Source organism: Embleya sp. L77 (genome assembly GCF_055557415.1).
Genome location: NZ_CM145709.1, coordinates 3,562,672 through 3,620,342, shown reverse-complemented (window position 1 = coordinate 3,620,342; position 57,671 = coordinate 3,562,672). Strand labels below are relative to the sequence as shown.

Below are 57,671 nucleotides of genomic sequence, written 5' to 3'. Positions count from 1 at the left end.
TCATGCCGGCCTGCTGTCGAAGCTGGCGCAGTTCCATGCCGAGCTGAAGGCGGCACAGGGCGGGCGTGGCCGACTCGATGTCCATGTCCCCGGTCATCTGATGTCCTCTCCGCACGAAATTCAGTGTGTCGGCGGATCTTCTGTCGACGCAAGGAACCTTCTGCGCCGTAGCAGAACCCCCGCTTCTAGACGAATCGACCTTGCTGGAACGGCAGTTCACGCGAAAGATGAGAAGCAGAATTCTACTGGAGCCTCGTCATTTTCGCCGTTCCACTGGCATGCTAGGCCTTGTTGTTCACGCAGTGCAGTGGGCTACATGCCGTGCGTGATCGCGAGCGAGCGTATGCCCAGTACCGCCGCTCGCCGACGGCATCCCCAGGGAACCGACGATAAGGACTCGCGATGCTTCCCTCTCCCCAGTGCGCCTCCGCCCGGACCGCTCAGCGGCACGTACCCGCTCTCGAAGCCCCTCGCCGGTCCGCAAGCGCGGTAAGCAGGACGGAACGGGGTCGCGTGGAGGTGGAGTTCGCGCCTCACGCTCGGCGTGTGCAGCAGATGCGGCGGATCGCACGTACGCAACTCCGGTACTGCGGCTACACCGACGGCGACGACGACGTGATCTACGTGGTGGGGCTGGTCGTCAGCGAGCTCGTCACGAACGCCGTCGAACACGGCCAGGGCAACAAGGTCAGATTCGCTCTCACGTGCTGCGAATCGGGAGCGCTTCGTGTCGAGGTCGACGACTACTCGATCGGTTCGCCTCAGGTGGGACGGCCGGATCAGGACGCGGAGCGTGGCCGCGGCCTGGTCCTCGTCGAAGCGCTCACCGATGCCTGGGGGCGGGACGGCACCTGCACCTGGTGCACGTTCGCCCCCGCGACGGAGGAGCCCGATGAGACGGCTTGACGGAAGGGGCCCGCAACAGGCACGGCCTCGGTCCAAGCTCCCCATCGCCGAACGCCTCGCCTCGGCGGCCTGGGATGTCGAGAGCTGGTGGTGCCGACACGTCTCACAGCGCGAGCTGCACCGTGTCCTCGATCGCATCGCCGACGGGATACCGGCGGAGACCAGGGAGGAGACGCAAGCGTGGTTGATCGCGTCGCGCGCACGCTTGGCCGCGGACCCGGAAAAGCTCCAGCCCAGTGGGCCGACACACGGCGGGTGCACGCGAGCAGTCCACACGGACGTACCCCGAGGAGAAGGAGATCGACCCGCGATGCAGTCGACGACACTTCGCGCCGGCACCTACAACCTCTTGGATGGGGGTGGTGCCCGCCTGTCCGCGCAGTTGGAGATCCTGCGCGCCCTGAAATTGGACTTGGTGGCCCTCCAAGAGGTCAAGGAGGGCGACAGGGACGACCACGTCTTGGAGTGCTCGATCGCCAACGGCCTGGGGATGCAGAGTCACTTGGCGTTGTCCGCGAGCCATGAGTGCCACCTCATGATCGCCTGGAATCCGGAGAAGCTCCGGCGGGTGGGGTACACCTCGGACGCCGCCGCAGGCAAGCTCCATCACGGACTCCAGCGCATGGAGTTCACCGTCGTGGCCACGGGTCGGCGCCTGGTGGTTCTGAACACGCACCTGGCTCCCTTCTCGGGTGATGTCCGTGCGAACGAGGCCCGATGGCTCACGGAATACGCGGCACCCGGCCGAACCACCCTCCTGTTAGGTGACCTCAACACGATCGGCGCACATGACCCGGAACCGGATTGGGATTCGCTGCCGCTGCACCTCCACTCGCGCCACCGTCTCTGCCGCGACGACGGCACCTTCGGCCCTACCGATCGCCGCGCGATTCGCCAGCTGATCGAGGCCGGATTCACCGATCCGTTCGCAGACCTTCCCAACGGACGTCACACGGTCGGACATTGGAGCGACGAGGACACCATTCGTCGCCGGAGCGACTTCATTCTCGGGGCCGGAGTCACGTTCCGCGCCGCGGGCGTCGCCGACACGGCCGATGCCCGCCGGGCCTCGGATCACCTGCCCCCGTACGCCGTGATCGAGGCCCCCGAGTGACTACCACTCACCAGTGCCCCAACCGCCCGCTCCGACCACATGAAGGAAGACGCAGCCGGCGGTAAGCAGAGGGGCCCGGCGACCGCTGGAGACGGTCCCGGGAGTGGTCAATCAGCCAACCCTGCAGAGGAGCTGACGACATGACTCACTTTATCGCTGCCGTTTTCGCTTGGATACGACAGATGTCCTCCATGTCGACGTCGAGCGGCAGGCACTCCCGCCGGCTCGGCCGAGAGGGAGCAGCCCACGCAACGGAGCCTCGCCGCCCGAGGCCCAAGCCACGCCCCTACCCCCGTTACGACGGGTCCTCTCCGGAGCATCCCGAGGGGGACGGTCTGAAAGTCTTCCCTGCAGACGAATGGCCGATCGTCCGGCCATATGTGCTGTCCTCGCCCAAGGCATGGACGGAACGGATCCAGCCCGAACAGCGCGCTGCCGAATTGCTCGCGCCGTGCGGGATCGACTTCGACATCGAGCCTGCAGTGGTGCTCACATGACCGCGCATGGGGAGGAGACCGCCGTGATCACCGAGGCCGACACCGATGCGGCGAGACGAGATGGCGCGGTGCATCTTGGACGGCTCGCCACTCTGCTCGACCGATGGGAGAGCGAGCCTTGGACGAAAGTCGCCGACGCCGCACGCGCCGCTGGCCCGGCGATGAAGCAACACCTGGTACAGCGGGGCGTGTGGGAAACGCTGCCCTCCGTCGACCAAGCCGCCGTGCACTGGGCCATGGCCACCGGGCACCGCCTCACCGGCATCCCGGAGTGCCAACTGGATCCCGAAAACGCAGGCCCTAACCTCGCGCACCTCTCCCACACCGTCCGATACGCCGCCGATCTCGGAGACAAATGGACACACGGAGCGCGTGCGAGGCAAGCGCGGTACGCCGAGGAGATCGGTCGGAGAATGGCCGCTCTACCGGACGGATGGCGCGGTGAGGCCATGCGTCGAGTCATGGCCGGCGAAGCCGATGTGCCGACCGCCTTCGCTCAGGCGAGCATGTCGCTCAACATCCTCGGCTCCGTATTCGGGATCGACGATCGTCAACCCTAGGCCGTCGCCCGATCGGGTGGTGTCGGCGATGCAAGAGGACGACCACCGAGAACGCCGTGCTGCCACCTTCGCTGGGACGAGGCAGCAGACGGGAGGCGGCAGCGGACAGCAAACCTGGGTCGGCGCTCATGCACAGATCACCGTTAGCCGAGAGGTTTCCATGCCTAGACTCCCCGAGATGGACTCCCAAACCATCCCCTCCTCCGAGTCGCTGCGCGCGGCGATGGTCGACACGCTCGTATGTGACTTCGCGACGCTCAAGATGCCCTTGTCGCGTGAGGTCGTGGACGCATTCGCGACAGTCCCGCGGCATCTGCTCCTGTCGGATGTACCGCTGGAGCGTGCCTACGCGTACGACGCCGTCGTCACCAAGCGCGCCGACAACGGCGCGGCGATGAGTTCGGTGTCGGCGCCGCAGGTCATCGCGATGATGCTGATGCTTCTCGACCTCAAGCCCGGCCACCGGGTCCTTGAGATCGGGTCCGGCGGCTACAACGCGATGCTGATGCGGGAACTGGTGGGACCCGACGGTCAGGTCACCACGATCGACATCGACGCCGATGTCACCGACCGGGCAAAGCGTGGCCTCGCCGCTGCGGGCGTGGCCGACGTCAACGTGTTGACCGGCGACGGCGGGCTGGGTGCAAGGGACTTCGCGCCGTTCGATCGCATCGTGGTCACGGTGGGGGCGCCGGACATCGCGACGCAGTGGAACGACCAGCTCGCCGAGGGCGGCCGGATCGTGGCGCCGCTCGATCTGCGGGGGCTGACGCGTGCGGTGGCGTTCGAACGCGAGGGTGGACACCTGACGAGCCGGGGCTACGGTGTGTGCGGATTCGTTCCGATGCAGGGCGCCGGGGCGTATGCCAAACGTCTGATCCTCCTGCACGACGAGGACGTGGCCCTGCGGGTCGACGACGACATGTCCGTCGACGCCGCGTCGCTGCGGAAGGCTCTGCTGGAGCCGCGTGTGGAGCGCTGGACCGGGGTGACCGTCGGAGCGATGGAGCCGTTCGACGAACTCGACTTGTGGTTGGCGAGCGCCGCGTCGGGATTCTGTCTCCTGACGGCCGATCGCGAGGCGGTCGACCAGGGGCTGGTGTCGCCTTCTTGGCGGTTGGGCGGCACTCCCGCGCTGGTGGACGGCGACAGCTTCGCGTACCGCGCCCGCGCCAGGCCCGTCGATCCCGAGGAGACGGTCTACGAATTCGGGGTGTACGGCCACGGCCCGGCCGCCGAAAGGGTCGCCGACGAGTTGGCCGAGCACATCCGAGCCTGGGACCGCGACCACCGCTCCGGACCGGGGGCGCGCATCGAGGCGTACCCGGCCGGGACCGCCGACACGGACCTGCCCGCGGGCCGTGTCATCGACAAGCACAACACGCGGGTCACGATCTCCTGGCCCTGACACGGCACACGAAACCGTGCGGGGCGGGGTCTCTCGAAATACCACCACCACACAAGGAGGAGTCGAGATGGACACGGCACAGGAAGTCATCGCGGAGGACGAGTTCGACCTTCGGGTCACCGTGGTCGAGGCCGGCACGGCAGTCGCCGAGCTGATGCGGAACACGGACGACAACTGCGGCGCGACGTGCCAGAGCGCGTGCACCAGCTGCTCGAAGGCGTAGCAGGCACCACCGACCCGGTGCCGGAGCTGCTTCGGCGGCCCGGCACCGGGCTCCTTCCGCGTTCGTGACCAGGGGGTGTTGCGGGTGTATCGGCGTGTGGACGCGACGGTGGTACGGGCCACAGCCCACGGAGGCGACATGCGGTTGCCACCGTGGCCGGATCTGTCCGACACGACCGACCAGGCGGTGGAGTCGTGGCGGGGGTGGCTTCGGCAGGTCTGGTCAAACGACGCGCTGACCGAGGCGATCGAGATCGCCAGCCCGGCCTTGGCGGCGCAGGTGAACGCGGTGTGTTCCGGTCGCCCGATGACCACTCGCCGAGCCCGACGCGTGGTCGTTTCCGTCGTGCGGTACGTGCTGCGTATGACCGGCAGGCCGACACCGTTCGGTCTCTTCGCCGGGGTAACGACCGCAACCTTCGCAACCGGGACGGTGGTGCGTTGGGGGAGCGAACATCGGCCTGTGGCGCGTCCGGACGCGGTCTGGCTGGCCAAGGTCGTCTCGCATCTGGAGTCCTCCCAGGAGCTGCTGCCCCGACTGCAGGTGATCGCCAACAACCTGTGCCTTGTGCGCGGCGATCAGCTCGTGGTCCCCTGCCGCGAACAACGCGACGGCTCCGGGCACGGGGCGCCCACCGAGGTGTCGATGCGCCATACCCGACCTGTACAAGCTGTGTTGCGAACCGCGCTTCGTTCCGTGCGCTGTGGCGACCTCGCCAAGGCCCTGGCAGTGGACTTTCCTCGGGTATCGACGGCGACGATCGACTTCATGCTGGCGGAACTGGTTGCGCATGGTGTCCTGTTGACCGCGTTGCGACCGCCGATGACGGCCGTCGACCCGTTGGGCCATGTCGTGGACCGGTTGCTCGATGCGGAGGCCGAGACCATCGCGTCAGTGGCGCCGTACTTGCGCGAACTGTGCGAGGTCCGCGAGGAGCTGTTCCGTCACAACGGCGTAGGCCCGCCCGCAGATTACCGACGGGTCAGGGTGGAGGCCGCACGGCGGATGGGCTCTGTCGGCGACGTGGACGAGCGTCCGCTCGCGGTCGATTTGCGCTTGGACTGCGACGTGGCTCTACCCGAGGCGGTAGTGCGCGAGGCGGAGACGGCGGCAGGGATTCTGGCACGGCTGACACCGTCCCCGTTCGGAAGCGCGGCCTGGCGCGACTACCACGCTCGCTTCCTCGAACGGTACGGCGCTCACGCCTTGGTCCCCGTGCGGGATCTCGTCGCCGACAGCGGCCTGGGCTTTCCCGCGGGCTTCCGGGGGTCGACGCATCCCACGCCCCCTACCGCCCTGACCTCGCGCGACAAGGCCCTGCTGGCGCTGGCCCAGCGCGCGGCCCTCGACGGTGACCGTGAAGTCGTCCTGGACGAAGCGCTGATTGCGGCGGTCGCGATCGAGGACGGGCATCAAACTCGGCAGCCGCATGTCGAACTCAGCTTTCAGGTCCATTCGCCGGACCGATCCGCGGTCGATCGGGGAGAGTTCGATCTCGTCGTCGCCAGCGCTTCGCGGGCGGCGGCCACCACGGCGGGCAGGTTTCTGTACCTGTTCGACGCGGTCGACCGCGACCGCATGAGCGCTGCCTACGCGCGGCTGCCCACGGTCGAGAACGGCGCGGTCATCGCCCAGGTGTCGAGTCCTCCGGTGTTCATCCGGACGGAGGCACTGGCCCGAGCCCCCAAGGTGTTACCGCTGCTGGTGTCGTTGGGTGAGCACCCCGCCGCCGGCGACACGACGATCGAGCTGGACGATCTCGCGGTGAGCGGTGATGCCCATCGGCTGTACCTGATGTCGCTCTCGCGAGGATGCCCGGTGGAGCCCGCCGTGTGGAACTCGGTCGAGTACGCGACCTTCACCGATCCGGTGGCCCGGTTCGTGTGCGAGGTGCACCGAGCGCGCGTAGGCGTGTGCCAACCGTTCGCGTGGGGCGCCGCAGCGACGATGCCGTTCCTCCCTCGGCTCCGCCACGGCCGCACGGTGCTGTCCGGCGCGCGCTGGCGGCTGGACACCCATGACTTACCCGGGCCCGGGACCTCGTGGCCGCTGTGGGTTGAGGCGCTGACTCGCTGGCGCGAACGGCGCCACGCTCCCGACGCTGTGTATCTGGGCGACGGTGATCAACGCATTCGCTTGGACTTGGACGAGCCCGCACACCAGTTCCTGCTGCGGACGCAGATCGACGGCCACGGACAGGCCTTCGTGCACGAAGCCCCGGAGGAGGGCGCTCTCGGGTGGTTTGACAACCGCCCTCACGAGATCGTGCTGCCCCTGGCATCCACCACGCCCACACCATGGCCGTCGCGGCCCCAACGATCCGGGACGCCTCGCGTTGTCGGTCGCGAGCACGGGCACCTGCCGGGCTCCTCATCGTGGCTTTACGTCAAGCTCTACATACCTGCGAAGCAACAACCCGCCCTACTCACAAGCCACCTGCTGGCGCTGTTTACTGCATGGGACTCGCCGCCCGCGTGGTGGTACGTCCGCTACAACGACCCGGAACCACACCTCCGGCTGCGCTTTCGCACAGGCGACGACGACTTCGCCGAGTCGGCGGCCCGCGTCGGCGCATGGACGGCCTACCTGCGCCGCCAAGGCCTGGCCGGCCGGGTCCTGTGGGACACCTACCACCCCGAGATCGGCCGGTTCGGCGCCGGCACGGCGATGGTCGCGGCCGAGTCGGTGTTCACCACCGACTCCGCAGCCGCGCTCGCTCAACTGCGAGCCTCCGGCGCCCACCCTCGGGCCCTCACTGCGGCGAGCATGGTCGACATCGCGATCGGCTTCCTCGGCGACGTCGATATCGGCATGCGCTGGTTGATCGAGCACGTCGACAAGAGCACCGGTCCCGCTCCGGCACGACACATCCACGACCAAGCCGTGCACTTGGCCGATCCGGGCAACGACCGCGTCAACATCCGAGAGATGGCCGACGGCGAGGCGGTCGCTCGCGTGTGGGCCGATCGGCGAGCGTCCTTGGCCGCCTACCGCACGCACATAGTCGACGACGGCGACGTGACCCCCAACGCCGTACTGCCCTCGCTCCTTCACCTCCATCACGTTCGCATGCACGGCATCGACGACGAAGGCGAACGCGAATGCCACCACCTCGCCCGAGCTGCCGCCCTGTCCTGGGCGGCTCGCCACCCTCGGACGACGCCGTGAACACCCGGACCACCGCGCTCGACAGCGCTGCGGCGAGCATCGCGGAACGCCTCGCCGATCCCACACGTGAACGTCGAGGGCGCGAACAGTCGCTGGCCCAAGGCGCCGTCGGGATCGCACTGCTACACGTTGTACGCGCTCGCGCTGCGGCTGGCGGTTGGGCAACCGCCCACGCCTGGCTGAGAGACGCCGCAAGCACGCCCACAAGCGCGGCCGGCGACGCCGGGCTGTTCCTCGGTGCCCCGGCCCTGGCTTTCGTGCTCCACACAGCCGCCGGCGACACCGACAGATACCGGCTCGCCCTATCCGACCTCGACGGACACGTCACCGCCTTGGCCCACCGCCGCGTGGACCTCGCCCACGCCCGCATCGACCGCAAAAAACTGCCATCCCTCGGCGAGTTCGACCTCATCTACGGCCTCACCGGCATCGGCGCACACCTACTCCGGCGCGACCCCACCGGTGACGCCTTGGAGCGCGTCCTGACGTACTTGGTCCGCCTCACCAAGCCCGTACACGACGGCGACCAACAGCTGCCGGGCTGGTGGACGTACCATGACCCCTCGTTCAAGACGTCCCCCGAATTCGCCGGCGGCCACGGCAACCAAGGAATCGCACACGGCATCGCTGGCCCATTGGCGCTCCTATCCCTCGCCCAACGCCGCGGCGCACGAGTCGAGGGCCAGACCGACGCCATCGAAACGATCGGCGCGTGGCTTGACACCTGCCGTCAAACCGACGACCACGGCACGTGGTGGCCACAGTGGATCACCCGCGACGAACTGCACACCGGCCGCACCACACAGCCCGGGCCGCTCCGCCCATCCTGGTGTTACGGAACCCCAGGACTCGCCCGCGCCCAACAACTTGCCGCCATCGCCACCGACGACACCGGCCGACAAGCCGCCGCCGAACAGGCCCTTCTCGACTGCCTGTCCGATCCCACCCAACTCGCGCGCGTCACGGAGACGGGTCTCTGCCACGGATGGGCCGGTCTCGTCCAAACGGTCCACCGAGTTGCCCAGGACGCAGACTCGCCCGCGCTGGCAGCTCAGCTGCCCTACCTGATCGACAGCCTCGCGGTTCACGCTCGCCCGAGCGAGATGCGCGGACTTCTGGACGGCAACGCCGGTGTCGCGCTCGCCCTACACACCGCCGCGCACGCCACGTCACCCGACACAGGATGGGACGCGTGCCTCCTGATCACCTGAGCCCCTCTCCAGGCCCCGAGCCACCCACAGCACATGCTCTGGAGAAGGCCGTCCTCGCCGTCCTCGCAGGCACCCCGCCCGACCACGCGGCGGTGGCAGCGGACATACGACCCGACGACCTCGCCGACGCCGTCCAGACGTACCGCGCCGCCGGACTCAGAGCACTGACCGCCCAGGCGGATCCCTGCGATTGGCACCAAGTCCACATCGAGTTCGCCGACCGGACCACGGCCGAGACCACGGCCGCCCGCCTGGGCCCGCTCATACGGCGTGCGGAATCGAACCACGCCATTACGGCTTGGTGGTTCACCCGCAAATCTCCATGGTGGCGCTTCCGCTTGCGCACCGGACCCACCGTCGCCCGCGCCGAGATCGGGTCCTGGCTGGGGCACTCACTCGACGAACTCGTATCGCGGGGCCTGATCGTGCAGTGGCGAACGGGCACCATCTACGAGCCCGAAGCCTTGGCGTTCGGAGGGCGCAAGGCCATGGTCATTGCCCATCGACTGTTCCACGAAGACAGCCGAGGCATCGTCGACTTCCTGAAGCGGCACAACGCCGCCACCCCATCCGGTCAGGTGATCGGGCGTCGAGAGATGTCCGTAATGCTGTACAGCGCTCTGCTTCGCGGCGCGGGCCAGGAATGGAACGAACAGGCCGACGTGTGGCACCGAGTGGAGGCCCTGCGCCCGCTTCCGGCCGACACATCTCTGGACCGGCTACACGGTCTGAAGCCCGGGTTGCAGCGCCTGATGACAGTGGACGTGGGCCCCTCCAGCGATCTCGCCGCAGCCGACGCGCCATTGGCGTTCGCCGCTGACTGGGCAAGCGCGTTCGACGCCTCTGGCCGAGCGCTTCGGACATTGGCGCACGGGGGAAGTCTGGATAGGGGTTTGCGGGACGTTCTCGCGCTTCACATCATCTTTTCTTGGAACCGCATGGGCGTGCCGTCCACAGCGCAAAGCATCCTCGCCCGCGCGGCACGGGAGATGATCATGCCCCTGTAAGAGTCGTCGCGAAGGGCGTGGCAGAAACGCCATAAAGACCGCCGCCGACACCCTCGATCCCACGGCCACACCGATCGTCCAAGCCGTCCTCAAGCCCTCCGACTGCGGTGTCGACCATGCCATCGAAGCCGTCGGACAAGCCGCGACCGCCGCGCAGGCGCTCGCGATGCTCCGCCCGGCCGGTCAAGCCACCGTGCTCGGGATGATGTCGCCCCGCACCGATATCCCCATCCCGGGACGCCTGTTGCGCCAAGGCCGCAAGCTCGTCGGTACCGTCATAGGCTCGGTGCGCACCCGCACCGACATCCTGCGGTACGCGCAGCTTGCCCTCACCGGCCAAATGAGCACTGACCTGGCTGCTCGTCACATCGGGCCGCTCACTCGACGACGCCAACTCAGCCCTTGTGGACGCCCAGGCGCATCGGGGCGTCCGCGAGATGCTGCACTTCTAGGAATCGGCGAACGCGACCTGGACCTCGTCGCGATGGGCCGTCCACCAGTGCAGGAAGTCTGTCGCCGAGAAGAACAGATGATCGGTGGTGTGGTTGGCGCGATCGTAGTGGAAGACGAGCTGCCAGAAGTCGCACATGCGCTTCCACCACAACCGCTCCACCGCATCCGCCAGCTCCGCCTCACCGATCGGCACCACCGACCGATAGCCAGCCACGAACGCCGCGACCCGCTCCAAGTCCGGGTCACCGGCCTCGCGGCCGAACAACAGCGTCGCCGAGCGAGCGACCTCCTCACCGAAGGACTTCACCCGGATCCGATCCCAGTCCAGGACCGCGACCACGCCCTCGTCGCCCCACAGCACGTTCAGGTGCTGAAAGTCCCCGTGCACCCACCCGAGCGGACCCAGCGGCAGATCATCGCCCGGCCTGGAGACCGCGTACTTCTCGATCAAGACCTTGCGCTGCTCCAGCAGCTCAACCACCCGTCGGTCGAAAGCACCGGGCTCATCCATGGCCGCCACGACGCCGAGAAACCGATCAGCCTCGGCCAACGCATCCCACGGCGAATCCACCGACGCCCGGACAGAGTTGGGCTTCGCTGGCAACGCCCCAAAGATGTCCGCCTCGTCCAACGCGGAGTGGATGTGGCCGAGCAGAGTACCCAAGTCGGTTGCCTGCTTGGTGTCGAGATCCGTGCCGTGCCGATGCTCACCCTCAACCCACGGAAACAGGCAATACCCGCGGTTCCCGATCTCGACCACCAGGTCACCCTTGCAAGAAGGCGTCGCCGGGCACACCGGGATGCCGCCCTCGTCAAGGCGAGCCACAACGGCGAGATTGCGACGAGCCGTCGCGAACGGCACGTCCAGCACCTGCTTCAGCACGAACCGGCCGACATCGGAATCGACCCGCCAATTCCGGTTCATCAGGCCCTCGGCCAGGTGCACCGTCCGACGAATCGCGCCCAGCCCGAATGCACGGGTCAAGAACTCCTGATCGTCTTCAAGGTGGGAGAACAGCACCACGCCCGCAGCCTCTTCGGTCACCCGCAGCAGGCTACCCATCACAGCAGAGCCTGTGGCAAGACTGACCCGAACGTGTCGTTTCGCCGGTTTCCCGGGCTTGGAGGTCGTGCTCAGCCTGGACGAACTCGTAGAGTCCACGAGATCCAGTTGCAGCGCCGACGACGACCAGCCCTACTGACGGGCTCCGTGTCGCCAGCACTCGGGCCGCCCGGTTCTGCACGGTGCGGCCCGACGTCCGCCCAAGGAGCCCTCGCTTATCCATGCCCCGGATCGATTGGGACGACCTTCCCTCAGCAGTCCGACACGCCGTGGAGGCCCGGACCGGCTCGGTGCTGAAGGCGATCACCGCCTCCGAGGGCGTCAACTCCGGCATCGCCACCCTCCTGCACATGCCTGACGGCGAGGTGTTCCTCAAGGGCATCCCCTCCGGCCGCGGACAGGTACGCACCCGGGAGCAGGAGGCGATGATCAACCCGTACGTCGTCGCCATCTCTCCGCGGCTGCTCTGGCGCCTCGAAACGGGCGGCTGGAGCCTCCTCGGCTTCGAGGCCGTCCGCGGTCGGCACGCGGACTTCGCACCCGGATCACCCGACCTCCCGCGCGTCGCGGCCGTCCTGCGACGCCTGAGCGAGATCCCGCTGCCGGACGTAGCCCTCAAACGCCTCAACGAGCGCTTCGCGTCGTACGTGAAGGAAGACTAGCGCGCTGCTTCGTGGGAACGCGCTGCTCCACACGGACTGCGCGCCACACAACGTGCTCGTCTCGAACGAGCGCGCGCTGCTCATCGACTGGGCGTGGCCCACGGCCGGTCCGGCATGGACGGATACGTCGTATCTGATCACCAGGCTCATCGACGCCGTTCATCCCGCCCACGACGCAAACCAGTCGGCTCTGCCCGAACTTCCCGCTTGGGCCGTGGCTCGGCCGAGCGACCGCAGTTTTCGCCCAGGCGTGCGCGCAGCTCTGGACAAGGATCCCGGCCAACGACCCACAGGACTGGAAGACGCGCCTGGCACACGCGGTGACCGAGTGGGCCAGCTACACGAACTTGTCGACCTTTAGACCGGAGCCCACGCAACCGAACACCTGACGCCTCAGCCTCTCCAATTCTGACCACCCGACACCGGAGTAACTAGCCGCGCTGCGACTGAGTCGAAGTCATCCAACGTTGACTTGAAGACGCGCGTATATCTTGACCGGCCCAGCGGACGATGAGAGCTTTCATTGGCCTTCGGATTTGAACGCGTAGAGCAGTCGCGCGGTCAATTCCTGGGCTAGCTCGGTTCCATGTCGAGTCACGGAGTCAGCCACGACGGCCTCTTCGGGCTCAACTCGGACCGGTACGTTTGTGACGCGCAGCCCAACGGATCGCTGAGGGTTGACCTGGCTAAGGCGTTCGACCGTTACGAGCATCGTTTTGTCGATACCGACTGCCGGAGCATAGGAGGGGGCCCCGGGCCCCTCGATGATCTGCAACACCATCATGAGTTCTGCGATCCGATCACAGGTGTTCTCCTCATCAAGCACATACGTGAGGCCGGGCTTCGGGAGCGACTCCCATGCACTTCGCTGACCGGACCGGGTCATCGCAAGTCCGGACCAAGTGCCCCGCGAGTCGGTAACAGCAGCTATCGCCACTTCGGCCGTGCTGCGGACCTCGACATGTTGGGTTGCGGAGAACAACCCCTTGGAGCGGCCCAGGATCACCAGCTCGTCACCGAGGTGTCGCATGCGCAGCGCGGGCACCCGGTCCTGATTCGGAACGGGCACCAAGTGGATCTCCAGCAAGGCTGGTGGGCTCCCAAAGCCTCCCAAGTCCACGAGGTCCTTGTGCCACAGAACTTCGGCTGGCCGATCAAGCGTCCGCCAGGTCAGCTCCCCGCTTGTCTCTTTCAACGTGGAAGGCTGCGCGAAGTGAGCCGGGGCATTCGCAGGTCGCAACTGGGCAATCACCTCCGCCAGGAACAGGGCCGCATGGTGAGCCGCGCTTTCCTGCAGGCCGACACTATCCGTGTGTTGCTTGGTCCCGTCCGCTTGATCGCTAATCCCCCGAACCATTAGGTGAGCTACGTCTTCGGCTTTGTGGGCCGCGCTGGCGAAACCCGCGCCTTCCATCTCCACGGCGACAGCGCCGTTGTAGTTCCGGTCCAGAAACTGTCGCAGCTGCGACTCCGAGGGGGCGTTCACCACGATCTCACCCGCAAGGATGGGTTTGAAGTGCACCTTCGTCGCGACTCGGGCCGCCTCGGGCAGCCTCCTCCTCCAGGTATCGACGGCATGCACGTACATGGCGAGCTGCTGGAGAGAGTGAGTGGCTTCCCAACTGCGCGACCGAACCCTGAATTCCTCCGGATCTTGCTTGCCGCCTTGGTACGAGTAAACCTCAAGAGCAACCACTACATCACCCGGACAGACGTCGGACTTGAGCGCTCCCGCAATCCCGGTGAAGAAGACCGCTTGAGGATGAAAGAAGTTGACAGCCCGCTCAGTGACCGCCGCGGCGGAGACATTACCGGCGCCCGTGATGCCCAAACAGACCGTCCAAGGCGTGTCCGCCAGCCGACCGCACTCGAACACGGTTCCCGCGTGATCAACCCGCTGAGGTTCCTGTAGAAGGCGGCGCACCGCCTGGTACTCCAAGGGCAGCGCGGTCAGCACAACGACCTTGCCCGATGACTCATCCATGAACAGCCCCCTTGCTCTCCACGGACGCGCCGTGCAGTCTCCCCGCGAAGCAACCTGTCTCGTGCTCCTACAGTAGATCCGGCAGGCCGTGGGACCACGAAATATCGACGTCGTGTCGCAAACCGAGGAGAACCCATGTCCAACAGCAGCGACCTGAGTGAAAGCGCGATACTTCTCGCCGAGTACGCTCAGATCAAAGACGAACAGAGGGCGCGGATTGGCTTCCGCGACAACCTGCTGTACGTGACGCTCGCCGCGGTGACGGCCGTGACCGCTCTCGCTGTGCAAACCAAGCGTCCAAACCTAATGCTGGCGCTACCTCTGGTATGTGTCGTACTTGGATGGACCTACCTGGTCAATGACGAAAAAATCTCGGCCATCGGTCGCTACATCCGCACCCAGCTTGCCTCCCGACTGGAGGTGGCCAGCAGCACCAGCGTTCCCCTTTTCGGCTGGGAGAGCTTCCACCGCAGCGACCCCAAACGCACGTCCCGCAAGGTCACGCAAACCGTTGTCGATCTGACAGCCTTCCTTGTCGTGCCCTTCGCCGCACTCGTGGCGTTTTGGTCCTGCGGAACAACAACCTCCTTGCTGATCACTGCATCAGTGCTCGAAGCTGTCGCGCTCGGCGGCCTGGGAGTGCAGTTTGTACGCTACGCCGAAATGTGACTCCACCCAACTGGGACGTATTTAAGTTCGGGGCATGGGATGGGTTGCAGAATTCGGTTCCAGACGACGGTGCTGCAGGTCGCCGCTCAAACAAAGCGTCCTGCGACAGCGCTGATGGCTTCGTCCCCGATGTCTGACTCGACACTCACCGTGAGGGGCCTGCGCCCGCTCATACGGCGGGCAGAGACGAACCGCACCATCACGGCTTGGTGGTTCACCCACAAATCTCCGTGGTGGCGTTTCCGCTTGCGCGCTGGACCTGCCGTCGCCCTCGCCGAGATCGGGCTCTGGCTGGTGCACTCACTTGATGACCTCGTATCGCGGGGCCTGATCGTGCAGTGGCGGGCGGGCACCATCTACGAGCCTGAAGCCCTGGCGGTCGGTGGACGCAAGGCCATGGTCATTGCCCATCGACTGTTCCACGAAGACAGCCGAGGCATCCTCGACTTCCTGAAGCGACACAACGCCGCCACGCCGTGCGACCAGATGATCGGACGACGAGAGATGTCCGTGAAGCTGTACGGCACCCTGCTTCACGGCGCGGGTCAGGAATGGAACGAGCAGGCCGACGTGTGGTACCGAGTGGAGGCCCTGCGCCCGCTCGCACCCGAAATACCCTTGGATCGACTGCACGGCATGATTCCCGGATTGCAGCACCTGATGACAGTGGACGTGGGCCCTGTCGGCGATCTCGCTGCGGCAGGCCTGCCATTGGTGTTCGCCAACGACTTGACAACCGCGTTCGACACCGCCGGGCGAGCAATTCACGCATCGGCGCGCGAACAGAGTCTGGACAGGGGCCCACGAGACGTCCTCGCACTGCACATCATCTTCGCCCGCGTGGCCAGGGAAGTGATCGTGCCCCGTAGTCCATGAACTACCAAAGTTCCCGCCCTGTGACGCGGGGCTTAAGCATCTTCCTGTCTCACCGCCCGGCTACCCCTCGCTGCCATTCCTCCAGCACCAGCCAGAAATCACGGGGCCAAGACATGGTCAGCGGATCGAAGAAGTACTTCTCGACTGTGGTCTGCTTCCACAATGCCTCGGCCCGCTCTGCCTCGGCCGAGAGGAGTCGTGCCGTCGCCAGGTGGCCTCGAGCGGCGTCATAGCCTCTCCCCTCTGCAGCCTCGACAAGAGCAGGCCAGAGCTCCCAGACCAGGTACTGCTGGAGTTCTCGCAAGTGATCGCCGGCTTTCTGACAGATTAAACTGCCCACGTTCTCGTTCACTTCGTTGATCTGATCGGCGATTTCATCGAGCCGGTTGTCATTCCAATCGTATTTTTTTACGAGTTCTCGCCAGATCGTCCAGGAGCGCTCTGCCTCCGTGCGCGCGTACTGTTCCAATTCCTTCCGAGTCAGCTGAGGGAAGTGCTGGTTACCCGAAACGTCGCCGGAAGTGTTCGGCGTCGTGCCTGTCTCGTCGCCATACCTGATCTGGGTGAGCACCTCCAGCAGGCGAAGGGAGGATTCGATGTCTTCATCACGGACCAGGCCGCTGATATCGGCGATGTCCTGAGCAACACCAGACCAATCAGTCTCCGCGATGTGGACATCGAGATTATCGGCCAGCCAGTCTGCCGAGCCGCGACTGCGAAGATCAGCCAGAATCTCCTCAATTCTGGAATCAAGCCGGCCCACTGCGGCTTCGGGAGTCTCCCGCTCCCGCTGGGCTGCTGCCTCGTGCTCTGCGCGCTCGACGGCTTCTCGGCGGCTGTCACGAGCCACCCGGGCGGACGGAAGGCGCGTCTGCAAGGCCCGCATCTTCTCGGCCTTCGCCGGGTCGATCTCGTCCAGCAGTTCGATGGCCCGCATCCGGTGCCCAGCCCGGACAATCGAGTCCGATGCGAGGCAGCACAGCAAACTCGTCGCATCCTTGGGCGCGCGCTGCGCCACGGCTGTCGCCAGCGCGAGACGGTCCGCGCTCGCGGCTTCAGGGTGCGCTACAAGTTGTTCCACCGCCGCAGGTACGTAGCCAGTCGGGTGCTCGTACTCGGCGAGGGCCAGGCCGACCCTCACGCGTGTCGTGAGCGGGGCGGTCTCGTCGTTTGCGAAGATGCCGGCGGTCCATACCGCCCACCCCTCACGCACCGCGTCCGCCAACCAGCCCCAGCCGTTTTTGGGCAGCAGGTTTCGCGCCTCCGCGTATCCCACAGCATCTGCCCGGTGCACCAGCGTGTCGACTGCCCGGTGACGCAGTCCTGACGGAAGACCCTTGGCGCCCGCGACATAGCAGAGGCCGACGGTGTACTCGGCGTAGGTGTACGGCGGCCGGTCGACACGGACTCCGGACATTCGCAGGATGCGCTGCAAGTCCTCGTGCCAGGCACCAGGGGCGAGGACCATGAACGAGGCCGCGGCCAGGGCCGCCCCTCCGCGTATCTCGCACGCCTGCAAGCTGGAGATCCGCCAGTTGTCACCGAGTGAGCCATCGGCCAAACGGACCAGACAGGTCAGGATGAGATTATCTGGCTCTCTGCGGCGAGCTGGCACGTCGCAGTCCGGCAGTAGCTCGGGCCTCTCGATGTCCCCCATGCTGCGTCCCCCTGATCGACAATCATCGGCATCTTAACTTCGGGGCAATCGGCACCTTGAGCGTCTCCTACTCCGAGTTGGTCCCGAGCAAGCGCGCCAATCCACCGCCATCGCGCGCCAGGCGGGGAAACGAGCGAGGAGGTGCAGGCCCGCTACGTCGCACCGTGGGATAGCCTCTGCGGCGGCCCCGCACGGCGAGTCTTGCTCGTGGGCCACGGAGGTGGGATCGCCTGCCTGCCTCTACACCTAGCACAGCGCCCGTACGCGGACGACCTCGACCACATACCCGGCTCCGTAGCGCTGAGCATGCTGCGGGTGGTCGTTCTGATGAACGTCTCGCCGCGCGAACTGCGGGCGCGGGCCGGCTTGGCAGCCTGCCCGCGCCCGCCGTAGAGCTGACGAACGGGCCGAAGTTCCTCGCGGTCCAAGCCATTCAATCCGCCACATTGAGCGTTGGGGTGCGCGCAAGCGAGCGCAAGGGCCTCGGCGACCGAACACCCGAACTCCGAGTGCAGCGTCGCGTCCTCGTGGACCGTCTGCTGACATCACACACATATCAGGGCGCGGCAGTCGCGCCCCACACCGTGCAATAGCTCGGAAGGGCCCTCTCCTCCGCCGGTCCGCCCGCCCCTACGGCATGTTTCGAGGCTTGCGCAGCGGCTGGGATGTCAGGTGCCACCCGCCGCACAAGCCGCACTCGTACGCGCGCTCCGGCTTCCCCTGGCCGGTGTCCTCGCCGCGGTAGCGGATGACCTGGATGACGTACTCGGCGGTGGCGCGGTCGATGAACCGCCGCTTGCCGGTGGCGCATTGGCGCTCCGGGGTGGCCTTCGGCGCGTACTTCCTCCGGCGGCGCTCCTCGCGACGCCAGCGCGGGGTCACGGGGCGGGTCTGGCGGTTGTTGCTGTTTTTGGGCTTGGACACGGTGCACCTCCTGGAACCCCGCAGGCAGTGCGGGGACGGGTCGGCGTGTGCATGGGGCTTGAGAGCAAGCTCTGCGAGGCGGCCCCAATGAAAGCAACTCCAGTGAAGCAGACAGTGAAAGCACTGTCAATCAACTTTCACTCGATAGGCATACGAAAGCATGTCGCGGGCTGGAAGCCTGGCAACACCGAAGGGGTGATCGTCAGTTCATCGTCTGATCACACGCATATGCCGCGGAGTCAGCCTGTCTTCCGCAGACGCTCCAGGAGCTCCGCCACCTCCACGGTGGCCGGATCGGTCGGGCCGCGCAGGATGCACAGGTCGTCGTACAAGGCCTGCCAGACCTGCTCGCCCCGCTCGCCTTCACCCGCAGAGACCAGCAGCAGGCCGAGATCGCGCCGTACGGCCACTGCGGTCTCGGACACGTCGCCCTCGCGTGCGCTCACCTGAACGAGTACGTGCTCGAACTCCTTGATCGCGACGGTCACCTGCCCCAGCTCCGCGCGGCAGTAGGCGGCTTGGCGGCGGCACTCGATGGCGTCGGCGCTTGTCGGCCCTTGGGTGCGGGAGAAAGCGTCCGCGAGCGCCACGAACTCCGGCAGCGCCCGCCTCGGTTCACCGCCGACGACCAGCACGGCCGCCAACCGGGTGCGCAGCTTGAGCACGCGAGTGTTCTCGGCTCCGAGCCCTTCGGCAGCCGTGACGACCACTTCCTGGAGCAGGTCGGCGGCCTGGGCGTACCGGCCTTGCTCCAGCAACTCGTCCGATTGGGCGTACACGTCCCGAATCGCGTCGCGCAGCTCGGTGTTAGGCACCGCAACCGCGTGGCTGTCTGGGTTGACCAGCGCCTCGGGCGGAAGCACGGTGGCCGTCTGCGTCCGGCGCCGAGGAGCATTCGGGTGGCGGTACACGTACGTGGGGTCCGGCATGCCGTCCGGAGCTTCGCCCGCATGTGCAGGTTCGGCAGAGCCCGGCTGCGGCAGGAACGGCAGCAGGCACTCGTACACCTCGTACGCGTCGGCGGGCCGCTCCTCAGGGGCCTTTGCCAGCAGGCGCAGCACCAAGTCTTCCAACCCCGCCGGCGTGTCCGGGCGCAACTGGCGCAGGGGCTTGGGAGCGGTATTGAGGTGGTGCAGCCAGACGTCGGTCATGCCACCGACGAACGGCATTTCGCCGCTGATGAGTTCGTGCAGCAAGCAGCCAAGCGAGTACAGATCTGCCCTCGGGGTGATATTGCGCAGCCCCCGTACCTGTTCGGGCGACATGTAGTGAGGAGTGCCGATTGGTATGCCCGTGGACGTCAACCGCATGACATCCGTACCCAGTACACGGGCGATACCGAAGTCGAGGACCTTCACCGTTCCGTCAGCGGTCACCATGATGTTGCTCGGCTTCAGGTCGCGGTGCACGACCGGCACGGCATGGGCGTGCGAGAGCACCGTGGCGATCTGGGCCCCGATGGCGGCAGCCCACGAGACCGGCACCGGCTGGGGTTGCTGGATGAACGCCGTGAGCGGTTTGCCCCGTACGAGCTCCATCACCAGGTACAGCCGGTCGAAGTCGTGCTCCAGCACCGCGTCGTACACCTGCGGCACGCCGTGGTGCTGGATGCGCGCAGTGATCCGGGCTTCATGGCGGAACCGCTCCGCCAGCTCCTCGGCGTGCTGCGCGGAACGGATCACGTCGCCGCGAATCAGCTTCACCGCGACGGGGCGGTCGAGGACGGCGTCATAGCCCCGCCACACAGTGCCCATGCCGCCGGAACTCATCTCCTTGATCAACTCGTAGCGTCCGGCGATTGGTTCAGTCGGCATCGTGCCCCCGCTCGTTTCCGCGACTGATGGTGCTGCTTACCAGATTGTTGGAACAGGTGCTGTGGGAGTGGTGATCGACGTCCAGCCTCGGGCCGCGTCCCCAAGGCCGATCCGCGCCGTCGCGATCCGCGAATCCCGCCGAATGGGGGCTCGCAAATCTCGACTCGGGTGCATGACCGTCAGGCCACGTCGTCGATGCCCTCTTGGCGGCGGATGAGGTTCCATGCGGCGCTGCGGGCGCTCTGGTTGAGCGAGCTGCGGAAGCTCCCATCCTGGCCGAAGTACCGTCGACCCATGCCGGCGATCGTGTCGATGTGGTCGGCCATTTTGTCCTCGAATACCTCGTCGAAGACAACCCCGAAGTTCGACATGTCGCTGTTCGCGACCGCGGCCAGCCGGACCCGGTGATCCGCCACCGCCTCCTCGAAGGGCTCGATGACGTCCTTCTCTGTGAAGTCCGTGCCGAACTTATCGTTGAACTTCGCGATCAATTCCGACAGCAGCGACTTCTCGTCGTCGTGTGCACCGCCCGAGCCGTCGCCGAATCCGCGCAGCAGCGCCGCGCCTTCGGCCGTCAGGCTGACGTCGTACTCGCCGGTCTTCTCCACCCGCATGTGCGACAGATCGATCTCGCCGATGTCCACACCGCCGTCGGCGCGTCGCGGAAGCCGGTTGAGCAGGTGTCGGCCGTACAGGTGGAGCCGTTCGAGGTCGGCGTCCTGATACGGGACGATCTGCGCGAGGAATCCATACTTGCGGACGTAGTCGGTCAGGTCGGCCCGGAATTCGTCCGCGGCTTCGCGGTCGCTCTCCTCGTGGCTGTCGACGAGTTCGGTGAAGCGGGCGACAGCCGGGCTGAGATGCCGGTAGAGGTCGGCGTGCAGCCGTTCCCACTTGGCTCGCGAGCCGCCAGCCTTCTCCTCGGCTTCGAGGTACGCGGCAGCGAAGTCGTCCATCTCTCGGTCGACGAGGATCGGCGCGGACATCACCTTGCTCTGTGCGGTGTAGAGCAGATTGGGGTCGGAGGGCAACGCCATGGCCTCTTCGAAGAAGGGCCGGAACGAGTCCTGTATGTCTTCGGCGTCGTTCACGAAATCGAGGACGGCCAGGTCGCTCTGCGATTTGTTGTCGGCCGTCCGGTTCAGCCGCGAGAGGGTCTGGACAGCGGAGATTCCGGTGAGTTTCTTGTTGACGTACATCGTCGTCAGAAGCGGCTGGTCGAAACCGGTCTGGTACTTCTCGGCGACGACGAGGATGCGGTACTCCCGTTGCCCGGAACCGCCCGCGCGTATGGCCTTGTCGTCGGCGCGCGTGTACCCGAACGCCTTGGGCAGGGCACTTTCCGGCAGGCCGCCGTTCTCCTTGGACTCGGTGACTTCCTCGCCGTCGTACGTGAGCGTCCCCGAAAACGCGACCAGCACTCCCGGGCCCTGGTAGCCACGATCGCCGATGTACTGCTTGATCGCGCGAGCCATCTGCACCGCGCTGTGTCGGGACGCGGTCACCACCATCGCCTTGGCGCGCCCACTGAGGCGGCCCTTGGTATGGGTCGTGAAGTGCTCGACGATCACTTGGGCATGCTGGGCCACGGTCGAGTCGTGGGTGAGCGCGTATCGGGCGAGCAGAGAGTTGGCCCGGGAGGGATCGACCTCGCGGTCGTCCGGATTCTCGTTGACCAGCTTCCAGTACGTGCTGTATGTGACGTAGTTGCGCAGCGGGTCGAGGATGAAGCCCTCTTCGATGGCCTGGCGCATCGAGTAGGTGTGGAACGGTCGATACGTGGCCTCGCCGTTGATGTCGTCGAGGGTCCCGAAGAGTTCGAGAGTCTTCGCCTTGGGTGTCGCGGTGAACGAGAAGTAGGAGAGGTCCTTGCTGCGGCTGCGCTGCAGAGCCTTCTTCTTGAGCTTGGTGGCGGTGTCGGCCCCTGCGCCACTGCTTGCCGGATCGGCCTGGACGGACACCGCGCCGTCGTCGTCGGCATCCGCGTCGAGACCCAGGTCGCGCAGGGTGGTGCGCACGGCGGTTGCGGCGTCGCCGGACTGTGAGGAATGAGCCTCGTCGATGACGACCGCGAACTTGTTGCCCTGGATCTCCGTCGGGTTGCGCCGGAGGTAGTCCATGAGGGCAGGGAAGGTGTGCAGCGTGACCGTAACGATCTTCCCGGTCTCACGGGAGAGCGCCCGTGCAAGCTGCTCGGACTTCGCACCATGTTTCTCGTCGATCTTCACGACCAGGCCGGCGGTCTTCTCGAAACTGCCGACCGTTTCGCGTAGTTGAGCGTCGAGGTTGCGGCGATCAGTGATGATGATGATCTTGTCGAAGACCGGGCTGCCCGGCTTGACACCGTTGGCCAAGGCTTCCGGGGAGAGCGAGGCCGGGTCGTTGGGCGTGTGCAGCGAGGTGAGCCGGTGCGCGAGCCAGCCAATGGTGTTGGACTTGCCGGATCCGGCCGAAGCCATGATCAAGTACTGGTGGCCGGGCCCGTGATACGCGGCGTGCGCCGCGAGTTTCTTGACAACGTCCCACTGGTGGTAGCGGGGGAAGATCGTGACCTTGCCGGACTTAGTCTTGTGCTGATGCACGAAGCGGTCCAGCAGGTCGAGCCAGGTGTCCGGCTGCCAGATCTGTTCCCACAGGTACGACGTGGCGTACTGGCCGCTCGTCGGTGCCGGGTTCCCCGCGCCACCCGGCTTGCCCGGACCGTCCGAACCGGTGTTGAAAGGCAGGAACTTGGTCTTTGCGCCGCGCAGTTGCGTGGCGACGAAGACCAAATCGGGGTCGATGGCGAAGTTCGCGATGACGCGCTTGGTGAAGATGACCTCGGTCGGGTCCCGATCCTCGCGGTATTGCCGCTTGGCGTGTTCGACGCCTTGACCGGTGAGCGGGTTCTTCAACTCGGCCGTGGCGAGGGGGATGCCGTTGAGGAAGAGGGTGAGGTCGAGCCGATTGCCGGCGTCGGCCTGCTTGGTGGCGTAGGCGAGTTCGCGGACGACGGTGAGCCGGTTCGCCCGGTAGTTGGCCATGACGGACTCGGAGGTGACCAGGTTGGGTCGGAAGTATGCGACCTTAATCAGAACGCCGCGGTCTTTGACGCCTTTGTGCAGGACATCGAGTACGCCGTCGGTCGCGATGGCTTGGTCCAGCCGCTTCGCGAATCCGTACTGCGCGGCGTCGGGGTCGTTTCCGTAGAGGCTGAGGAGTTCGTTCCAGTCGTCGGCCTGGGTGGCGCCGATGAAGGTGAACAACTCACCGGTGTCGAGCGCGAGATCGGGCCGGTAGAAACGCGGGCTCGCTTCACGCCAACCGTGCGCGCACATCGCGGCAACGACCGCATGGCCAAAGGCTGATTCATCGTAAGGACTCACGGGCTACTCCGTTACCCCACGGCCGGAAGCTGTGGAAACGTCGAACTGGCCGGTGACAGCAGCGGTGATGAGGGCTTGACGGCGCTCTAGGGCAAGCACGTTTGAGCGCTCGATGGCGGCTTTCAACGGGCGCATCGCGCGAATCCCGTTTCCGATGGAGCGTTGCTCGTCTGTCGGCACGACGGGGACAGGAATCCGGCCGAAGAGGTCCCAGTTGCGGAAATCGACAGCCCGTTCGCGAGTGCTGGTAGCAAAGAGTCCCAGGTAGTTCGTTACAGCGAGGACCCGTAGCAGCCGCCCGTAGAAGAGCGCATCGCCGCCGCGTGCAGGCACACAAACATGGTAAACCGGGCTGCAGTTGCCAGAAACCTCGGCAGTGCCGATGGCACCAGCGAAGCCATCGAGCCCATGGACGACTACGTCGCCGTCGCAAACATACTGCCCCTGCGCTTCCGCACTGGCTGACAATGTGTAACCCTCTGCCCGACGCAAGTCGCGTGAGGTGACCTGACCGTCCCTAAAAGCGGTGATCACGGGTTGGCCAGCCCTCGGAGGACGTGCGACCTTAGTCATAAATCGGCGGATCGGCTGCACTTGCGCTCCGGTCGCCGCATGGGTGATCCTGCTTTCCCCGATATACCCAAGAATTCTGGCTTCGATTCGCTCGTCCAACAAGGAGACTAGCTTGCGTTTTTTGGAGATCAGCGAGTCAATTTTTCCGACTTCGAAGTCGAGGAATTTGGAAATTCGTTCTTGCTCATCGTTTGGGGGAAGGACAATCGGAAGGCGCTTGATATCCCACTGGAAGAGGTGCGGGACCCCCATACCGTCCTTGGCGGAACCGATATGGCCCTGGATCTTGCTGCCTGCGATTACATAGTGAAGATAGTTCGGGTGCACGGCATGGCTTCTGATTACGGCAATAGATCCGTTTACGGTTGCCGGTCGGGGCAAACGCCGAACAATATTGACGATGCCGAGTGTATTGCCGTCTTTAGCGAGCACGATGTCGCCTGGTTGGAGTTTGAGCTCCGGAGACTCCTCATATCGGAATTCGGAAATAAAATTGACATTGTCGTAGTCGATCTCTGGGTTCTTAATATTTGGAGTCGCGAGAAATGCGTAGCCGTCTTCCTGATATTCCTGCGCTGTCAAGGCCTTCCAGCCAATTCGGGCATTGACTGTCGCGACACGGTCCAGGCGCGAGACCTGCCAACCCTGAGGGATGGGAAATTCGGTGGCTGTCACTCGGTCACCTCACCCAACAACGCCTGGATCTCCGCCTCTACTGCCTTCAGCTCCGCGTCGATCTCTGCCAGGGGCCGTGGTGGCTCGTACACGTAGAAGTGCCTCGTCGCTGGGATCTCGTAGCCAATCTTCGTCTTCGAGTGGTCGATCCACGCATCTGGGAAATGTGGCAGGACCTCACGCTTGAGGTACTCCTCCACGTCCTCATCCAGCGCCACGTTCTCGTAGTCGCGCAGTTCCGGATCCGGCTCAGTGGCCCCCTTGAGCACCTGGGTCTCGCCCTCCGGATCCCGGACACCCACCATCTCGCGCAGCGCCTTACCGAATGGTGCGCCCGACGGCCAAGCCATGCCGACCGCCACCACGGCGTCCTTCAGTGCCAGGAACGCCGCCAACTTCGTTGACCACTGCTCGCCCACCAGTGGGCGCAATGCCTCTGCGAACTTCTCCGCGTCCGTCGCCTTCTGGACCGGCTTCGAGTTGGCCAACTTGGCGAGCGTCTCTTCCGTCACCTCGAACCGCAGCTTCAGCGGTCGCTCGACTGTGATCCGCCGGTACCCGAAGTCCTCGTTGCGGAGGACCTTGACCTTCCCGTGTAGTGGGTGCTCCGGGACAGCTGCCACCGCGATGGCCTCGCCGTAGAGCCGCGTGATTTCCTTGATGTGCTGATCGCTGAGCTTCTTGCGTTTGTCGCCCAACGACTTGCGCATCTTCTCCCAGTAATCGCGCGCGTCGAGCAGCACAACCTTGCCCTTGTGGTCGGGCGCCTTACGGTTGGTCAGGATCCAGAAATACGTCGAGATGCCCGTGTTGTAGAACAGTTGGTCCGGGAGAGCCACCACGGCCTCCAGCCAGTCGTTCTCCAGGATCCACCGCCGGATGTTCGACTCGCCCGATTCCGCCGCGCCTGTGAACAACGGCGAGCCATTAAAGACGATGGCGATGCGGCTACCGCCCGTACCGTCCGGGTTCACCGGCTTCATCTTCGAGATCATGTGCTGCAAGAAAAGCAGCGACCCGTCGTTGATACGTGGCAGGCCAGCACCGAAGCGGCCACTTTCGCCGAGCGTTTCGTGTTCCCTGATGACCTCGGACTGCACCTTCTTCCACTCCACCCCGAACGGCGGATTGGCGAGCAGGTAGTCGAACTGCTTGCGAGCATGCCCGTCGTCCGAGAACGAGTTCCCGAACTTGATGTTGTCCGGGTTCTGCTCCTTGATCATCAAGTCCGACCGGCAGATCGCCCACGACTCCGGGTTGAGCTCCTGCCCGAACACCTCGACCCTGGCGTCCTTGTTGTACGCCGTGATGTGTTCCTCGGCCGCACTCAGCATGCCGCCTGTGCCGCACGCCGGGTCGAGCACCGTGCGCACCGTCCCCGGAATGCTCAGCACATCCGCGTCCGGTGCGACCAGCAGGTTGACCATCAGCTCGATGACCTCGCGCGGCGTGAAGTGCTCACCCGCCGTCTCGTTCGACTGCTCCGCAAAACGCCGGATCAGCTCCTCGAAGACGTACCCCATCTGGTGGTTGGAGACCTCTTCGGGGTGCATGTCCAGGTCGGCGAACTTCCCGACGATGAGGTACAGCAGGTTCGCAGCGTCGAGCCTCTTGATCTGCTGGGCGAACTCGTACTTCTCCAGAACCTCGCGCGCGTTCGGCGAGAACGCCGCCACATACTGGGCGAGGTAGGTCGCCGCGTGCTCGGCGTCGTTGGCGATCTTCTTGAGCGTGTACTCGCTCGTGTTATAGAACGCGTGTCCGGATGCTCTGCGCAGGAAGCGGTCGGTGTCGATCTCCTGCCCCGCGAAGTCCGCAGCACGGGCAATCACCTTGTCGCGTGTCGGCTCCAAGACGCACTCAAGCCGCCGCAGCACCGTGAACGGAAGGATCACTTTTCCGTAGTCGGCCTGCTTATAGTCGCCCCGCAGCAGGTCGGCGACCGACCAGGCGTGGTTGGCGAGCTGGGTGTGCTTACTGCTGTTCAAGAGGTTCAGTCCACCTGTTCTGCTCGGTCATTCGGCACGTGAAGTATTCGGGTGCGGCGGTCCATAGCGGACCGTGTCAGCGATTGCCGCCGGTTCTGCCGTGCGGCGGGAGGAGTGCTCCGCTGGTGAGTCCGACCCCCAGCTGTCCCGCAGTCTCGTCGGCCAGCGCCGCAGCGCGTGTCGCCGTCGCTCGTAGGTCCTGCAAGCGTCGGAATGCTTGTCCATATTCGCGTTGTTCGCGTAGCGGGAGCAGCGGAACGCGCAGACGGCGGGCGTCGACACGGAGGATGGTGCTGCCGGTGGCGACGCCGTGGACATTTTCCTCGGCCGTGAGGAAGCCCGCCAGGAACCACGGGTCCAGCCGTTCCGGGTCGGGGCGGATTAGCCACAGGCTCGGGCCGAGGAGAGCACCCTCGTCTTGCTCATCCGCCACCCGCGCGATGGTGCTTCTTGGGTGCAGGTGCTCGTGCATGATTACGTCGCCTGCCCGAATCTCCAGCGACTTGCCGGAGCGCTCGTCGTCGACCACGCCCGATGGGGCGCGCTGGTTGGTGACGTCCGCGCTAGTCAGCATGGCCTCTTCAGCGGTGGCAGAACCAGTCGTCGACGTGTCGCGTTTTGGTACCGCCCTCGTTGTCCCCCCGCGGTGTACCGCGAGCGCTCCGCCGCCCGCCAAGTCGGCGACGGTCGCGGTACGCCACACCCGGCGCTCGTCACCCACAGGTGGCCAATCGCCTACCTTGGCCAATGCGGCGAACTCGCCGACTGCCTTGGCCAGTCCGGTACTGACCTCCCGAGCCCGGACGGCGAGTTGCTCGGGTGCGACATCGCCTGTTCCCACCCGCACGTGGCGGGCCGGGGTGAGGTCCGTGGCATCGTCGAGCAGGTCGACAACGGGGACGGCGCGCGCCGCGCTCGGTTCGCCCACGAAATCCTCAGGAGCGGCCCGGAACTCCCGCCAGTGCCGGGTGGCCGTCTTGCGAACCGCAGACAAGTCCATCTCGCGGTCCAGTCCGCCCGACGCAGTGTCGACGAAGAGCACCGGTGCACTTCCGGCTCGCTCGTCCACGGGCCGTTGCAGAACCCACACGTGCAGGCCGACGTGGAACGGCTGCGCTATCCCGGAGGGCAAAGCGATCACTGCGCATAGTGCTCCCCGACGTACGAGTTCCGCGCGGATCCGGCGCCCGGACGTCCGTTCCGCAGCCGCTGGAGGCAGCAATACGGCTGCTCGGCCTTCCGGCTCCAGGTGAGCCAAACAGTGTTGAATCCAAGCAAGTTCGGGTTCGGCTCGCGGCGGCACGCCGTACGCCCAGCGTCCGTCGTAGACCAGTTCCTCATGACCCCAGTCGCGGTCAGCGAACGGCGGGTTGCACACGACCGCTTCAACCTCCAAGCCCGCGAAGGCGTCGTGGCGCAGGCTGTCGCCGTCGCGGACCTCGGTCGCGGCGTTCGGGGCGAGCACACCGAGCCGTACCGCCGCAATGGCCGCTATCCCGGTCACGAGGTCCTGGCCGTAGGCCCTGGTCTGCAGTCGCGAACCGGGCCCGCGTTGTGTGCCGGCCGCTGCGGCCAACAGCAGGCGGCCGGACCCACAGGCCGGATCCAGCACGCTGTGTGGAGCGCTGCCGTCCCTCGCTGCGACCAAATCGGCCATGAGCGACGCCAATGGTTGCGGGGTGGTGTAGGCGCCGCGAACACCGCTGTCGTGCCCGATGCCTTCCGCGATCGCCTCGACTGCCGTAGTCGCGTCGGCTTCCTGCGTGCAGGTCAGCAGGGCCCTCAGCACAGGCACGTCGTCGGCGCCGAAGGCACGCGCCGCCGGTACCCCCGGTACGCCGGAGGCGTGTTCACTGACGGCGTCCCAAGCTTGGCGCGGCAGGCTCGCGTCGCGTAGCAGCAGCATTTCGCCGACGGCTTTGGCGCCCATGCGGACTGCGGCGAGCACCAGTGCGGTGAGCGGGACCGAGATCGTCCCAGCGACGGGGTGCTTGCGCAGCTGAGTCCTGAGCTCGTCGCCGGGGGACGTGGCGGGGAGTTGGCCGCGTGCGGCCAGCCAGGCCTCGACGGCCGACAACGAGTACAGCGGGCTGGCGTCCGTCCCGCTGGCGGGCTGGGGGAAGTCAGCGTGCCGTCGCCGCCAGTTGCTCACCGTGGCACGGGTGACCCCGGCAAAGCGGGAGATCTCGGCCGCGGTCACCAAGGGCGCCGGGGCAGTCGTCCGGGGCATGAGGGGGTCCTGTCGCTGGCGGTCTGTGGTCGACCACTGTACACAGTTGCTGCCACTAACAGAAGTAATTGACAGCGCTTTCACTTCCTGTTCCGCAGGTAATGCTTTCATCCGAGGGATCGATGCACAGCCGTCCAAGCCGCCCTCCCATCGCAGTTCCGATCCGCCTCGGGGTCGCCGTGAACCTTCATCAAGCGACGATGGCCACGATCGCCTCCGGCACCGACCTGCCCTCCACGTGTCCCGACACCCGACCCGCGATCGACGGATGGCGCGGTGGCCGGAGCAACCAGTGGATCCGGGTCAACAACGACCGGGACACCGAACACGCCCCCGAAGCATGGCTCCAGATCACCGAACCCGCCCGCGATCTCCTGCCCGCCTGCTGATCGCCCTCGCCTAAACGATGACGCGGGTCTGCTCCGAGAACCGCAGGCGGTCCGTGCCCGGACCCGGAGGATGGGCCCGTGGCTCCGAGGCACGGTGAATCTCCGGAGGCGCTGGGTGGCCGAGCGCCCCGGGGCCAGAGAAAGCAGAGGAGCGGGATGGAACCCCGCAGCGCGGCAGCCATGGGCCAGGATTTCCCGTACACCCGCAACACCCTGCGCTACATCGAGATATCCGAGAGCGGCACGGTGCCCCACGGCACGGCCCTGGACCTACGAGCGTGCCCAAAGCGGAGAATCCCGGCTGATCACAGCATGGCCCGGCGAGTGGGCAAGCCACCTTTCGTCATCGACGACCTCGACGAGTACGCCCGCGCCCACGGCCTCATCCACGACCCAGAACGCACCGGACTCACCGATCACGAACACACGGCGCGATGGGAACTCGACCCCTCCGAGAAGAAACCCGTGGGCGCCTACATCACCATTCGCGCCCACCGCGACTGCGGCTGCAGCGTCCACGACCTCGACGCCTTCGCCAACCAGATGCGAGACCAGCAGGGGTGGGACATCCCCACGACTGGCCGTTGGGGAGGAAGCGGCACGGCCGGGACCTACATGCGTGCACGCCGCAAGAGCCTGACCTCGTAGCGGTGCTGCGCAGGCCCTGCTGTACAGCAGCAAAGTACAGCAACCAGACCCTCCAGCAGTGACCGTCAATGAACCTGGCACCACCTCTGACCTGCGCAGATGACCCCAGCAACCGGCCTGCGCATGATTCGGGACGAAGAGGCCGTGGGTTCAAATCCCGCCACCCCGACTCGGATTGGAGACCCTTCCGGAATTTCCGGAAGGGTCTCTTTTTTGCGTAACAGCGGCCACGGCTCCACCAGGACGAGCACGCCGAGGCCCGAGCAGGCCGCCGCCTTGCCGACGCGGGCGCGGGGCTTTCTGCTTCTTCTTCGAGAAACCGGACTTCTTGCCCTTCGCGCCCGGGGTCGCGGACCCGACCCAGGTCGGTTCGGCCGCCGGGTACTCCTTTGCGTCAGGCTTCAGGAGGCGGCGCGCGACCGGATCTCCTCGATCCCCCGCGTAGCCCTGGAGCAGATGGCAGAAAGCCCATTTGTCGGCGACATCGGAGAAGAGCCGCCGCGCCGGCAAGTGCGCGCGAGTCGGATCCGGCTCGTCGATTGGGCCGTGAACTGCTTGGTCACCTTCTGGTTCCTCTCTCACCGAAAAGTGCGTTCTTCCACGTCAGCGCACACTCTCCTATGGTTCCTTAGTAACCGAAGGAGAGCTATCGGGCCTCGATTCGGTAGGCGCGGGCTGCGGCCCGCAGGACAAGGAGGCGGGCAACATGGCACGCTGCTGGGCGTCGCGGCGCTGGACGTCCCCGAGCACCTGGTCGAGGTCGAGGCGATCGCCGTCATCGACTGACCGGCACGCGGGGGTTGACGTCGAATAGTGTGAGTGATTGAGTACTCACATGAAGACGGGTACGCGCCGAACACTCTCCACCGCCGACGAACGCCGCGAGACGGTGCTGCGCACCGCCATCGGAGCGTTCGCGGCGAAGGGGTACTACGGCACAACGACCACCGAGGTGGGCAAGGCCGCGGGCATCTCGCAGGCCTACGTGTTCCGGCTCTTCCCGAACAAGGAGAGCCTGTTCGTCGCCGTGGTCGAGTACTGCTTCCTCCGTGTCCGGGAGAGCCTGGAGCGCGGCGCGGCGGCGGCCGAGGGCAGCTCGCCCGAGGCGGCGCTGTCCGCCATGGGCGAGGCGTACGCCCGCCTGATCACCGACAACGACCTGCTCCTGGTGCAGATCCACGCCCAGGCCGCGGCGGCTTCCGAGCCCGCCGTGCGCGATGTGGTGCGCACCGGGTATGCCCGGCTCGTCGAGTACGTGCGCGGCGCCTCCGGGGGCGACGACGCGCAGGTCCAGCAGTTCTTCGCCCGCGGGATGTTGTGCCACCTGGTGTCGGCGATCGGCGCCGACGAGGTGGAGGCGCCGTGGACACGCACACTCTCGGCCGGCATCCGGCACTACTGACCCGTCCGAGCCACATCTCCACGTCGCACCACACCACCGCCTGCGGTCGCCTTTTCGGGCCAAGTTAGTGAGTGGTTGATTACTCATCTAAGTCCGCGATTTCGCCGCACCTCAATCCACCCCACTTCCGAGGAGTCCCCCATGTTCGCCGCCGCCATCGCCATCGCCACCGCCCTCCCGCTCGCCTTCTCGCCCGGCGGACACAGCCCGATCGGCATCGACGAGAAGGCACCGGTCATCACCCGCGACGACATCACCATCCACGCGCCACTGGACCGGGTGTGGCGGATCCAGACCGACGTCGAGGCATGGCCGACCTGGCAACCCGGCGTAAGTTCGGTGGTCAAGCGGACGCCGGGGCCGCTGCGTCCGGGATCGTCGTGGGTCTGGTCGACCGAGGGCCTGGAGGACATCACGTCCACGGTCGAGCAGGTCGACCCGAAGCGGCGCATCGTGTGGGGCGGGCCGGCCCAGGGCATCACGGCGGTCCACGTGTGGACGTTCACCAGGACCAGGGAAGGCGTGCGCGTCCACACCGAGGAGTCCTGGACCGGCGAACCCGTCGAGGCGAACAAGGAGTTCCTGCAGCAGGCGCTCGACGGCTCGCTCGATCACTGGCTGCGCAACCTCAAGCAGCGCGCGGAGCACTGCGACTGACACGGCGCTCGCGGGCGGCCCTCAGAGGCGTTCTTTTGGCGGCCGAGAATGATTGATCGATCACACACTGGCGTCACATCGAGACGACCTCGGAACAGGAGTCCCCCATGTCCTCGGCACCCCTCGCCCAACCGGCGGACCCGCCCTCCACCGCAGCGGATCCGGCCGCCGGCCCGGCCGGTCGGGTGCTGGCCGTCCTCGCGGCAGCGCAGTTCGCGGTGGTGCTGAGCACGTCGATCGTGAACGTCGCCCTGCCGCAGGTCCGCGACGGGATCGGCCTGTCGGGGGACGGGATGGCATGGGTGGTCAACGCGTACGGCCTCGCCTTCGGCGCGCTGCTGTTGCCCGGCGGGCGGCTCGCCGATCTGTTGGGACAGCGCCGGGTCCTGCTCGCGGGGCTCGCCGTCTTCACCGCCGCGTCGGTCGCGGCGGCATCGTCCACCGCACCGTGGTTGCTGATCGCCGCGCGGGCCGTCCAGGGGCTGGGCGCCGCCACGATCGCACCGGCCGCGCTGGCGCTCGTCATGCGGACCTTCGCACCGGGGCGGGCGCGCGGCAAGGCGCTCGGCGTGTGGGGCGCGGTATCGGGGGCGGGCGGCGCCGCGGGCGTCCTCCTGGGCGGCGTGCTCACCGAAGCCTTCGGCTGGCGTGCGGTGTTCGTGTCGGTCGCGGTGCTCGGCGCCGCCGTGCTGGCCACCTCCGCCCGGCTGCTGCCGGGCACGCAGCCGGCCGGGGACCACGGCACCCGCTCCTTCGACCTCGGCGGCACCGCAACGGTGACACTGGCACTGGTCGCCCTCGTCTACGGCTTGACCACCGCAGGCCGCGACGGCTGGACCGACCCCCGGGTCCTGACCGCGATCGCCGTCGCCGTTCCCCTGCTCGGCGTGTTCGCAGTGCTGGAACGGCGCCACAGCGCACCGCTGTTGCCGCCGCGCCTGCTCGGGTCCGGCGCGGTCGCTCCGGCGAACCTGGTGATGACGCTGCTGGGCGGCGTGTGGGTGGGCCTGTTCTTCTTCCTGCCGCTCTACCAGCAACAAGCCCTCGGATACACGCCCTTGCGGGCCGGTCTCACCCAACTCCCGCTTGCCGTGACCAACATGGTCGGCGCGGCTGCCGCGCCACGGCTCGCCCGGCGGTACGGGCCGGGCGCCGTGCTCGCGGCCGGCATGGCCACACTCGCCGGCGGCTTCCTGTGGCTCTCCCGGATATCGGCGGACGGCGGCTTCCTCTCCGATCTCCTCGGCCCGACCGTCGTCATCGGCCTCGGCCTCGGCGCCGCCTTCGTCCAACTCACCGGCGCGGCCGTCGCCGGAGTCCCGACCGCCGACGCGGGGTCGGCCGGCGGACTGGTCAACACCACCCGGCAGATCGGCGGCGCGCTGGGCCTGGCCGTACTCGGCACCCTCGCCACCGCGCGCACCGATGCCGCCGGATCGGCGGTCCCCCACGAGGTCGCGCTCACCGACGGCTACCGCACCGCCTTCCTGGTCTCCGCGGGCATCGCCGCCGTCGGCGCCCTGCTGACTCCCCTGCTCACCCGGCGGACCAGGCCGACTCCCTGAACTCCGCCTCGGCCGAAGCACGCCCCCGCACCTCGCCCGACCCGCAGACCCGAGAACCGCACACCCGAGAACCGCAGACCGGAAGGAACCCGACATGAACACCACCGCCGCAGGCCGGCCCGCCGCCCGCAAGCCCTACCTCACCGGCCACTACGCCCCCGTCGCCGACGAGATCACCGCCACCGACCTGACCGTCGAAGGCACCCTCCCGCCCGAGCTCACCGGCAGCCTGCTCCGCGCCGGCCACAACCCCAAGCCCGGCGTCATCCCCAGCCACTGGTTCAAGGGCAGCGGCATGGTCCACGGCATTCGGCTCCGCGACGGCCGCGCCGAGTGGTACCGCAACCGCTGGGTGCGCACGCCGGCCCTGGACGGCGCGCCGTACATGACCGAGCACGGCCCGGACTACACCGTCAGCACCGCCGGAACCCACGTCATCGAGCACGGTGGCCGGCTGCTCGCCCTGTGCGAGTCGGCGCTGCCGTACGAGCTCACCCCCGAGCTGGATACCGTCGGCGCCTACGACTTCGGCGGCAAGCTGAAGTCCTTCATGACCGCGCACCCCAAGGAGGACCCGGCCACCGGCGAACTGCACTTCTTCGCATCGTCGCCGTTCCCGCCGTTCCTCACCCACTACGTGGTCTCTCCGCAGGGCGACCTGACGCTCGGCCAGGACGTCCCGGGCGCGTCCGCCGCGCTCAAGCACGATTTCGCGATCACCGAGCGCTACGTCGTGTTCCTCGAAGGATCGGTCACCTTCGACCACACCGAGGACTCCGGCATCCCGTACAGCTGGAGCGACGCACAGCCCTGCCGCGTCGGCGTCATGCCGATGGGTCCCGGCGGCGCGGCGAACATCCGCTGGTTCGACGTCGGCGCCGGGTTCGGTATGCACTTCGCCAACGCGTACGAGGACGCCCTGGGCCGCATCGTCGTCGAGGGCGCGACCGTCGACCGCACCGGCTGGCAGCGCTCCTGGAACTGGTGGGTCGGCGCACCGGGTCGTGGTGCCGAGCCCAACTCCGGTTCCCGTAGCCGCCGGTGGACGATCGACCTGGCCGCGGGCGTGGCACGCGAGGAGCAGACCGACGACCTGATCGTCGAGTTCCCGACCATCAACGAGACCCTGCTCGGCCGCCCGCACCGCTACCAGTACGCACTGGCCTTCCCGGACGACGACGGCGTCGGCAACCACACCTTCGTCAAGTACGACCGCGCCACCGGCGCCCGGCAGCTGCGCCCCATCGGCGTCGGCCAACTCCCCAGCGAGGCCGTCTTCGTCCCCGCCGCGCACGCCGCCGCCGAGGACCACGGATACCTCCTCAGCGTCGTCAGCGACCTCAACACCGACAGCTCCCGGCTCCTGGTCCTCGATGCCCGCGACCTGACCGCGCCCCCGGTCGCCACCGTCCACCTCCCCCGCCGGGTTCCCGCGATGATCCACGGCTCCTGGATCCCGGACGCCCGCTGACCCGCCCCTCCGACTCCCCCGCGGCCCCGCACACCAAGTGCGGGGCCGCGCACGTACCCACCACACGAAACAGCTCGCCCCGAGTCGTCACCGAGCAACGACCCCTGGACGCGTACGCCGTCCATGAGCTTGATCCGCTCGGGTCGGGTCAGCTCTCGTAGTGGTAGCGGCACTGCGCGATCAGAACCGTGTCCTCGGTGGCCTTGTAGATCAGTCGGTGCTCGTCGTTGATGCGGCGCGACCAGTAGCCCTGGAACCCGTGCTTGAGCGGTTCGGGTTTGCCGATCCCCTCGTTGCCCGTTCGGGAGATATCCGCGATGAGCGTATTGATGCGCTTCAGGACCTTCCGGTCCTGAAGCTGCCACCACAGGTAGTCCTCCCAGGCGCGGGAAGAGAACGTGATCTTCATACGCCGCCGACCCTCACTCGTCGGCCGTCAGTTCGCGTACGGTGCCGCCGCCGTTCTCCAACTCGTCGATGGAGGCGAGCAGACGCCGGGCGTTCGCAGGGCTTCGCAACAGGTAGGCGGTCTCCTTCAAGGACTCGTAGTCCTCCAGGGAGACGATGACGACCGGGTCGTGTCCGGCTCGGGTGATGACAACCTCTTCGCGGTCGTCGTTGACGGAGTTGAGCACCTCGGCATAGCGCGCGCGAGACTCGGAGTACGTCATGGTCTTCATGGCCCACCCTCCTTAAGTACAAGAAACTGTACGTCGCCTTTGGTGGGGCGGCAAGTCTCCGGGCGACACCCTCGGCCGGGCGCCCCGGACGCATGATCCGCGCACGCCGGGCAACTCCGCCGTGACCAGGACCCGCGCGGTCCGAGGGCGGCGTCAGAGGTCGAGGAGGGTGGTCAGGACGATGGCGGGGTCGGCGTCGGGTGGGCCGGCGGGGCACCAGGTGCCTCGGTCCTTGGTGTACGGGTACCACAGGCCGTCCCGGCCCAGGCGGAGTTGGGCGGCTCGGCCCTCGACGGTCCAGCGGTTGCGCCGGGAGTGGAGTCGGGGTGGCTTGCCGTCGGGCCAGTTCGCCCGCAGCGCCTCGCGGTCGCGGTCCAGGCGGGTGGCGGGTGGCGTCCAGTGGTTTTCCAGCACTTCCAGGGATGCCGCGCCGCCGTGCCGCCACGCGCGGGTGGCGAGGGCGAGTTCGCCGGGGGTACGGCCGCAGTTCGAGGAGATCCGGGTGAGGACCTCCGGCGTGGGGTGGGCGGCCGCCAGGCGGACGGCATCCTGCCATTCGGTGAGCGGGAGGGGTGGGGCGGTGTCGGCGTGCCGCTCGCCGAGAGCTGCGGCCAGCAGGTGATGGGCGCGCGTCGCGGCGTCGGCGGCGAGCAGTTCGAGCGCGGCGGGGTCGACACCGGGCTCCGGGACCGCCGAGTCCACCAGTGCGGGGCCTCGACCGGGCCGTGCGGGCAATGGCGGCGGCGCGGGCAGCGGCAGCAGTTCGGTGCGGGAGGCGAAGGCGAGATCGGCGCGATCGACGGCCCGGGCGGCCGGAGATACGGCCGGGCCCGCGCTTACGGCGTCGGCCGCAGATTCGGCCGCCGCGCGAGCGGTGTTGCGACGGCCGAGCTCGTCCATCAGTTCCCGCTCGCCGCGCCCCCGCAGGAGCAACAGCACGAAGGGGTCGCGGTCGAGCAGTCGGGCGACCTGGTAACAAAGGGCAGCGGCGTGTTTGCAGGGGTAACCCCAGTCGGGGCAACTGCACTCGGGATCGAGGTCGCGGGGGCCGGGCAACAACGGGACACCTGCGGCCGCGGCATCGTCGGCGAGCCCGGCGGGCATCTCGCCGTCCAACAGTGCGGCGATGTTGGCGGCTCGCTCGGCGATCATGTCGAGCAGTCGGTCCCACTGCCGGTCCGTCAGCTGCTCGACCCGAACCGTGGAGCGGTACGGGGTGCGGCGGCTACCGTGCACCGGCGCGGCGGCCATGCCGCGGTTGATGGTGACCCGATCCACCGCACCGTCGCGCGCGTAGGTCCGGCCGCGCTGGAGGCGCCCGGGGTCCAGGGAGGACTCTTCCAGGGCGCGCAGCCATTCGCGGCCCCACCAGGACTCGGCGAACGGCGCTCGGCTGCCCTTGGCGGGCGGAAACGCCTCGAAGGTGCGGACGGCTTCCTGGTCCGACCGGATGCGCTTGGTCATCGTCGCGTCCTTCGCAGCGTCATCGGCGTGGTTTCCGGGTCCGACCCGGCATGCCCGGTCATCGTCCCGTCCTTCGCAGCGCGACCAGTTCGGCCAGTTCGTCGTCGCCGAGTTCGCTGAAGGCCGCCTCGCCCGAGTCCAGCACCGAGTCGGCCAGTTCGCGCTTCTGCCGCAGCATCTCCGCGACCCGGTCCTCCACGGTCCCCTCGGCGATCAGTTTGTGCACCTGCACCGGCTGGGTCTGTCCGATCCGATAGGCGCGGTCGGTGGCCTGGTCCTCCACCGCCGGGTTCCACCAGCGGTCGTAGTGGATGACGTGTCCGGCCCGAGTCAGATTCAGGCCGGTCCCGGCGGCTTTGAGGGACAGCAAAAACACCTTCTTCTCGCCGCTCTGAAAGGCGTCGACCATCTCCTCACGGCGCTTGACCGTGGTGCCTCCGTGCAGGAAGAGGGTCTCCACACCGCGATCCGCCAAGTGCCGCTCGATCAGCCGGCCCATGGCCACGTACTGGGTGAAAACCAGGACCGATCCCTCCTCCGCCAGGACGGTGTCCAGGAGTTCGTCCAGGAGTTCCAGTTTCCCGGAGCGGCCCGGCAGCTTCGCGCCGGCCGGCTCCTTCAGGAACTGCGCGGGGTGGTTGCAGACCTGTTTGAGGCCGGTGAGCAGTTTCAGCACCAAACCGCGTCGGGTGATGCCCTGTTTCCCCTCGATCTCGGCCATGAGCTCGCGTACCAGGGCCTCGTACAGCGAGACCTGTTCCTTCGTCAGCGACACCGGCTGATCGGTCTCGGTCTTGGGTGGTAGTTCGGGCGCGATGCCGGGATCGGCTTTGCGCCGGCGCAGCAGGAAAGGGCGAACGAGCGCCGCCAACCGCCTGGCGGCCTGCTCGTCGCGATCGCCCTCGACGGCCTTGGCGTAGCGGTCGCGGAAGGAGGTGAGCGTGCCGAGCAAGCCGGGGGTGGTCCAGTCGAGCAGTGCCCACAGCTCGGACAGGTTGTTCTCGACCGGGGTGCCGGTCAGCGCGACCCGACCCCGCGAGGGGATCTCGCGCAGCGCCCGAGCGGTGTGCGCGTACGGGTTCTTGACGTGCTGCGCCTCGTCGGCGACGAGCAGGCCCCAGGGCTGGTCCGCGAGGCGTTCGGCGTCACGGCGCATGGTTCCGTATGTGGTCAGGACGAAGCCGCCCCCGGCTCCCGCCTCGAGCCCGTCCAGGTCGCGGCCGGGGCCGTGGAAGCGGCGTACCGGGGTGGCCGGTGCGAAGCGCCGGATCTCGCGCTCCCAGTTGCCGAGCAGAGAGGCGGGACAGACCACCAGGGTCGGGCCGGCGGTGGCCTTTCGTTCCTGGCGGCGCAGGTGGAGTGCGATGAGGGTGACGGTCTTGCCCAGGCCCATGTCGTCGGCGAGGCAGCCGCCGAGGCCGAGCGAGGTCATCCGGTGCAGCCAGTTCAGGCCGCGCAGTTGGTAGTCGCGCAGGGTCGCGAGCAGAGCCTTCGGGGGTCCCTGAGGCTCGCGCGCGGCGCGGGCTTCGGGGTCGGCGATCCGGGACCGCAGCTCCTCCAGTACACCGCTCGCGGTGACCGCCACCCGTTCGCCGTCCACCTCGACGTCGCCGGTCAGCGCGGCGCCCAGCGCGTCGATCGCGGTCAGCGACGGTGCCCCGGACTGCGCGGCCCGGCGCAGGCGGCGGACCAACTCCGGGTCCACGACCACCCACTGGTCGCGCAGCCGCACGATCGGCCGGTGTGCCTGGACCAGCCGTTCCAGCTCCTCCTCGGTGAGTTCCCGGTCTCCGAGCGCGACCCGCCAGCGGAACTCCGACAGACCGCCGGAGGACAGGAAGGACTCGGCCGAGGACCGTGTCCCCTTGCGGCGGGCGGGTTCCAGGACCCCGGCGGCGGTCAGCTCGCGGACCAGCTCCTTGGGCCAGTGCACGGCGACCCCGGCCGCGGCAAGGCTCTCGGCCGCCTCACCCAGCAAGGCCCGGGCCTCCTCGTCGGACAGCTCCAGGCCGGTCGGGGCGGCCGCCTCCAGCAGCCGCGCGGCCGGAGGCCAGCCGCGCGACGCTCGGCGCAGCGTCAGCAATGTGTCCACCCGAGCCCGTGGGCCGAACAACTCGGGGGCGAAGGCCCGGCCGGACCACAGGTCCGCGGCGTCGGCGAGCACGGTGGGATCGCTGAGGCTGCGTAGTTGGACCACGGCTCGGAAGGAGTCCGCATGGCCCAGTTCCAGCCGCAACGACACCGCCAAACCGGCGTCGCGGCCGGCGGCGACCTCCGCCGCCCAGACACGCTGCCGGGGTACGGACTGCGGCGCGCGAACCGCGAACGCCGGTCCGCCGGCCACCTGGCGGGCAGCGGGAGGCCGCGTGAGGGAATCGGCCACAGCATCCAGGAAAGCCCGTAGCAGCGGCTCGGCGGGCGGCAGGGCAAGCGGGGAAAGCCCGGGGACCGCGACCGCGCGGGCCTCGGGAGGCATGGCCGCGGCCAGGGCACCCAGCCGCTCGTGGTCGTCGACGTCCAGCGGGCCGACCCGCCACGCGTCGAAGCCCTCCGGTGACACCCCGGGCAGCACCCGGCCCCGGGCCACCAGGTCCAGACCGTGCAGGGCCGCCGTGCCCCAGAACGCGGTGCCGGCCGACACCCGCCCGCCGCCGTGCACACCAAGCGCCCGGCAGCGGGTCAGCAGCGGCAGCGCCTGCTCCACCGGCAGCAGCACGGCGCCCACCCGGGCCCGGCTCACGGACGAGCCGCGCGGGCGCACCACGGTGAGTTGCTCGGCTTCCACCCCGAGATCCGGCGGCTGGCCGCCGGATGTCCAGAAGGCCACCCGACCCGTCCGGGGCGGGTCCGCGGGAAGAAACACCGCCTCGCCCGCGGCGAGTTCGGACAGCAGAACGGGCAGTTGCTCCCGGAACGCAGGGGCCGCCCAGGACGCGGCCGGCCCGCCGGATTCGGCCGGGCGTACGCTCACGGCCTCCGCCGACGGGTAGATCTTCGCCACCACACCCACTCCGCAGATAGGTCGGAACGGCGCGGAACCCGCGCGAACCCTTGGCAGGTCAAGGCTATCCACACAGGTGGACAGCACCTGTCAAATGCGACTTCGCCCACTCGGCGCAATGCGAGAAAATAACGCCGTCAGCATCGCCTTGCGGCTGCTGTGCATTTTCGACGCAGCCCCCACTCCGGTGCCGGAATCCGCCTCCGCTTCGAGGGAACCTTCGCCGTGACCGCCGAGCCCGTGCCCACCTACCAGCTCAAGATCGCACTGCGAGACACCAGTCCGCCGATCTGGCGCCGGATCACCTTGCCCGCCGACACCTCGCTCGGCTCCCTGCACGACATCGTCCAGGTCTGCTTCGGCTGGGACGACTCCCACCTGCACTGCTTCGCCGAACCCGACTCCGACGTCGGTTTCGTCGACTTCGACGCACCGTTGGACCGCGACCCGAGCCGCGACTTCGACGAGGAATCCGCGTCCGTGGCCGAACTTCTGCCCTTCGTGGGAAGGCGGTTGGAGTACACCTACGACTTCGGTGACAACTGGCGGCACCTGATCACCCTGGAGAAGATCCTCCCCGCGTCCTCCGGCGGCCGGCGCGTCCACTGCACCGGTGGACGCCGCGCCATGCCCTCCGCCGAGGACACCGGCGGCGCCTGGGCGCTACAGGGCGTACTCGACGCCGTCGAGAACCGCCCGGCACCGGCTCCCGAGCCGTGGACGGACCGGGTCGAATCCCTGCGCGAGGGGGGATTCGATCCCGCTGCCTTCGACCGCGCTGCCTTCGACCGCACGGCCCTGGACCGGCAACTGGCCGCCCTGGAGCCGAGGCGGCCCAAGGCCACCCCGGCATCCGGGTCGGCCAAGGACACCCTCGACGGGCGGCGCTGCTCCTGCGGAGAGATCCACGACGACGAGGACCTCGACGTGGAGTTCGCCCCGGTGCGCCCGGTCACCCTGGCGCCGCTCGCGGACCTCGCCGACGCCGCACGGCAGGTGCCGCTGATCGACGCCGCGCTCCGCCTTGCCCACTGGTGCGAGGGCGGACGAGCCGTCACGTCCCGGGACGTGCTCAAACCCGCACTCGGCCGCCGGGCCGTCCAGGAACTCGAACTGTGGTCACTGGACGACGAACTGGGCGCACTCCAGCCGGCAGAGCGCGACAAGCGGCTCGGGCGCCTGCGCAGCTCCGGCGACCTGCCCTGCCTGGACGACCCCTGGCAGCTTGCCCTGTACACGGGTCTGCTGCGGATCGGCGCAGGCACCGCACGTCCCGGGCCCGATCTGCCCGCCACGGCGGAGGACGAAGGAGTCGTGGAGTTCTGGAGCCGGTCGCTCGACGGCGAACTCGACATCCTGGACGACCTCGAAAGCCTCGGCCTGCCGCCGATGTTGTCGGTCGCGCTCGGCCTGGAGGACGAGGACAAGGACAAGGACGGCTACGGCCACGGCCTGGCGGCCGTGGTGCTGCGGGCGCTGTACGAGGTTTCCGACGGCGAATGGCTGGACACCGCGCTGCTCGCCGAGGCTCTTCGCGACAGCGCTCTTGACGACGGCCTCCCAGAACAGGAAGCCGGATTGGTCGAACTGCTCCTCCGGCGGATCCTCGACCAAGCGGCCGTGGTCCTCGCCGAGTACCGGGCGGCAGAGGTGGAGGAGGAGACGGATCGGGAGTTCGACCACATCCGCTTGCACGTGCCCGGTCTCCAAGGAGTCACCGCCGGCGGCATCGACCTCGCCCTGCCCGGGATCCGGCTCAGGCTGACCCCGCTGGGACGCCACGGTCTGCGCGAGTACCTGCTCACCGAGGGAGTCCCCGCTCCGCTGATCGGCGAACTGGCCACCGCGGACGCCCCGACCCTGTTGGACGGCCTGCTCGACTACGACGAGGACGCCGCGCGCGCCGAGATCGCCGGCTGGATCAGCCACCGGGGTCAGGGCCCGGCCGCGGTCCAACTCATCGACTCCTGCGCCGGACTGGACGCCGACGCGGCCCTGCGCCGGCTGAGCGCGGCAGCGGTGCTGGCGCAGCTCGACGAGCCCACAGCGCTCAGGGTCCTACGCAAAGCCGCGGCCTCCCAGGTCCCCGGCTGCGCCCAGATCGCGGCGATCACGCTGGCCGGCCGCGGCGAGCTTCCCGAAGGACACGGCACGGAACTGCAACTCTGGTGGCTCGTGGACCATCTGTGGGGTCCCCTCGGCGTCGCCGACGAGGCACTGGCCACGTTCCTGGACCAGGAGGGGGACTCGCTGCTGCCCCTCCTCGATGAGATCGCCGACGACCTGTGGCGCTGCGACCACCCGGCCACCGGCGCCGTCCTGGAAGCGGCGGGGCGACACCTGAGGACTCGGGACAAGGCGCTGGCCAAGCGGCTGCGCAGGTCCGCGACCAAGGTCGGATCCCGGCGCCGACGGTGAGGTCGGGCGCATGGGACGCCTTCACGATGACCGAGGGAATCGGCTTGGCAGCGAAATCGGCGGCAAACAGCCCGACGACCGCTTGCGAGGTCGCCGGGCCGTCGACTCATCCGGGCTCGGGGGCTTCCTCTTCGTGGGTGTTCATTTCCGCGAAGACGATCTTGCCCGGTCCTGGTCGCTCGGCTACTCCCCAACAGGTCGCGACGGAGTGGATGATGAGCAGGCCGCGACCGCTCTCGGCGTCTCCGGTCGTGGCAGGTGCACACACGGGTCGGGCGGGGTGGGCGTCGGCGACCTCGACTCGCACAACGCCGGTCGCGCTGTCGTAGGCAAGTCGTAGCGCGAAGTCGGTGTCCGGAACGCAACCGTGCAGCACGGCGTTCGCGGCGAGTTCTCCGACCACCAGGGCCACCGTTTCGGATGCCCTGCTGCCGTACGGGATGCCCCAGGTCGCCAGCTGGTACGTGGCGAGACGACGTGCCTGGCGCGCACCGCTCCCGGTCGCCGCGAAGCGCCGGGTGAACACGCGTGCGGTGGCGCCGACTTGCATCAGTGGAAAGGTCATCCCCCAGAGTTCGCAGCTCGACGGGGCCGAGAACAGGGATTGTGCCAGTACAACCGGATCTGTACTGGTTGACCATATGGACTGGGCGAGTAACCCACCGTGACAATGAACCCCGTTGCCGGGGCTCGGGAACGGAGGGTGGCAGGGATGACGGCGGAGAATGGCGGCAGGTGCGGTGAGCCCGAGTTGTCGGACAGTCTCAAGACGTTCGGGGTGGTTCTCAAGGCTCTTCGAGACGAAGCCGGGCTGACACAAGAGGAGTTCGCGCCACTCGTGGGCTACTCGGGGCACTACGTCGCCAAGATCGAGCAGGGCAAGCGCTTCCCGCCCAAGGACTTGGTGACGCGCTCCGAAGCGGCGCTCGGACCGACCGCGGGGCGCGTGCTGAAGGCCGCGGCGCAGAGCTTGTCGCGCAAGGCGGGATTGGCGTCGTGGTTCCGGCAGTGGGCGGGGATCGAGGAGGACGCGGTATCGCTGTGCACATACGAGTGCCGGGCGGTTCCAGGACTACTGCAACCAGAGACGTATGTCCGAACCATCTTCGAGCGTAGGCTGCCTCCGCTGTCCGAAGACCAAATCGAACAGCAGGTGGTCGCTCGACTCGAACGACAGCGCCTACTGATCGAACGACCGAACACGGCGTTCAGCTTCATCATCGAACAAGCCCTGCTGGAAAGGCGCTTGGGAGGCGCGGGAGTCACTCGTGCCCTGCTGGACCACCTCCTTGCACACACCAAGCTGCGCAACGTGGAGCTTCAGGTCATGCCTTTGCGTCAGGAGGACCACGCGGGCATTGATGGTCTCATTTATCTGGCCGAGACCACCGAGCACAACTGGGTCGGATACTCCGAGGGCCAACAATCCAGCGTTCTGATCACAAGTCCGAAAGACGTGAGCGCGATGCTCCAACGCTATGGCAGGCTGCGCTCGCAGGCCCTCGGCCACGATGCCACGGTGAGCCTGTTGGAGGAGATGCGAGGAGCGCTATGAGTACCCCAGAGTCGACATGGTCCAAGAGCAGCTACAGCGGCAGCTCCGGCGACAACTGCGTCGAGGTCGCCGTGCTCCCCGAAATGATCCATGTCCGAGACTCCAAGGACGTACGCATCCAGGCCCTCGTCGTCTCGCCCACCGCGTGGTCCCGCTTCACCGCGCACACAGCAGGCAACCGGGGCTGAGTACCGCGACGGTGGCCAAGCAGGTGGCCACCGTCGCGGCGAGGCCGCCGGCCGCGACTGCCGCGCGCCCGATGCCCATTGCTTCGCGAATGTCTCCACCTGTCGCTCGCGCGGCGGACGACCTCACGACGCCGATTCCACCGCGACCGCGATACGTCGAGCGATTTGTCAACGAACCGAACGCTTGGCGCTGAATAGTCGCAAACGCGCGCGGAGCGCCCCGCTGCCGGCTACCGTTGAGGGTGGCATTTCGGACGCGAGGGGGAAATCGCGTGGATCCGTTGACACTTGCTGCGGCATCCGCAGTGGTCGGGGCTATGGCGACGCAGACCTGGGAGCAGGCACGCCAGGCCGTGGTGGGGTTCTGGCGGCAGCGCCGTGCCGAGGAGGTCCCGGCCATCGAGGCGGAACTGGCGCACTGCCGCACCGAGGTAACCGAGGCGCGTGCGGTCGGGGACGGTTCCGTCGAAGAGGCCCTGATCGGCGACTGGCAGCGCAAGCTCAGGCGGCTGCTGTCCGAGGACCCGTCGCTGCGGGCCGAGTTGCAGCGTGTCCTCGATGAAGAGCTGACTCCGTTGCTGCCCGACGCCGCTCGCGCCGGCATCACCAACATCCGGATGAGCGCCAAGGTCTCCGGCCACGGAGCGGCCTATCTGGCCGGTCGCGACATGACGGTCAAGAAGACCTCGTCATGACGCAGCCACCGCCGCCGTCCCCGGGCGAGGACCCCGCTCGGTCGGACATGCACGCTTCGGTGAACGATCACGCCTCGGCGTACCTGTCCGGCCACGACATGACCGTGGACAACAGTTCACGCACCCACCACAACAAGAGCATCGTCAAGCAGTTGGGGCCTCTCACACTGGTCATGCTGGTCACGGTCGCCGTGGCCGCGATCGTCGCCGTGGCGTGGCTCGTCGGGCGCGTGACCGAGGACGACGGCAAAACGCCGGCCGCGACCTCGGCCAACACCGAGATCACCATCGAGCCGAACTCGGGTCCTCCGGGGACTCCGATCCGGATCTCGGGCACCGGGTTCCAGCCGGGCAAAATCGTGCAGGTGATCTGCCAGGATCCGATGAATCCGCAGCTCGGCGAGTTCCGCGCGGCTGCGGATGGCTCGTTCTCCGGAAAGGCCGTCATCCCGAACGACGATTGGATCAGGAAGGTCGGCGTCCAGCTCGCGATCGTGGCGGCGAGCGGCCAGGCGCAGGACTCGGACCAGCAGGGCTTGACGTTCTTCACCGTACGGCGTTAGGCGATGGCGCATCTGCGCAGGTGGGCACGGTTGGCGCACGCCGTGTAACGCCCGGTGGAGCCGCGGTCGAGGTCCGAGCCGTGCACGCCTCCGGCCGTGCACGGCTCCGGCCGGCGGGAATCAAGCGGCCCATGTCTATGGTTGGTCGGTTGGTCCGCTTCGGTTCGCTCCGCCGGGGGTCGGCGAGCGAGCCGTTGTCGTCTTTACGAACGAGGTAGTACAGCCATGCCGTCAGCCCGTGCGCAGGTGCGTCGTGATCTTGTCGCCGAGTCGGTGCCGAGCGAGCGAGCAGGTCGAGCGCCCGGGGCCGTCCTGACGTTGGTCGCGCTGTTCCTGGTGGCGATCAATCTGCGTGGGGCGATCACCGATGTGCCGCCGCTGCTTACCTCGATTCGGGACGATCTCGGGCTGTCGGGGGCCGCCGCCGGGGTGTTGACGGCTATTCCGGTCGTGTCGATGGGGGTGTTCGCGCCGCTCGCGCACCGTGGGGCCGCTCGGTACGGGTACGAGCGCACCGTGGCCGCGTCGGTGGTCGTGCTGCTCGTGGGGGTGCTGATCCGGCTGGGTGGGGCCTCGGTCGTGTTGCTCTTCCTGGGCACGCTGGTCGCCGGTGCCGGGATCGCGGTCCTGGGCGCGGCGCTGCCGGGTGTGGTCAAGACGCACTTCGCCGAGCATGCGGGGGCGGTCACCGGGTTGTACAGCGCGGCGGTCGGGGTCGGGGCGGCGGGTGCGAGCGCGCTCGCCGTACCGTTGTCCGACGGCTTCGAGTCGTGGCAGCTCTCCCTCGGCGTGGTCGCGATCCCGGCGGTGCTGGGCCTGTTCGCCTGGCTCCCGGTGATCCGACGCACCAAGCCGGTACGGACCGACCCGAGCCGCACCGGCACCGGCACCGGCACCACCGACGCGACCGAGGCCCGGCACACCGAGCCGACGCCCGCACCCGCACCCGGCACTGCGGCACCCCGCACCGCGGCGCCCGACGCCTCCCCCTGGCGACGCCCCGTGGCCTGGATCCTCGCCGTCTTCCTGGTCATGCAGACCACCGCCTACTACGGCGTGGTCGGCTGGGTGCCCGCCGCCTACGAGGAGCAGGGCTGGAGTGCCGAGCGCGCGGGGCTGCTGCTGTCCGTGTTCGGCCTCACCGGGATCGTCTCCGGCCTGGTGATCCCGCTGCTCGCGGACCGCTTCGCCGATCCCCGGCCGTTGTTCGCGGTCACCGTCGCGGGGGCCGTGGTCGGCATGGGCCTGCTCGCGTTCGCACCGGATCTGGCGCCGTGGCCCACCATCGCGCTGCTCGGCCTGACGCTCGGCGGGGCGTTCCCGTTGATGCTGGTGATGCTCGTCCGCTTCGCGCCGAGCCCGGCGGCGGCCGGTCGGCTGTCCGCGATGACGTTCCTGATCGGCTATCCGATCGCCGCCGCGCTGCAGATCGTGTTCGGCACGATCCACGACCTGACCGGCGACTACACCGCGGTGTTCGCGGTGCTGTTCGCGATGACGCTGGTGGAACTCGCGGTCTCGCTCGGGTTGGATCCCAAGCATGCCCGACACCCCTGAGCATCCGTCACCGCCCGTCCCCCCGGCACTGTCCGCCCTCCCGCCCCGCTTCCGGGACGTCCCGTACGTCTACGCCCGACACCCGCAGGCCGTCGCGCCCGGTGACCTGAGCGCCGGTGCCAACTGCCAGCTGTACGCGTACGCCTTCCTCGCCCATCACGGCCTGCACGTCCCGCCACTGCGCTCGTCCGAGTTGTGGGCCGACGACACCACCACCGTGCGGGTCGCCGAACCCGCGCCGCTGGACCTGCTCCTGTTCGACGCCGGCCCGCGCCCGGACCGCGATCCCGGCTACGCCGCGCACATCGGGGTGCATCTGGGCCCCGACCGGGTGCTGCACCTGTGCCGGGAGGTCGGCCGGCCGGTCGTCTGGTCGTACGCCGAGTTCGCCGCCCGCCCCCGCTACGCACGCCTGTTCGGAATCAAACGGTGCCGCCCGGTGACGGAACACAACCACCCCCTCCCGTAGTTGAATTGCGACATGCCCGCTCCCGAGAACAGCGCCTTGAACTCCACCTCCGTCACCGAACCCCAGAGCCCGTCCGATGCGCCCCCGCCGCCCGTTCCGGCCTGGGAACGCCGCTACCGCGCGGCCCGGATCGGCCTGCCGCGCTGGGCCGACCACGCGCCCGCCAAGTCCGTCTTCGTCTCCAACGCCTCCGGCACCTTCGAGGTGTACGCCTGGGACCGGGTCAGCGGAGCACAACGGCAGGTGACCGACCGGCCCAACGGCACCTCGTCGTCCCGGATCAGCCCGGACGGGCGCTGGATCTGGTGGTTCGCCGACACCGACGGCGACGAGTTCGGCGTCTGGATGCGCCAGCCGTTCGACGGCGGCCCGGACGAGGTCGCCGTTCCCGGTCTCGAACCGTCCTACCCCGGCGGCCTCGGTCTGGCGAACGACGGCACGGTCGTGGTCGGCCGGATGACCGACGACGAGGGCTCCACGATCCACGTCGCCCGCCCCGGCGCCGAACCGGTGACCGTGTACCGCCACACCGAGTCGGCGTGGTTGTCCGCGCTGTCCGAGGACGCCACCCACCTGGTCGTCGCGCACAACGAGCACGGCGACGCGATGCACGCTTCGCTGCGCGTACTGCGCCTGGACGGCACGCCCGTGGCCGACCTGCACGACGGTCCCGTGGGCGGGCAACCCGATTCGGACCTGTCCGCGATGGGCTTCTCCCCGGTCGCCGGCGACCAGCGGGTGCTGGTCATCCACCAGCGCCGCGGCCGGGACGAACCGCTGCTGTGGGAGCCGCTGACCGGCATCGAGACCGAACTCGACCTCGGGCTGCCCGGCGACCTGTCCGCCGACTGGTATCCCGACGGCCGGGCGCTGCTGATCGACCACGAGCAGCACGGGCGTTCCGAGCTGTACCGCTACGACCTGGCGAGCAAGGAACTCACCCGGATCGACACCCCGCCGGGCACCATCGGCGCCGCCGGCGCCCGGCCCGACGGCAGCGTGGAGTACCACTGGTCGAGCGGTTCGACCCCCTCCGAGCTGCGCTCGACCACGGGTGACGTACTGCTCACCCCGCCCGGCGAGCGTCCGCCCGGTTCGGTCCCGGTCACCGACGCGTGGGTGGAGGGGCCGGGCGGCAAGGTGCACGCGCTGGTGTCCAAGCCCGCCGGCGAGGGCCCGTTCCCGACCGTGTTCAACATCCACGGCGGGCCCACCGCGCACGACGGCGACCACTTCGCGGCGGACGTCGCGGCCTGGGTCGACCACGGCTTCGCGGTGGTCCGGGTCAACTACCGTGGCTCGACCGGCTACGGCAAGGACTGGACCGACGCGCTGCGGGTGCGGATCGGCCTGATCGAGCTGGAGGACATCGGCGCGGTCCGCGAGTGGGCCGTCGAGTCGGGCCTGGCCGATCCCGAGCGCATCGTGCTCTCCGGCGGCTCGTGGGGCGGCTATCTGACCCTGCTCGGCCTGGGCGTCCAGCCCGACGCGTGGGCGCTGGGGCTGGCCGCGGTGCCGGTCGCGGACTACGTCACGGCGTACCACGACGAGATGGACGTGCTGAAGGCGATGGACCGCACGCTGCTCGGCGGTACGCCCGAGGAGGTACCCGAGCGCTGGGCCGCGTCCTCGCCGCTGACCTATGTCGAGAAGGTGCGGGTACCGGTGTACATCAGCGCCGGCGAGAACGACCCGCGCTGCCCGATCAAGCAGATCGAGAACTACGTCGCGCGGCTGGCCGAACTCGGCAAGCCGCACGAGGTCTACCGCTACGACGCGGGCCACGGCTCGCTGGTCGTCGAGGAGCGCATCCGGCAGATGCGCCAGGAGTTCGCCTTCGTCGACCAGGTGATCGGCCTGCCGATCCCGAACCCGGCGTAGGCCGCCCGGCCCGGCGAATCTCGGCGGGCCGCGCCGCCGGGCACGCAAGCTGCCGGCCACCGCGCTCCGCCGGACAGGAACCGGCGGCGCACGTGCCGCACGACGGGGCTGGGTGTCAGCTTTCGACGCCCAGCTCCGCGAGCAGTTGCGCCTCCTGCTCCTCGGCCCGATCGTCCGCCTCCCGGCGGACCACGCGCCACCACACGAACACGGCGGCGCCGGCGAAGACGAACCACTGCGCGGTATAACCCAGGTTCTGCCACGCCCGGCCGGAAATCCCGCCGCCCTCGGTCTTCTTCGCCGCCGGCATCGGCGCCAGCGCGGCCGAATCGGCGGCCGGGGTCTGCGCGGTCAGCGCGACGAACCCGTCGGTGAGCGGGTACGGCAGCATGTTGACCAGCTCGGGTGTGCTGATCATCGAGAGTTGACCGGGCCGCAGGTCGGTGGCGCGTTCCGCGTCCGAGGTGTGCTCCGCCTCGGACCATTCCAGCCGACCGGTGACGGTGACCGGTCCGGTCGGCGGCGCGGGCACGGTGTCGCCCTCGACCCAGCCGCGGTTGACCACGACCGCCGGCGCCCCGGCGACCAGCAGCGGGGTGACCACGTACGACCCCGTACGCCCGTCGAGTCGGCGCCCGGGCACCACGAGTTGGCGGCCCACGTCGTAGGTGCCGCTCACCGTGACCGAGCGGCCGCGATCGGCCCCCTCGACCCGGCCGCCCAGCGGCACGAGGTCACCGATCGGCACCGCGGGAGCCGTGGACACCTTCTCCCCGCTGCTCCCGCCGCCCTTGTGCTCGCCGTAGCGGTGGAACTGCCACAGCCCCAGCGCCGCGCACACCGGGACCGCGACGAGCACGATCATGTGGAAGACCAGCCAGCGCGGCTGGAGCAGGAACCGGTACACCCCCCAACGGTAACCGTCGGCCGACGGCACCCGAGCGCGGGTGTCACCTCGCGCGGGCGGTCCCCGCGGCGGCGCGGTCGCGGTGATCCCGTCGAGAGGGGTCACCTCGCCTGCGGCTGGTCGCGCCGGGCCGCGGGTGGTCGCGCCCGGCCGCGGGTGGTCGCGCCCGGAAGATCCGCCGCCCGTGCGTCGGCCCGGCTTCCCGAGGCGGAGTGTCACCTCGCGCGCGGGTAGTCCCCCGTCCGATAGATGTCGGTGCGGAACACCGTGCCGCCGCACGTGGGCGTCAGCGCCACCTTGGCCACGTTGAAGTCGTTGGCGACGAGTGCGTAGCCGAGCGCGGGCACCGGCGCCTTGGGCGCATCGGGGGCGCACCTGCCGTCCGCGGCCGGCACCTGCGGTTGCCACGCGAACTGGAACTCGTAGGCCTGGCCCGGTCGAAGCGTGATCACCGTACCCGTCGACTCGGGCAGCAGCGGCAACCCGGCCGCGCGGTCGCCGGCCGTGTGCTGGTGCACGGTGACCTGCACGATCGGGTTCCCGGGCGGGGAGCCCACCGAGACCACTCCGGGGCCGGTCACCTGACATTCCTTGCGCGCGTTGCTGCGCACCTGGAGCACGCCGTACGCCAGGCCGTCGGCGCCGACCGGTCCGAGCCGGGCGTCCTCCCCGGACAGGTCGGTGGTCAGACACGCCGGGGTCGGCTTGGCCGGCGGCGCGGTCTCGCTCGGCGGCGCGCTGCTCGCGGGCGGCGCGCTCTGCCCGGTGCCCGCGCTCTGCCCACTCGTCGGCGCGGTCGAGGCGCCGGATCCGTTCGTCGGGGTGCCGCCTCGGGTCGGCGGGTGGGACTGTCCGGCCCCGCCCGGAATCCCGGCGCTCATCCCCTCGCTCGGCCCCGGCAACGGCTCCGTGACGTTGACCGAGGACGACGAGGACTGGATCCCGCCGACATTCGACTTCGAGTCGTCGCCGTCGTCCACCGCGGTCCGCAACACGGGTGTGCCGACCAGCAGCGCCGCCACCAGCCCGGCGGCGCCGAGCGTGGCCACCCGCCGTTGTCGGCGCCGGGCCGGCACGGCCACCCGCAGCCGGTCCAACGCGTCCGACGAGGGTCGCACGTCGGCCACCGCCGCATGCAGTCGCCGGCGCACCTCTGCCGCGAGGTCGTCGGGGTCGGGACCAAGGGTCCCCGGGTCGTTCGTCACGGCGTCTCCATCCGGGCCCGGAGGGCTTCCAGTCCGCGTGAGGCGTACGCCTTCACCGAGCCGACCGACAGTCCGAGCAGATCGGCCACCTGAGCCTCTGTCAGATCAGCGTAATAGCGCAGCACGATCACTTCCCGCTGCCGCCGTTGCAATTCGCGCAACGCCCTTACCAGCACGTCGCGTTCCAACACGTGCCGTGAACCGTCCTCGGTACTCGTCGCTTCCGGCTCGGGCTTGGACAGCAGGCGCATGCCCATGATCCGCCGCCGCAGCGTCGACCGGGACAGGTTCACCACGGTCTGCCGCAGGTAGGCCAACGTCTTGTCGGCCTCGCGCAACCGATGCCGGGCGGTGTGCACCCGGACGAACGACTCCTGCACCACGTCCTCACACGAATCGGTGTCGTCGAGCAACAGGGAAGCCAAGCGCAACAACGAACCATAGTGGGCGCGATAGGTCTCGGTGAGGACGTCTATCGAGACGCCCGCGTCAGAGGACACGGAAACTCCCGAAACGCCCTGATCCAGCGCGCCGACCACAGGCATTCGGACCGGGCGCAGCGCCGGTTCCGCCCTCACGACCATTTCTGCCACGACTGTTGGACACTCGACCCCCCGGGAAGGTTGTATACGCCTGCGATCCGGGGACGGTCGTCGGCTCAGCCACACATCCGCCCACCGTAGTGGGCCGGGTGATGTGCAGTCAGCTACTCGGGTCGGGGAAGCGGCCGTCTTGGGTCGGGGAGGCGGTTGCTCGAGTCCGGGAGGCGGCCGTCTCGAGTCCTGGAAGCGGCCGTCTCGGGTCGGGGAGGCAGCTGCTCGGGTCCGGGAAGCGGTTGCTCGGGTCCGGGAAGCGGTCGTTCGGGTCCGGGAGGCGGCCGCCGCACGCACGGCAGCCGGTGTCCCCACTCGGGGAACACCGGCTGCCGCAACGGTCTGCGGTCCGCGACTAGTCGCGCTCGACCAGTTCCGCGGCGACGACCTCGGCGATCTGGGCGGTGTTCAGCGCCGCGCCCTTGCGCAGGTTGTCCCCGCACATGAACATGTCGAGCGCGAACGGGTCGTCGATCGAGCGACGCACCCGGCCGACCCAGGTCGGGTCGGTACCGACCACGTCGGCCGGCGTCGGGAACTCGCCGTTCTCCGGGTCGTCGCACAGCACGACGCCGGGAGCACCGTCCAGGATCTCGTGCGCGCGGGCGACCGAGACCTCGTTCTCGAACACGGCGTGCACCGCGAGCGAGTGCGTGGTGATCACCGGGACGCGCACGCAGGTCGTGTGCACCTTCAGGTCGGGCAGCCCCAGGATCTTGCGGGACTCGTTGCGGACCTTGAGCTCCTCGGACGACCACCCGTCGTCCTTGAGCGAACCGGCCCACGGCACCACGTTGAGCGCGAGCGGCGCCGGGAACGGGCCGAAGTCGCCCACCGCACGGCGCACGTCGCCGGGCTGGGTGCCCAGCGTCTGGCTGCCCGCGACCTTGCCGATCTGTTCGCGCAGCGCGTCGACACCGGGCTGCCCGGCGCCGGACGCGGCCTGGTACGACGCGACCACGAGCTCCTTGAGGCCCAGCTCCGCGTGCAGCGCGCCCAGTGCGACGACCATGGTCAGCGTCGTGCAGTTGGGGTTGGAGATGATGCCGCGCGGACGCACCCGCGCCGCGGCGGCGTTGACCTCGGGCACCACGAGCGGGACCTCGGGGTCCATCCGGAACGCGCCTGAGTTGTCCACCGCGACCGCGCCCTTGCTCGCGGCGATCGGCGCCCAGTGCGCGGAGACCTCGTCGGGCACGTCGAACATCGCGACGTCCACGCCGTCGAAGCATTCCTCGCTCAGCGCGATGACCTCGACCTCCTCGCCCCGCACGACGAGCTTCTTGCCCGCGCTGCGCGCGGAGGCGATCAGCCGGATCTCGCCCCACACGTCCTGGCGGGTGGAGAGCAGTTCGAGCATCACCGTGCCGACCGCGCCGGTGGCGCCGACCACGGCCAGGGTGGGCTTGTCCTTGCGGGTCATCGGCCGGTACCTCCGTAGACGACGGCTTCGCCGGACTGGTCGTCCAGGCCGAACGCGGTGTGCACGGCCTGTACGGCGGCCGGAACGCCGTCGGCGCGGCAGACCACCGAGATCCGGATCTCGGATGTCGAGATCAGCTCGATGTTCACCCCCGCGCCGGTGAGCGATTCGAAGAACTTGGCGGTGACGCCCGGGTGCGAGCGCATGCCGGCGCCGACGAGCGAGATCTTGCCGATCTGGTCGTCGTAGCGCAGCGACTCGAAGCCGATCTCGGCCTGGGCCTTGGTCAGCGCGGTCATCGCACTCTGACCGTCGGACATCGGCAGCGTGAAGGAGATGTCGGTACGGCCCGTGGAGGCCGCGGAGACGTTCTGCACGATCATGTCGATGTTGATCTCGTTGTCCGCCACCAGGCGGAAGATCTTGGCCGCCTCGCCCGGCTTGTCCGGGACCCCGACCACCGTGATCTTCGCTTCGCTGGTGTCGTGGGCGACCCCGGAGATGATCGCGTGCTCCATGTCGTCCCCTTCGGGTTCATCCGTCACCCAAGTGCCGACGAGTCCCGAGAAGGACGACCGCACGTGCACGGGCATGTCGTAGCGGCGGGCGTACTCCACGCACCGCAGGTGCAGCACCTTGGATCCGCTCGCGGCCAGCTCCAGCATCTCCTGGTAGCTGATCCGGGAGATCTTCCGGGCCTTCTTCACCACGCGGGGGTCGGCGGTGAAGATGCCGTCCACGTCCGTGTAGATCTCGCAGACCTCGGCGTTCAGCGCGGCGGCCAGCGCGACGGCGGTGGTGTCCGAGCCGCCGCGGCCGAGCGTGGTGATGTCCTTCGTGTCCTGGGACACGCCCTGGAAGCCGGCCACGATCGCGATCGCGCCCTCGTCGAGCGCGGAGCGGATCCGCCCCGGCGTCACATCGATGATGCGCGCTTTGTTGTGGACCGCGTCGGTGATCACACCGGCTTGGCTGCCGGTGAACGACCGTGCGTCGACGCCCAGGTTTTTGATCGCCATCGCCAACAGCGCCATCGACATCCGCTCACCCGCGGTGAGCAGCATGTCGAGCTCGCGCCCGGAAGGGATGGGACTCACCTGCTGCGCCAGATCGATCAGCTCGTCCGTCGTGTCGCCCATCGCGGACACCACCACGACCACTTCGTGGCCCTGCTTCTTGGTGTCGACGATTCGCTTGGCCACGCGCTTGATGCCCTCGGCATCGGCGACGGAGGAGCCGCCGTACTTCTGCACGACAAGGCCCACGTGCGCTCCTCGCTTGATATCTGTGCGGTCGGCACAGTCTAACTAGGCCGCTCGGTGGTCAAAGCTTTATTCACATTGTGAGACGTACGTATCAGTAGGCGGGATTGTGCGACGTACGCATCACTGAGCGGCATTCGGTACCAAGACCACGAAACGCCCTACCCGGGGTCGGGAATCACCCTGCGAACCACCCGAATCGCGTGGATTCGGGGAGTTCGGAGCGATCGGGCGCGATCGGGTGCGGTCGGGCGCGGTCGGGCTGCGATCGGGCTGCGATCGGGCGACGATCAGGTGTGCGGGCCGCCCAGGACCACGGCGTCGTCGAGTTGCTCGGCGAGTTCGTCGACCAACTCGTCGGCGAGCGCCTGTCCGTCCGGGTCCAGACTCTCCGTGATCGGATCGTCCAGGCGGGCGTGCGACACCACCGATTGCAGCGCACGCAACACGGCGCTCGCGGTCGCGCCCCAGTTGGACATGTACGAGAACTGCCACCACCACAGCGCCTCGCGGCTGCGTCCGGCCCGATGGTGGGCCAGCCCGTGGGCGAGGTCGGCGACCACGCCGGCGACGTCGTCCGACAGTCGCGCCGCGACCGGTTTGGACTTGGGCACGTACGGGTCGAAGACCTCGTAGTACACGTCGATCGGCTCCAGCAACCGGGACAGCGCCGAACGCAGCGCGTCGACGTCCGGGTCGGGACCAGAGTCGGGCTCGAAGCGGTCGTCCGGCACCACGTCGGCGATCGCGCCGAGCCGGCCGCCCGCAAGCATCAGCTGCGAGACCTCGAGGAGCAGCATCGACACCGCCTGCTCCGGCTCCTCGCCCTTGGCCACCTCGGTGACGGCCAGGACGAAGCTGTCGATCTGGTCGGCGATCTCACTGGTGAATTCGTTCAGGTCGTCAGACATCGAGCAGTCGTCTCCCCTCGAAGGCACGCCCGAGCGTGACCTCGTCGGCGTACTCCAGGTCGCCCCCCACCGGCAGCCCGCTGGCCAACCGGGTCACACGCAGACCCATCGGCTTGCACAGGCGAGCCAGATACGTCGCGGTCGCCTCTCCTTCCAGGTTCGGGTCGGTGGCCAGAATCAACTCGGTCACCACACCGTCCGCGAGCCGGGTCATCAGCTCACGAATCCGCAGGTCGTCGGGCCCCACGCCCTCGATCGGGCTGATCGCGCCACCGAGCACGTGGTACCGGCCCCGGAACTCGCGGGTCTTCTCGATCGCCACGACATCCTTGGACTCCTCGACCACGCAGATCACCGCGACGTCGCGTCGCGGGTCGAGACAGATTCGGCACTGCTCCGATTCCGCCACGTTGCCGCATGTGGCGCAGAACCGCACCTTGTCCTTGACCTCGGTGAGCGCGTGCACGAGGCGCCGGACGTCGGCCGGGTCGGCCGCCAGGAGGTGGAAGGCGATGCGTTGCGCGCTCTTCGGCCCTACACCGGGCAGTCGGCCCAGCTCGTCGATGAGGTCCTGTACGACGCCTTCGTACACCTACCGTCTCCCTGCTTGCTTTGGTTGTTCGGGGGCTGCTTGTGGGCTGCTTGTGGGCTGCTTGGTGGCTGCCTGGTGTTTCGGTGGGCTTTCGGTGGGCTTTCGGTGGGCTTTTCGGCTTCGGTGGGGTCTTTCGGTGGGTTTTCTTGCCGGGCCTTGTGACGGGCTTTGCGATGGGTCTTCGGTGGGTTCGGCTTTCGGTTGTGGGGGCTCGGCTCACATGCCGGGCAGCCCGAGTGGACCGCCGCCGCCCATGCCCTGGGCCAGCGGGCCCATCAACTGGGACTGCATCTCCAGAGCCGCGCGGTTGGCGTCGCGCACCGCGGCGACGATGAGGTCGCCGAGGGTCTCCGTGTCCTCAGGATCCACCGCGGACGGCGAGATCTCCAGAGCCAGCAGCTCACCGGCGCCGGACACGGTCGCGGTCACCAGGCCGCCGCCGGCGCTCCCGGTCACCTGGGTGCGCGCGAGTTCGTCCTGCGCCGCCATGAGGTCCTGCTGCATCTTCTGCGCCTGCTGCAGCAGCTGCTGCATGTCGGGCTGGCCACCACCGGGAAACACTGGACACCCTTCGTCGCTCGGACGCGGCTTCGCACCGCCTCGGGGCGGCGCCCGCTCGGCCGCCGTCCTTCCGTCGAGCCTACGGCTCCGGGCGGGGCCGATGCGCGGCGACGGCACGCATCGGTGGGTCGGCGGTGGGTCGGCGGTGGGTCTGCAGTGGGTCGGGTGCCGGTCGCCGGCGGTCTGGTGGTGGGGATGCCGGGTCGGTTCCGGGTCGGGTGGGGGTCGGTACCGGGTGCCGGCGGGTGGGGGTCGGTACCGGGTCGGGTGGGTGCGTCAGGTGGTGGGCGACTCGTCGATGATCGTCGCGCCGAGTTCGCGGGTGAGCAGTTCGTGGGTGGACAGGCCGCCGTCGTCGGCCAGGTCCTCGTCGTCGTAGCGGCCGATGTCCTCGGGGATGTCGAAGTCCGGCTCGGGCGGCGGTGGTGGTGCCTGCCTGGGCTGCGGGCGGGTGGGCGGCGGCTGCGACGGGGCGGTGGCGGGGCGGGCCTGGGCGGGCGGCGGGGGCGCGACCGGAGGGGTCGGGGCCGGGGCGCCGGGCCAAGCGCCGGGGGGCGGGGCGGCGGGCGCGCGATCGACGGGCGGGG

51 protein-coding genes and 2 pseudogenes (2 of these 53 only partly in view) are annotated in these 57,671 nt (G+C 68.2%); 29 read left to right on the top strand and 24 right to left on the bottom strand.

The genetic code is table 11. The features are described from left to right. A protein-coding gene (locus tag ACZOOI_RS15485; protein ID WP_465276422.1) for a helix-turn-helix domain-containing protein crosses the window boundary here: on the bottom strand, positions 1-97 show its 5' portion. It extends 779 nt beyond the left edge of the window; 97 of the gene's 876 nt are visible here — the first part of the coding sequence; it begins with the start codon at positions 95-97; the stop codon falls past the left edge of the window. 416 nt (positions 98-513) lie between these two features. Between ACZOOI_RS15485 and ACZOOI_RS15480 the strand changes: the two genes are divergently transcribed. The 9 genes and pseudogenes from ACZOOI_RS15480 to ACZOOI_RS15440 form a co-directional block, all read left to right on the top strand. Continuing rightward, positions 514-906 (top strand): ATP-binding protein, encoded by a 393-nt coding sequence (locus ACZOOI_RS15480; RefSeq protein ID WP_465276421.1) that lies wholly within the window; start codon positions 514-516, stop codon positions 904-906. A gap of 382 nt (positions 907-1,288) precedes the next feature. Next, the gene (locus ACZOOI_RS15475; RefSeq protein WP_465276420.1) at positions 1,289-2,020 is read left to right on the top strand and encodes an endonuclease/exonuclease/phosphatase family protein; all 732 of its coding nucleotides are present in this window, start codon (positions 1,289-1,291) and stop codon (positions 2,018-2,020) included. A 520-nt stretch (positions 2,021-2,540) separates the two neighbouring features. Then, on the top strand, positions 2,541-3,077 hold the full coding sequence (locus ACZOOI_RS15470) for a hypothetical protein (protein WP_465276419.1): 537 nt from the start codon (positions 2,541-2,543) through the stop codon (positions 3,075-3,077). A gap of 28 nt (positions 3,078-3,105) precedes the next feature. After that, positions 3,106-4,485: a methyltransferase, FxLD system gene (gene fxlM / locus ACZOOI_RS15465; protein WP_465276418.1), complete on the top strand. Its 1,380-nt coding sequence runs from the start codon at positions 3,106-3,108 to the stop codon at positions 4,483-4,485. A 67-nt stretch (positions 4,486-4,552) separates the two neighbouring features. Beyond that, positions 4,553-4,708: an FxLD family lanthipeptide gene (locus ACZOOI_RS15460; protein ID WP_465276417.1), complete on the top strand. Its 156-nt coding sequence runs from the start codon at positions 4,553-4,555 to the stop codon at positions 4,706-4,708. Positions 4,709-4,846: 138 nt separating this feature from the next. Continuing rightward, positions 4,847-7,876: a lantibiotic dehydratase gene (locus tag ACZOOI_RS15455; RefSeq protein WP_465276416.1), complete on the top strand. Its 3,030-nt coding sequence runs from the start codon at positions 4,847-4,849 to the stop codon at positions 7,874-7,876. A 38-nt stretch (positions 7,877-7,914) separates the two neighbouring features. Continuing rightward, entirely contained in the window at positions 7,915-9,087 is a 1,173-nt protein-coding gene (locus ACZOOI_RS15450; protein WP_465281204.1) for a lanthionine synthetase C family protein, read from the top strand. After that, entirely contained in the window at positions 9,069-10,094 is a 1,026-nt protein-coding gene (locus ACZOOI_RS15445; RefSeq protein ID WP_465276415.1) for a thiopeptide-type bacteriocin biosynthesis protein, read from the top strand. Before ACZOOI_RS15450 ends, ACZOOI_RS15445 begins: the two co-directional genes overlap by 19 nt. Positions 10,095-10,125: 31 nt before the next feature. Next, positions 10,126-10,326 (top strand): annotated as a pseudogene (locus tag ACZOOI_RS15440) (hypothetical protein); the annotation flags it as partial. 216 nt (positions 10,327-10,542) lie between these two features. On the opposite strand, the gene ACZOOI_RS15435 reads toward ACZOOI_RS15440, so the two are convergent. Further along, positions 10,543-11,610 carry a phosphotransferase gene (locus tag ACZOOI_RS15435; RefSeq protein WP_465276414.1) on the bottom strand — a complete coding sequence of 356 codons (1,068 nt, stop codon included), beginning with the start codon at positions 11,608-11,610 and terminating at the stop codon, positions 10,543-10,545. 221 nt (positions 11,611-11,831) lie between these two features. On the opposite strand from ACZOOI_RS15435, the gene ACZOOI_RS15430 reads away from it, so the two are divergent. Beyond that, positions 11,832-12,272 carry a hypothetical protein gene (locus ACZOOI_RS15430; protein WP_465276413.1) on the top strand — a complete coding sequence of 147 codons (441 nt, stop codon included), beginning with the start codon at positions 11,832-11,834 and terminating at the stop codon, positions 12,270-12,272. A gap of 4 nt (positions 12,273-12,276) precedes the next feature. After that, positions 12,277-12,633, top strand: a complete 357-nt coding sequence (locus ACZOOI_RS15425) for a phosphotransferase (protein ID WP_465281203.1) — start codon at positions 12,277-12,279, stop codon at positions 12,631-12,633. 159 nt (positions 12,634-12,792) lie between these two features. Here ACZOOI_RS15425 and ACZOOI_RS15420 read toward each other — a convergent pair whose 3' ends face one another. After that, positions 12,793-14,256: a 5'-methylthioadenosine/S-adenosylhomocysteine nucleosidase family protein gene (locus ACZOOI_RS15420; protein WP_465276412.1), complete on the bottom strand. Its 1,464-nt coding sequence runs from the start codon at positions 14,254-14,256 to the stop codon at positions 12,793-12,795. A gap of 135 nt (positions 14,257-14,391) precedes the next feature. On the opposite strand from ACZOOI_RS15420, the gene ACZOOI_RS15415 reads away from it, so the two are divergent. Beyond that, positions 14,392-14,925 (top strand): hypothetical protein, encoded by a 534-nt coding sequence (locus ACZOOI_RS15415; protein ID WP_465276411.1) that lies wholly within the window; start codon positions 14,392-14,394, stop codon positions 14,923-14,925. Positions 14,926-14,994: 69 nt separating this feature from the next. Continuing rightward, positions 14,995-15,801, top strand: coding sequence for a thiopeptide-type bacteriocin biosynthesis protein (locus ACZOOI_RS15410; RefSeq protein ID WP_465276410.1), 807 nt, complete (start codon positions 14,995-14,997; stop codon positions 15,799-15,801). Positions 15,802-15,850: 49 nt separating this feature from the next. On the opposite strand, the gene ACZOOI_RS15405 is transcribed toward ACZOOI_RS15410, so the two are convergent. Further along, a complete protein-coding gene (locus ACZOOI_RS15405; protein WP_465276409.1) occupies positions 15,851-17,458 on the bottom strand; it encodes a hypothetical protein in 1,608 nt (535 codons plus the stop codon). 99 nt (positions 17,459-17,557) lie between these two features. On the opposite strand from ACZOOI_RS15405, the gene ACZOOI_RS15400 reads away from it, so the two are divergent. Continuing rightward, positions 17,558-17,851 (top strand): histidine phosphatase family protein, encoded by a 294-nt coding sequence (locus ACZOOI_RS15400; RefSeq protein WP_465281202.1) that lies wholly within the window; start codon positions 17,558-17,560, stop codon positions 17,849-17,851. A gap of 237 nt (positions 17,852-18,088) precedes the next feature. Here ACZOOI_RS15400 and ACZOOI_RS15395 read toward each other — a convergent pair whose 3' ends face one another. From ACZOOI_RS15395 to ACZOOI_RS15370, 6 genes are all read right to left on the bottom strand, one after another. Beyond that, a complete protein-coding gene (locus ACZOOI_RS15395; RefSeq protein WP_465276408.1) occupies positions 18,089-18,382 on the bottom strand; it encodes a hypothetical protein in 294 nt (97 codons plus the stop codon). 239 nt (positions 18,383-18,621) lie between these two features. Further along, positions 18,622-20,196, bottom strand: coding sequence for a serine/threonine-protein kinase (locus ACZOOI_RS15390; protein WP_465276407.1), 1,575 nt, complete (start codon positions 20,194-20,196; stop codon positions 18,622-18,624). A 179-nt stretch (positions 20,197-20,375) separates the two neighbouring features. Continuing rightward, positions 20,376-23,513 (bottom strand): type I restriction endonuclease subunit R, encoded by a 3,138-nt coding sequence (locus ACZOOI_RS15385; RefSeq protein ID WP_465281201.1) that lies wholly within the window; start codon positions 23,511-23,513, stop codon positions 20,376-20,378. Between the two features lie 51 nt (positions 23,514-23,564). Continuing rightward, positions 23,565-24,809 carry a restriction endonuclease subunit S gene (locus ACZOOI_RS15380; RefSeq protein WP_465276406.1) on the bottom strand — a complete coding sequence of 415 codons (1,245 nt, stop codon included), beginning with the start codon at positions 24,807-24,809 and terminating at the stop codon, positions 23,565-23,567. Continuing rightward, positions 24,806-26,797, bottom strand: a complete 1,992-nt coding sequence (locus tag ACZOOI_RS15375) for a type I restriction-modification system subunit M (protein WP_465276405.1) — start codon at positions 26,795-26,797, stop codon at positions 24,806-24,808. Before ACZOOI_RS15375 ends, ACZOOI_RS15380 begins: the two co-directional genes overlap by 4 nt. A 76-nt stretch (positions 26,798-26,873) precedes the next feature. After that, positions 26,874-28,997, bottom strand: a complete 2,124-nt coding sequence (locus ACZOOI_RS15370) for an N-6 DNA methylase (RefSeq protein WP_465276404.1) — start codon at positions 28,995-28,997, stop codon at positions 26,874-26,876. 230 nt (positions 28,998-29,227) lie between these two features. Here ACZOOI_RS15370 and ACZOOI_RS15365 point away from each other — a divergent pair, with 230 nt between their 5' ends. From ACZOOI_RS15365 to ACZOOI_RS15335, 7 genes and pseudogenes are all read left to right on the top strand, one after another. Beyond that, positions 29,228-29,416 carry a hypothetical protein gene (locus tag ACZOOI_RS15365; RefSeq protein WP_465276403.1) on the top strand — a complete coding sequence of 63 codons (189 nt, stop codon included), beginning with the start codon at positions 29,228-29,230 and terminating at the stop codon, positions 29,414-29,416. Between the two features lie 156 nt (positions 29,417-29,572). Next, entirely contained in the window at positions 29,573-30,064 is a 492-nt protein-coding gene (locus tag ACZOOI_RS15360) for a hypothetical protein (RefSeq protein WP_465276402.1), read from the top strand. A gap of 708 nt (positions 30,065-30,772) precedes the next feature. After that, positions 30,773-30,850: pseudogene (locus tag ACZOOI_RS15355) on the top strand (RidA family protein); the annotation flags it as partial. 49 nt (positions 30,851-30,899) lie between these two features. Continuing rightward, positions 30,900-31,466 (top strand): TetR/AcrR family transcriptional regulator, encoded by a 567-nt coding sequence (locus ACZOOI_RS15350; RefSeq protein ID WP_465276401.1) that lies wholly within the window; start codon positions 30,900-30,902, stop codon positions 31,464-31,466. Positions 31,467-31,607: 141 nt separating this feature from the next. Further along, a complete protein-coding gene (locus ACZOOI_RS15345) occupies positions 31,608-32,123 on the top strand; it encodes an SRPBCC family protein (protein WP_465276400.1) in 516 nt (171 codons plus the stop codon). 107 nt (positions 32,124-32,230) lie between these two features. After that, a complete protein-coding gene (locus ACZOOI_RS15340) occupies positions 32,231-33,688 on the top strand; it encodes an MFS transporter (protein WP_465276399.1) in 1,458 nt (485 codons plus the stop codon). 94 nt (positions 33,689-33,782) lie between these two features. Continuing rightward, on the top strand, positions 33,783-35,159 hold the full coding sequence (locus ACZOOI_RS15335) for a carotenoid oxygenase family protein (protein WP_465276398.1): 1,377 nt from the start codon (positions 33,783-33,785) through the stop codon (positions 35,157-35,159). Positions 35,160-35,307: 148 nt separating this feature from the next. On the opposite strand, the gene ACZOOI_RS15330 is transcribed toward ACZOOI_RS15335, so the two are convergent. The 4 genes from ACZOOI_RS15330 to ACZOOI_RS15315 form a co-directional block, all read right to left on the bottom strand. Further along, positions 35,308-35,568, bottom strand: coding sequence for a Txe/YoeB family addiction module toxin (locus tag ACZOOI_RS15330; protein ID WP_395866630.1), 261 nt, complete (start codon positions 35,566-35,568; stop codon positions 35,308-35,310). 13 nt (positions 35,569-35,581) lie between these two features. Continuing rightward, positions 35,582-35,839 (bottom strand): type II toxin-antitoxin system Phd/YefM family antitoxin, encoded by a 258-nt coding sequence (locus tag ACZOOI_RS15325; protein WP_395866628.1) that lies wholly within the window; start codon positions 35,837-35,839, stop codon positions 35,582-35,584. A 153-nt stretch (positions 35,840-35,992) separates the two neighbouring features. Beyond that, a complete protein-coding gene (locus tag ACZOOI_RS15320) occupies positions 35,993-37,303 on the bottom strand; it encodes an SWIM zinc finger family protein (RefSeq protein ID WP_465276397.1) in 1,311 nt (436 codons plus the stop codon). Between the two features lie 58 nt (positions 37,304-37,361). After that, a complete protein-coding gene (locus ACZOOI_RS15315) occupies positions 37,362-40,313 on the bottom strand; it encodes a DEAD/DEAH box helicase (RefSeq protein ID WP_465276396.1) in 2,952 nt (983 codons plus the stop codon). A 216-nt stretch (positions 40,314-40,529) separates the two neighbouring features. Between ACZOOI_RS15315 and ACZOOI_RS15310 the strand changes: the two genes are divergently transcribed. Beyond that, positions 40,530-42,722: a plasmid pRiA4b ORF-3 family protein gene (locus ACZOOI_RS15310; RefSeq protein WP_465276395.1), complete on the top strand. Its 2,193-nt coding sequence runs from the start codon at positions 40,530-40,532 to the stop codon at positions 42,720-42,722. A 106-nt stretch (positions 42,723-42,828) separates the two neighbouring features. On the opposite strand, the gene ACZOOI_RS15305 is transcribed toward ACZOOI_RS15310, so the two are convergent. Continuing rightward, positions 42,829-43,272 carry an ATP-binding protein gene (locus ACZOOI_RS15305; RefSeq protein WP_465276394.1) on the bottom strand — a complete coding sequence of 148 codons (444 nt, stop codon included), beginning with the start codon at positions 43,270-43,272 and terminating at the stop codon, positions 42,829-42,831. Between the two features lie 162 nt (positions 43,273-43,434). Between ACZOOI_RS15305 and ACZOOI_RS15300 the strand changes: the two genes are divergently transcribed. The 7 genes from ACZOOI_RS15300 to ACZOOI_RS15270 all read left to right on the top strand — a co-directional run bounded on the left by ACZOOI_RS15300 (position 43,435) and on the right by ACZOOI_RS15270 (position 49,630). After that, positions 43,435-44,277 carry a helix-turn-helix domain-containing protein gene (locus ACZOOI_RS15300; RefSeq protein ID WP_465276393.1) on the top strand — a complete coding sequence of 281 codons (843 nt, stop codon included), beginning with the start codon at positions 43,435-43,437 and terminating at the stop codon, positions 44,275-44,277. After that, positions 44,274-44,465 carry a DUF397 domain-containing protein gene (locus ACZOOI_RS15295; RefSeq protein WP_391586331.1) on the top strand — a complete coding sequence of 64 codons (192 nt, stop codon included), beginning with the start codon at positions 44,274-44,276 and terminating at the stop codon, positions 44,463-44,465. The genes ACZOOI_RS15300 and ACZOOI_RS15295 overlap by 4 nt, the downstream gene beginning before the upstream one ends. Positions 44,466-44,782: 317 nt before the next feature. Next, on the top strand, positions 44,783-45,160 hold the full coding sequence (locus ACZOOI_RS15290) for a hypothetical protein (protein ID WP_465276392.1): 378 nt from the start codon (positions 44,783-44,785) through the stop codon (positions 45,158-45,160). Further along, on the top strand, positions 45,157-45,723 hold the full coding sequence (locus ACZOOI_RS15285) for a hypothetical protein (RefSeq protein ID WP_465276391.1): 567 nt from the start codon (positions 45,157-45,159) through the stop codon (positions 45,721-45,723). The genes ACZOOI_RS15290 and ACZOOI_RS15285 overlap by 4 nt, the downstream gene beginning before the upstream one ends. A 225-nt stretch (positions 45,724-45,948) precedes the next feature. Next, positions 45,949-47,280 (top strand): MFS transporter, encoded by a 1,332-nt coding sequence (locus tag ACZOOI_RS15280; protein ID WP_465276390.1) that lies wholly within the window; start codon positions 45,949-45,951, stop codon positions 47,278-47,280. Next, complete coding sequence (locus ACZOOI_RS15275; protein WP_465276389.1) at positions 47,264-47,749, top strand: cell wall hydrolase; 486 nt, start codon at positions 47,264-47,266, stop codon at positions 47,747-47,749. Before ACZOOI_RS15280 ends, ACZOOI_RS15275 begins: the two co-directional genes overlap by 17 nt. 12 nt (positions 47,750-47,761) lie before the next feature. Next, positions 47,762-49,630, top strand: coding sequence for a S9 family peptidase (locus ACZOOI_RS15270; RefSeq protein ID WP_465276388.1), 1,869 nt, complete (start codon positions 47,762-47,764; stop codon positions 49,628-49,630). A gap of 115 nt (positions 49,631-49,745) precedes the next feature. On the opposite strand, the gene ACZOOI_RS15265 is transcribed toward ACZOOI_RS15270, so the two are convergent. The 9 genes from ACZOOI_RS15265 to ACZOOI_RS15225 form a co-directional block, all read right to left on the bottom strand. After that, positions 49,746-50,537, bottom strand: coding sequence for an SURF1 family protein (locus ACZOOI_RS15265; RefSeq protein ID WP_465276387.1), 792 nt, complete (start codon positions 50,535-50,537; stop codon positions 49,746-49,748). Positions 50,538-50,752: 215 nt separating this feature from the next. After that, positions 50,753-51,742 carry a DUF4232 domain-containing protein gene (locus ACZOOI_RS15260; protein ID WP_465276386.1) on the bottom strand — a complete coding sequence of 330 codons (990 nt, stop codon included), beginning with the start codon at positions 51,740-51,742 and terminating at the stop codon, positions 50,753-50,755. After that, positions 51,739-52,326 (bottom strand): SigE family RNA polymerase sigma factor, encoded by a 588-nt coding sequence (locus tag ACZOOI_RS15255; RefSeq protein ID WP_465276385.1) that lies wholly within the window; start codon positions 52,324-52,326, stop codon positions 51,739-51,741. Before ACZOOI_RS15255 ends, ACZOOI_RS15260 begins: the two co-directional genes overlap by 4 nt. A gap of 364 nt (positions 52,327-52,690) precedes the next feature. Continuing rightward, on the bottom strand, positions 52,691-53,758 hold the full coding sequence (locus ACZOOI_RS15250; RefSeq protein WP_020554885.1) for an aspartate-semialdehyde dehydrogenase: 1,068 nt from the start codon (positions 53,756-53,758) through the stop codon (positions 52,691-52,693). Then, positions 53,755-55,023 (bottom strand): aspartate kinase, encoded by a 1,269-nt coding sequence (locus ACZOOI_RS15245; RefSeq protein ID WP_391586322.1) that lies wholly within the window; start codon positions 55,021-55,023, stop codon positions 53,755-53,757. Before ACZOOI_RS15245 ends, ACZOOI_RS15250 begins: the two co-directional genes overlap by 4 nt. A gap of 287 nt (positions 55,024-55,310) precedes the next feature. Next, complete coding sequence (locus ACZOOI_RS15240; RefSeq protein WP_391586321.1) at positions 55,311-55,931, bottom strand: DUF5063 domain-containing protein; 621 nt, start codon at positions 55,929-55,931, stop codon at positions 55,311-55,313. After that, positions 55,924-56,523 carry a recombination mediator RecR gene (gene recR, locus ACZOOI_RS15235; protein WP_391586320.1) on the bottom strand — a complete coding sequence of 200 codons (600 nt, stop codon included), beginning with the start codon at positions 56,521-56,523 and terminating at the stop codon, positions 55,924-55,926. Before recR ends, ACZOOI_RS15240 begins: the two co-directional genes overlap by 8 nt. A gap of 216 nt (positions 56,524-56,739) precedes the next feature. Then, positions 56,740-57,084 carry a YbaB/EbfC family nucleoid-associated protein gene (locus ACZOOI_RS15230; RefSeq protein ID WP_020554881.1) on the bottom strand — a complete coding sequence of 115 codons (345 nt, stop codon included), beginning with the start codon at positions 57,082-57,084 and terminating at the stop codon, positions 56,740-56,742. A 276-nt stretch (positions 57,085-57,360) separates the two neighbouring features. Beyond that, positions 57,361-57,671 carry the 3' end of a DNA polymerase III subunit gamma and tau gene (locus tag ACZOOI_RS15225; RefSeq protein WP_465276384.1) on the bottom strand. Its footprint extends 1,840 nt past the window's final position, so only the last 311 of its 2,151 coding nucleotides appear in the window; its start codon lies beyond the right edge, outside the window; its stop codon occupies positions 57,361-57,363.

Excerpts from the sequence above, each read along its gene's own strand:
- fxlM (WP_465276418.1), top strand. The coding sequence starts at position 3,106 with ATGCAAGAGGACGACCACCGAGAACGCCGTGCTGCCACCTTCGCTGGG.
- ACZOOI_RS15460 (WP_465276417.1), top strand. The coding sequence starts at position 4,553 with ATGGACACGGCACAGGAAGTCATCGCGGAGGACGAGTTCGACCTTCGG.
- ACZOOI_RS15455 (WP_465276416.1), top strand. The coding sequence starts at position 4,847 with ATGCGGTTGCCACCGTGGCCGGATCTGTCCGACACGACCGACCAGGCG.
- ACZOOI_RS15435 (WP_465276414.1), bottom strand. The coding sequence starts at position 11,610 with ATGGGTAGCCTGCTGCGGGTGACCGAAGAGGCTGCGGGCGTGGTGCTG.
- ACZOOI_RS15430 (WP_465276413.1), top strand. The coding sequence starts at position 11,832 with ATGCCCCGGATCGATTGGGACGACCTTCCCTCAGCAGTCCGACACGCC.
- ACZOOI_RS15420 (WP_465276412.1), bottom strand. The coding sequence starts at position 14,256 with ATGGATGAGTCATCGGGCAAGGTCGTTGTGCTGACCGCGCTGCCCTTG.
- ACZOOI_RS15415 (WP_465276411.1), top strand. The coding sequence starts at position 14,392 with ATGTCCAACAGCAGCGACCTGAGTGAAAGCGCGATACTTCTCGCCGAG.
- ACZOOI_RS15405 (WP_465276409.1), bottom strand. The coding sequence starts at position 17,458 with ATGGGGGACATCGAGAGGCCCGAGCTACTGCCGGACTGCGACGTGCCA.
- ACZOOI_RS15390 (WP_465276407.1), bottom strand. The coding sequence starts at position 20,196 with ATGCCGACTGAACCAATCGCCGGACGCTACGAGTTGATCAAGGAGATG.
- ACZOOI_RS15385 (WP_465281201.1), bottom strand. The coding sequence starts at position 23,513 with ATGTGCGCGCACGGTTGGCGTGAAGCGAGCCCGCGTTTCTACCGGCCC.
- ACZOOI_RS15365 (WP_465276403.1), top strand. The coding sequence starts at position 29,228 with ATGGCCACGATCGCCTCCGGCACCGACCTGCCCTCCACGTGTCCCGAC.
- ACZOOI_RS15360 (WP_465276402.1), top strand. The coding sequence starts at position 29,573 with ATGGAACCCCGCAGCGCGGCAGCCATGGGCCAGGATTTCCCGTACACC.
- ACZOOI_RS15350 (WP_465276401.1), top strand. The coding sequence starts at position 30,900 with ATGAAGACGGGTACGCGCCGAACACTCTCCACCGCCGACGAACGCCGC.
- ACZOOI_RS15345 (WP_465276400.1), top strand. The coding sequence starts at position 31,608 with ATGTTCGCCGCCGCCATCGCCATCGCCACCGCCCTCCCGCTCGCCTTC.
- ACZOOI_RS15340 (WP_465276399.1), top strand. The coding sequence starts at position 32,231 with ATGTCCTCGGCACCCCTCGCCCAACCGGCGGACCCGCCCTCCACCGCA.
- ACZOOI_RS15335 (WP_465276398.1), top strand. The coding sequence starts at position 33,783 with ATGAACACCACCGCCGCAGGCCGGCCCGCCGCCCGCAAGCCCTACCTC.
- ACZOOI_RS15330 (WP_395866630.1), bottom strand. The coding sequence starts at position 35,568 with ATGAAGATCACGTTCTCTTCCCGCGCCTGGGAGGACTACCTGTGGTGG.
- ACZOOI_RS15325 (WP_395866628.1), bottom strand. The coding sequence starts at position 35,839 with ATGAAGACCATGACGTACTCCGAGTCTCGCGCGCGCTATGCCGAGGTG.
- ACZOOI_RS15320 (WP_465276397.1), bottom strand. The coding sequence starts at position 37,303 with ATGACCAAGCGCATCCGGTCGGACCAGGAAGCCGTCCGCACCTTCGAG.
- ACZOOI_RS15305 (WP_465276394.1), bottom strand. The coding sequence starts at position 43,272 with ATGCAAGTCGGCGCCACCGCACGCGTGTTCACCCGGCGCTTCGCGGCG.
- ACZOOI_RS15300 (WP_465276393.1), top strand. The coding sequence starts at position 43,435 with ATGACGGCGGAGAATGGCGGCAGGTGCGGTGAGCCCGAGTTGTCGGAC.
- ACZOOI_RS15295 (WP_391586331.1), top strand. The coding sequence starts at position 44,274 with ATGAGTACCCCAGAGTCGACATGGTCCAAGAGCAGCTACAGCGGCAGC.
- ACZOOI_RS15290 (WP_465276392.1), top strand. The coding sequence starts at position 44,783 with ATGGCGACGCAGACCTGGGAGCAGGCACGCCAGGCCGTGGTGGGGTTC.
- ACZOOI_RS15285 (WP_465276391.1), top strand. The coding sequence starts at position 45,157 with ATGACGCAGCCACCGCCGCCGTCCCCGGGCGAGGACCCCGCTCGGTCG.
- ACZOOI_RS15280 (WP_465276390.1), top strand. The coding sequence starts at position 45,949 with ATGCCGTCAGCCCGTGCGCAGGTGCGTCGTGATCTTGTCGCCGAGTCG.
- ACZOOI_RS15275 (WP_465276389.1), top strand. The coding sequence starts at position 47,264 with ATGCCCGACACCCCTGAGCATCCGTCACCGCCCGTCCCCCCGGCACTG.
- ACZOOI_RS15270 (WP_465276388.1), top strand. The coding sequence starts at position 47,762 with ATGCCCGCTCCCGAGAACAGCGCCTTGAACTCCACCTCCGTCACCGAA.
- ACZOOI_RS15255 (WP_465276385.1), bottom strand. The coding sequence starts at position 52,326 with ATGGTCGTGAGGGCGGAACCGGCGCTGCGCCCGGTCCGAATGCCTGTG.
- ACZOOI_RS15250 (WP_020554885.1), bottom strand. The coding sequence starts at position 53,758 with ATGACCCGCAAGGACAAGCCCACCCTGGCCGTGGTCGGCGCCACCGGC.
- ACZOOI_RS15240 (WP_391586321.1), bottom strand. The coding sequence starts at position 55,931 with ATGTCTGACGACCTGAACGAATTCACCAGTGAGATCGCCGACCAGATC.